The organism is Candidatus Poribacteria bacterium (assembly GCA_028820845.1).
Taxonomy (GTDB): Bacteria; Poribacteria; WGA-4E; order WGA-4E; family WGA-3G; genus WGA-3G.
Genome location: JAPPII010000035.1, coordinates 1 through 57,671, shown reverse-complemented (window position 1 = coordinate 57,671; position 57,671 = coordinate 1). Strand labels below are relative to the sequence as shown.

50 protein-coding genes and 1 pseudogene are annotated in these 57,671 nt (G+C 46.8%); 23 read left to right on the top strand and 28 right to left on the bottom strand.

Going from position 1 to position 57,671, the window contains the following annotated elements:
- Positions 1 to 234: 234 nt before the first annotated feature.
- The 6 genes from OXN25_08885 to OXN25_08860 form a co-directional block, all read right to left on the bottom strand.
- Entirely contained in the window at positions 235 to 2,700 is a 2,466-nt protein-coding gene (locus OXN25_08885; GenBank protein MDE0424968.1) for a hypothetical protein, read from the bottom strand.
- 31 nt (positions 2,701 to 2,731) lie between these two features.
- Positions 2,732 to 5,041, bottom strand: coding sequence for a hypothetical protein (locus OXN25_08880; GenBank protein ID MDE0424967.1), 2,310 nt, complete (start codon positions 5,039 to 5,041; stop codon positions 2,732 to 2,734).
- Positions 5,042 to 5,044: 3 nt separating this feature from the next.
- Positions 5,045 to 5,677 (bottom strand): hypothetical protein, encoded by a 633-nt coding sequence (locus OXN25_08875; GenBank protein ID MDE0424966.1) that lies wholly within the window; start codon positions 5,675 to 5,677, stop codon positions 5,045 to 5,047.
- A gap of 43 nt (positions 5,678 to 5,720) precedes the next feature.
- Positions 5,721 to 6,596, bottom strand: a complete 876-nt coding sequence (locus OXN25_08870; GenBank protein ID MDE0424965.1) for a phosphoadenosine phosphosulfate reductase family protein — start codon at positions 6,594 to 6,596, stop codon at positions 5,721 to 5,723.
- Positions 6,597 to 6,689: 93 nt separating this feature from the next.
- Entirely contained in the window at positions 6,690 to 10,181 is a 3,492-nt protein-coding gene (locus tag OXN25_08865) for a hypothetical protein (GenBank protein MDE0424964.1), read from the bottom strand.
- Positions 10,174 to 11,202, bottom strand: a complete 1,029-nt coding sequence (locus tag OXN25_08860) for a DUF4007 family protein (protein MDE0424963.1) — start codon at positions 11,200 to 11,202, stop codon at positions 10,174 to 10,176. Before OXN25_08860 ends, OXN25_08865 begins: the two co-directional genes overlap by 8 nt.
- Before the next feature lie 165 nt (positions 11,203 to 11,367).
- On the opposite strand from OXN25_08860, the gene OXN25_08855 reads away from it, so the two are divergent.
- From OXN25_08855 to OXN25_08825, 7 genes are all read left to right on the top strand, one after another.
- Positions 11,368 to 12,465: a hypothetical protein gene (locus tag OXN25_08855; GenBank protein MDE0424962.1), complete on the top strand. Its 1,098-nt coding sequence runs from the start codon at positions 11,368 to 11,370 to the stop codon at positions 12,463 to 12,465.
- Positions 12,466 to 12,646: 181 nt separating this feature from the next.
- Complete coding sequence (locus OXN25_08850; GenBank protein MDE0424961.1) at positions 12,647 to 13,105, top strand: hypothetical protein; 459 nt, start codon at positions 12,647 to 12,649, stop codon at positions 13,103 to 13,105.
- Positions 13,106 to 13,108: 3 nt separating this feature from the next.
- Positions 13,109 to 14,284 carry a hypothetical protein gene (locus OXN25_08845; protein MDE0424960.1) on the top strand — a complete coding sequence of 392 codons (1,176 nt, stop codon included), beginning with the start codon at positions 13,109 to 13,111 and terminating at the stop codon, positions 14,282 to 14,284.
- A gap of 638 nt (positions 14,285 to 14,922) precedes the next feature.
- Positions 14,923 to 15,642, top strand: a complete 720-nt coding sequence (locus tag OXN25_08840; GenBank protein MDE0424959.1) for an SUMF1/EgtB/PvdO family nonheme iron enzyme — start codon at positions 14,923 to 14,925, stop codon at positions 15,640 to 15,642.
- Between the two features lie 161 nt (positions 15,643 to 15,803).
- Positions 15,804 to 16,892: an A/G-specific adenine glycosylase gene (gene mutY / locus OXN25_08835; protein MDE0424958.1), complete on the top strand. Its 1,089-nt coding sequence runs from the start codon at positions 15,804 to 15,806 to the stop codon at positions 16,890 to 16,892.
- A gap of 64 nt (positions 16,893 to 16,956) precedes the next feature.
- Positions 16,957 to 17,163, top strand: coding sequence for a hypothetical protein (locus OXN25_08830; protein ID MDE0424957.1), 207 nt, complete (start codon positions 16,957 to 16,959; stop codon positions 17,161 to 17,163).
- On the top strand, positions 17,141 to 17,455 hold the full coding sequence (locus tag OXN25_08825) for a type II toxin-antitoxin system PemK/MazF family toxin (GenBank protein ID MDE0424956.1): 315 nt from the start codon (positions 17,141 to 17,143) through the stop codon (positions 17,453 to 17,455). Before OXN25_08830 ends, OXN25_08825 begins: the two co-directional genes overlap by 23 nt.
- Positions 17,456 to 17,487: 32 nt before the next feature.
- Here the strand turns inward: OXN25_08825 and OXN25_08820 are convergent, their stop codons facing one another.
- From OXN25_08820 to OXN25_08810, 3 genes are all read right to left on the bottom strand, one after another.
- Positions 17,488 to 18,438, bottom strand: coding sequence for an aldo/keto reductase (locus OXN25_08820; GenBank protein MDE0424955.1), 951 nt, complete (start codon positions 18,436 to 18,438; stop codon positions 17,488 to 17,490).
- 255 nt (positions 18,439 to 18,693) lie between these two features.
- A complete protein-coding gene (locus OXN25_08815; GenBank protein ID MDE0424954.1) occupies positions 18,694 to 19,320 on the bottom strand; it encodes a DUF1080 domain-containing protein in 627 nt (208 codons plus the stop codon).
- Positions 19,321 to 19,632: 312 nt separating this feature from the next.
- Complete coding sequence (locus OXN25_08810) at positions 19,633 to 21,228, bottom strand: AAA-like domain-containing protein (GenBank protein ID MDE0424953.1); 1,596 nt, start codon at positions 21,226 to 21,228, stop codon at positions 19,633 to 19,635.
- 671 nt (positions 21,229 to 21,899) lie between these two features.
- Between OXN25_08810 and OXN25_08805 the strand changes: the two genes are divergently transcribed.
- The 9 genes from OXN25_08805 to OXN25_08765 all read left to right on the top strand — a co-directional run bounded on the left by OXN25_08805 (position 21,900) and on the right by OXN25_08765 (position 31,600).
- Positions 21,900 to 23,987 carry a lamin tail domain-containing protein gene (locus tag OXN25_08805; protein ID MDE0424952.1) on the top strand — a complete coding sequence of 696 codons (2,088 nt, stop codon included), beginning with the start codon at positions 21,900 to 21,902 and terminating at the stop codon, positions 23,985 to 23,987.
- Positions 23,969 to 24,433, top strand: coding sequence for a hypothetical protein (locus tag OXN25_08800; protein ID MDE0424951.1), 465 nt, complete (start codon positions 23,969 to 23,971; stop codon positions 24,431 to 24,433). Before OXN25_08805 ends, OXN25_08800 begins: the two co-directional genes overlap by 19 nt.
- 24 nt (positions 24,434 to 24,457) lie before the next feature.
- Positions 24,458 to 24,625 (top strand): hypothetical protein, encoded by a 168-nt coding sequence (locus OXN25_08795; protein MDE0424950.1) that lies wholly within the window; start codon positions 24,458 to 24,460, stop codon positions 24,623 to 24,625.
- Between the two features lie 345 nt (positions 24,626 to 24,970).
- Positions 24,971 to 26,158 (top strand): histidinol-phosphate transaminase, encoded by a 1,188-nt coding sequence (gene hisC / locus OXN25_08790; GenBank protein MDE0424949.1) that lies wholly within the window; start codon positions 24,971 to 24,973, stop codon positions 26,156 to 26,158.
- Between the two features lie 65 nt (positions 26,159 to 26,223).
- On the top strand, positions 26,224 to 27,348 hold the full coding sequence (gene ispG / locus OXN25_08785) for a flavodoxin-dependent (E)-4-hydroxy-3-methylbut-2-enyl-diphosphate synthase (GenBank protein ID MDE0424948.1): 1,125 nt from the start codon (positions 26,224 to 26,226) through the stop codon (positions 27,346 to 27,348).
- 5 nt (positions 27,349 to 27,353) lie between these two features.
- Positions 27,354 to 28,871, top strand: a complete 1,518-nt coding sequence (locus OXN25_08780) for a glycosyltransferase family 39 protein (protein ID MDE0424947.1) — start codon at positions 27,354 to 27,356, stop codon at positions 28,869 to 28,871.
- A 32-nt stretch (positions 28,872 to 28,903) separates the two neighbouring features.
- Entirely contained in the window at positions 28,904 to 30,007 is a 1,104-nt protein-coding gene (locus tag OXN25_08775; protein ID MDE0424946.1) for a glycosyltransferase, read from the top strand.
- Positions 30,008 to 30,020: 13 nt separating this feature from the next.
- Positions 30,021 to 30,908: a polysaccharide deacetylase family protein gene (locus OXN25_08770; protein MDE0424945.1), complete on the top strand. Its 888-nt coding sequence runs from the start codon at positions 30,021 to 30,023 to the stop codon at positions 30,906 to 30,908.
- Positions 30,905 to 31,600 carry a class I SAM-dependent methyltransferase gene (locus tag OXN25_08765; GenBank protein MDE0424944.1) on the top strand — a complete coding sequence of 232 codons (696 nt, stop codon included), beginning with the start codon at positions 30,905 to 30,907 and terminating at the stop codon, positions 31,598 to 31,600. The genes OXN25_08770 and OXN25_08765 overlap by 4 nt, the downstream gene beginning before the upstream one ends.
- Here OXN25_08765 and OXN25_08760 read toward each other — a convergent pair.
- On the bottom strand, positions 31,549 to 32,388 hold the full coding sequence (locus OXN25_08760) for an undecaprenyl-diphosphate phosphatase (GenBank protein MDE0424943.1): 840 nt from the start codon (positions 32,386 to 32,388) through the stop codon (positions 31,549 to 31,551). The genes OXN25_08765 and OXN25_08760 overlap by 52 nt on opposite strands.
- 289 nt (positions 32,389 to 32,677) lie before the next feature.
- Between OXN25_08760 and OXN25_08755 the strand changes: the two genes are divergently transcribed.
- The 3 genes from OXN25_08755 to OXN25_08745 all read left to right on the top strand — a co-directional run bounded on the left by OXN25_08755 (position 32,678) and on the right by OXN25_08745 (position 35,931).
- Entirely contained in the window at positions 32,678 to 33,454 is a 777-nt protein-coding gene (locus OXN25_08755) for a LamG domain-containing protein (GenBank protein ID MDE0424942.1), read from the top strand.
- An 85-nt stretch (positions 33,455 to 33,539) separates the two neighbouring features.
- A complete protein-coding gene (locus OXN25_08750) occupies positions 33,540 to 33,929 on the top strand; it encodes a hypothetical protein (protein MDE0424941.1) in 390 nt (129 codons plus the stop codon).
- Positions 33,930 to 34,017: 88 nt separating this feature from the next.
- Complete coding sequence (locus tag OXN25_08745; protein ID MDE0424940.1) at positions 34,018 to 35,931, top strand: BatA and WFA domain-containing protein; 1,914 nt, start codon at positions 34,018 to 34,020, stop codon at positions 35,929 to 35,931.
- Positions 35,932 to 36,037: 106 nt separating this feature from the next.
- Here OXN25_08745 and OXN25_08740 read toward each other — a convergent pair whose 3' ends face one another.
- The 9 genes from OXN25_08740 to OXN25_08700 all read right to left on the bottom strand — a co-directional run bounded on the left by OXN25_08740 (position 36,038) and on the right by OXN25_08700 (position 43,585).
- Positions 36,038 to 36,256 (bottom strand): thioredoxin domain-containing protein, encoded by a 219-nt coding sequence (locus OXN25_08740; protein ID MDE0424939.1) that lies wholly within the window; start codon positions 36,254 to 36,256, stop codon positions 36,038 to 36,040.
- A 15-nt stretch (positions 36,257 to 36,271) separates the two neighbouring features.
- A complete protein-coding gene (locus OXN25_08735) occupies positions 36,272 to 37,873 on the bottom strand; it encodes a dockerin type I domain-containing protein (protein MDE0424938.1) in 1,602 nt (533 codons plus the stop codon).
- Positions 37,874 to 37,902: 29 nt separating this feature from the next.
- The gene (locus OXN25_08730) at positions 37,903 to 38,133 is read right to left on the bottom strand and encodes a thioredoxin domain-containing protein (protein ID MDE0424937.1); all 231 of its coding nucleotides are present in this window, start codon (positions 38,131 to 38,133) and stop codon (positions 37,903 to 37,905) included.
- 15 nt (positions 38,134 to 38,148) lie between these two features.
- Complete coding sequence (locus OXN25_08725) at positions 38,149 to 38,511, bottom strand: dockerin type I domain-containing protein (GenBank protein ID MDE0424936.1); 363 nt, start codon at positions 38,509 to 38,511, stop codon at positions 38,149 to 38,151.
- A 19-nt stretch (positions 38,512 to 38,530) separates the two neighbouring features.
- A complete protein-coding gene (locus tag OXN25_08720) occupies positions 38,531 to 39,571 on the bottom strand; it encodes an MtaA/CmuA family methyltransferase (protein MDE0424935.1) in 1,041 nt (346 codons plus the stop codon).
- Between the two features lie 127 nt (positions 39,572 to 39,698).
- Positions 39,699 to 40,214: a crossover junction endodeoxyribonuclease RuvC gene (locus tag OXN25_08715; protein MDE0424934.1), complete on the bottom strand. Its 516-nt coding sequence runs from the start codon at positions 40,212 to 40,214 to the stop codon at positions 39,699 to 39,701.
- A 136-nt stretch (positions 40,215 to 40,350) separates the two neighbouring features.
- Positions 40,351 to 41,007, bottom strand: a complete 657-nt coding sequence (locus tag OXN25_08710) for a hypothetical protein (protein MDE0424933.1) — start codon at positions 41,005 to 41,007, stop codon at positions 40,351 to 40,353.
- A 47-nt stretch (positions 41,008 to 41,054) separates the two neighbouring features.
- Positions 41,055 to 41,990: a serine hydrolase gene (locus tag OXN25_08705; GenBank protein ID MDE0424932.1), complete on the bottom strand. Its 936-nt coding sequence runs from the start codon at positions 41,988 to 41,990 to the stop codon at positions 41,055 to 41,057.
- A 62-nt stretch (positions 41,991 to 42,052) separates the two neighbouring features.
- Positions 42,053 to 43,585, bottom strand: a complete 1,533-nt coding sequence (locus tag OXN25_08700; protein MDE0424931.1) for a PQQ-like beta-propeller repeat protein — start codon at positions 43,583 to 43,585, stop codon at positions 42,053 to 42,055.
- Positions 43,586 to 43,869: 284 nt separating this feature from the next.
- On the opposite strand from OXN25_08700, the gene OXN25_08695 reads away from it, so the two are divergent.
- Together OXN25_08695 and OXN25_08690 are read left to right on the top strand one after the other, a co-directional pair.
- Complete coding sequence (locus OXN25_08695) at positions 43,870 to 44,643, top strand: SDR family oxidoreductase (protein MDE0424930.1); 774 nt, start codon at positions 43,870 to 43,872, stop codon at positions 44,641 to 44,643.
- Between the two features lie 19 nt (positions 44,644 to 44,662).
- Positions 44,663 to 45,109: a hypothetical protein gene (locus OXN25_08690; GenBank protein MDE0424929.1), complete on the top strand. Its 447-nt coding sequence runs from the start codon at positions 44,663 to 44,665 to the stop codon at positions 45,107 to 45,109.
- Positions 45,110 to 45,186: 77 nt separating this feature from the next.
- Here the strand turns inward: OXN25_08690 and OXN25_08685 are convergent.
- The 3 genes and pseudogenes from OXN25_08685 to murA form a co-directional block, all read right to left on the bottom strand.
- Positions 45,187 to 45,876 (bottom strand): annotated as a pseudogene (locus tag OXN25_08685) (DUF1028 domain-containing protein).
- 32 nt (positions 45,877 to 45,908) lie between these two features.
- On the bottom strand, positions 45,909 to 47,207 hold the full coding sequence (hisD, locus tag OXN25_08680) for a histidinol dehydrogenase (GenBank protein ID MDE0424928.1): 1,299 nt from the start codon (positions 47,205 to 47,207) through the stop codon (positions 45,909 to 45,911).
- 20 nt (positions 47,208 to 47,227) lie between these two features.
- Positions 47,228 to 48,493, bottom strand: coding sequence for a UDP-N-acetylglucosamine 1-carboxyvinyltransferase (gene murA, locus OXN25_08675; GenBank protein ID MDE0424927.1), 1,266 nt, complete (start codon positions 48,491 to 48,493; stop codon positions 47,228 to 47,230).
- 370 nt (positions 48,494 to 48,863) lie between these two features.
- Between murA and OXN25_08670 the strand changes: the two genes are divergently transcribed.
- The gene (locus OXN25_08670) at positions 48,864 to 49,916 is read left to right on the top strand and encodes a Gfo/Idh/MocA family oxidoreductase (GenBank protein ID MDE0424926.1); all 1,053 of its coding nucleotides are present in this window, start codon (positions 48,864 to 48,866) and stop codon (positions 49,914 to 49,916) included.
- A 180-nt stretch (positions 49,917 to 50,096) separates the two neighbouring features.
- On the opposite strand, the gene OXN25_08665 is transcribed toward OXN25_08670, so the two are convergent.
- The 3 genes from OXN25_08665 to truA all read right to left on the bottom strand — a co-directional run bounded on the left by OXN25_08665 (position 50,097) and on the right by truA (position 53,184).
- Complete coding sequence (locus OXN25_08665; protein ID MDE0424925.1) at positions 50,097 to 50,960, bottom strand: phytanoyl-CoA dioxygenase family protein; 864 nt, start codon at positions 50,958 to 50,960, stop codon at positions 50,097 to 50,099.
- Positions 50,961 to 51,172: 212 nt separating this feature from the next.
- Entirely contained in the window at positions 51,173 to 52,186 is a 1,014-nt protein-coding gene (locus OXN25_08660; protein ID MDE0424924.1) for an HD domain-containing protein, read from the bottom strand.
- A gap of 197 nt (positions 52,187 to 52,383) precedes the next feature.
- Positions 52,384 to 53,184 (bottom strand): tRNA pseudouridine(38-40) synthase TruA, encoded by an 801-nt coding sequence (gene truA / locus OXN25_08655; protein ID MDE0424923.1) that lies wholly within the window; start codon positions 53,182 to 53,184, stop codon positions 52,384 to 52,386.
- Between the two features lie 162 nt (positions 53,185 to 53,346).
- On the opposite strand from truA, the gene OXN25_08650 reads away from it, so the two are divergent.
- Positions 53,347 to 53,532, top strand: a complete 186-nt coding sequence (locus OXN25_08650; protein ID MDE0424922.1) for a hypothetical protein — start codon at positions 53,347 to 53,349, stop codon at positions 53,530 to 53,532.
- Here the strand turns inward: OXN25_08650 and OXN25_08645 are convergent.
- From OXN25_08645 to OXN25_08635, 3 genes are all read right to left on the bottom strand, one after another.
- Positions 53,491 to 53,712: a hypothetical protein gene (locus tag OXN25_08645; GenBank protein ID MDE0424921.1), complete on the bottom strand. Its 222-nt coding sequence runs from the start codon at positions 53,710 to 53,712 to the stop codon at positions 53,491 to 53,493. The two genes, OXN25_08650 and OXN25_08645, sit on opposite strands and share 42 nt — an antisense overlap.
- Positions 53,693 to 53,977: a BrnT family toxin gene (locus tag OXN25_08640; protein MDE0424920.1), complete on the bottom strand. Its 285-nt coding sequence runs from the start codon at positions 53,975 to 53,977 to the stop codon at positions 53,693 to 53,695. Before OXN25_08640 ends, OXN25_08645 begins: the two co-directional genes overlap by 20 nt.
- 453 nt (positions 53,978 to 54,430) lie before the next feature.
- A complete protein-coding gene (locus tag OXN25_08635; protein ID MDE0424919.1) occupies positions 54,431 to 57,484 on the bottom strand; it encodes an N-6 DNA methylase in 3,054 nt (1,017 codons plus the stop codon).
- Positions 57,485 to 57,671: the final 187 nt, after the last annotated feature.

Genomic DNA, 57,671 nt, shown 5'->3' with positions numbered 1-57,671 from the left:
CCTAATCGCTGCACTCCCGGGGAATGCCATTAAGGCATTCATACCGTTGATTTTGGCGTGTTATGTCTATAGAATGAGGATTGGGGAGTATTCGGTTTTTAGATAAGAAAGTTTATGGTAGCACTTGGAAAGATGTAGATGTTTACTGGCGAGGTATAATTGAATTTCTATAGTCGTGATTTTAGCTTATGTTGTTATCCGTGGCAGGTTAACATCTATAAGAGACAAAAGAATTTAATCTCCTAACAATTGCATAATTTCATCAAAACCGAAGTTGACAAGAAATTCTGCGTAATAACTATCAAACAAATCTTTGAGATAAATCCCTAATTCAACATCGGAAGTGCCGTTATTGTCAAAATTGGTGTCATTTTGCTCTTGCACAACCTGATATTTACGCGCCTTTGTAATTGAGTACAAAAACAGAACATGAGAATATACGGAGGCGATATATCTCTGGTTGGACTTCTCTAACTGTTCTTGGTTTGGATTTCGGGTTTTCGCTCTGAAATTCTGCAAAACAGTACTATCCATATTAATGTAAATGCTCTCTAACTTTTCTCCATTCACCATAGGGTACATGACAGTAGCATAGTCCATTTCTTCTCCGGTTGCCTCTGCAACTTGCTCCCAGGTTAATTCACCATTGCTTTCCGGTCTACCGTCTTTGTAAGCGTATATCAAGTCGGGCAATCCTAAACTCGGTATTTCCTGTTTGTCAGGTTTCGGTGAGGGTTGCGTAGGTGCCTTCGGCTCACTCACTTTCACCCAGAATATTTCCTCAAATTCCCCTATTGGATCTTCCAAACTAACTTTGATTTTTACTTCATCCCCAACGTTCACTTCTTTTTTAGGATTGAGATGAATTTTGATGGTTCCATCTTGTGGGCTGCTTTTCCGCGCATTAAATACATTTTCAATCCGATCAACTTTTCCTGGGGCATTTCCCCCTTCCGTGTCATTCCTTTTGAAATCAAGAATGGCAATTTTCAACTCTCCAGGTTCTTCTATACGATCGAAATAATTGTTTTCAACATCCGTATCAAAGAAAATTGTTTTCTCTCCACCAAGCGGTATTGCGACTACTTCCTTATCCTTTTTCCCTTGCGTCCGTCGTTTGAAGAATGCGGGAAATCGTTTGGGATTAAAGGGTTGTTCTTCCTTTTTTCGCTGTTTTTCCTTCGTTGAGTTGTTAGTGTCTCTTTTTTCCTTACCTTTAGGTGGCAAATCTAAATTTAAAGTTTGTTCCAATAATTTTAGCAATTCTGTATTTCGGGAGAAATTTTGTGCGAAAGATTTAAGCAACTCTTTCGCATCCTCACTCTCTACCGCTATTGAGTCCTTTCGTCGTTTTTGAATTTCTGCTAAACGTCCATTTTTGCTACCGAGTTTATCTGCCAAAAATTTTCGTAATGCTCTGGTTTCCTCACCATCTTTTAACCGGTCACGAGATGCCATAAATAGTTCTTTGCGGAAATCGTAATTCATGTTCGTGCAATCAACATGAATAAGCAGATATTCTTTGAGTAAATTCAATTTGAGGGAGCGGGTTATGAATTCGGATGTGTAGTGCCCGTGTGTTTGCCCATTGACTGAAAAAAGCACAGACATATTATTTTTGAAAAACTCGCGTTGAATTGTGTCCTTAGTCTCTTTGACAGATCTATCATCAATTTTTGTTCTGAAGACATAACACGTCACTTTCATATTGCCAAAAAGAGAATCGTCAAAATCCTCGGAAAAAGATTTTTCAACGTACTTGTTATCTTCCTGTTCTAACCTGCGCTTTAATCCGTATAAACCCCTACGCAAAGAACTCTTAGGATAGCGTTCTTCTTTTTCAATTGTGTACACTGGCAAAACAGGTTCAAATAGGTACTCGTTGATACTCTGATGCAAATCCCTTGAAATATCTGAAATTCCCGAAGGTAAATCATAAGAATAGAGTTTGATAATCGTTCCAGTTGTGAAGGGCCTGTTATGCAGCCTTAAATCTTGTCTGTCTGCTCGAAAAGCAGGAATTTTCCCATCAATTTTCAAGTATTCATACCATGTATTCTTTTTCGTGACTTCTTCTGCTTTGCTCAGTGGGTGTTCTCTGATTAATGTAAAACCGAATTCTCCGGTATTATCAAAACGTTTTGAAGCGATTAATTGATACCGCTTTTTGCCGCAGAATACAATGGCACCGCTACCCCCCATATTGTATTTGCCTTGGACGAAGTGGATTTCGTTTTTATTTCCACTCAATAATGACAGAAAGGTACTCTCGAATTCTTCAGGATGCTGGCCTTCACCATCATCATAAATTATTAAAGAGGTATTTCGTCGAGGTCCATCAGCAAGAACTTGGATGCTTTCTGCTTGTTGATTCCGGAATTTTGATAGATCCCATTTTCCGTAATTTGAAAAGAAACTCATTTTGGCTTCTTCCATAGAATTGGGGGCTTGACGGGATTTCGGATCAATACCTGCTTCCAAGCATTTCTTCATCAGAACGGCATCAACTGAGTTTGTAATTTTCTCAATCAGTGCTGCGATCGGAGTAGATTGTTGGTTTTCGATAACACCGAAATTGTTTTCGTTACCGCCGAGTGGAGACCAATTTTCAGGTTTGAAAATGTCCGGATGAGCGTTGATGACTTTATCAACATCGTCCTCAGTTTGGGCGAAGTATAGTTTGTTGAAAAGTTGCTTCATGGTTGATTTTATGAACAAACTCCCTACAAATTTATTGCAGTCGGGCAATTAAGCGTTTAACCATATCTTCTTTTTCTTCAATATCTTCTAGACTTGCTTTTAGATGACTATCTGTGTTTTTCTTTGCAGCTTCCTTACGCGCGTTTTGGAGTTTCTCAATACTATCCTGAATTTGCTCATGGGTTTTGCCAGACCCTCTTTCTTCAGCTTCTGTGCGCATTCTAAGTAATTCAAATTCTCGTCCTTTTACAGAAGCTTCAATGGCATCGTTAATATATTTTTCACGTTCTGAGATAATACCATCTACCAGTGTAGGAATTGCTTTTTTATACCATTCTAGTGCCCATTCGTTGTTCATTTTTTTCATTTTTGATTGAGCCGCTTTCCAGCAGAACGGAGAGTGAACAATTTCTAAGATGACATATCGGAAAAATCGCCACTGACGCTCATTTAATTCACTGATACTCATCGCTAAGAGCCCCCGAAGTCCGTGCGCGTTCGCATCAAAAATTGAAACTCGTGGTTCGCGTATGTAACCGGTGAGACTCCTATGGACCGTTTTTTCTTTCGGAGAGAAGTATTTGTTAAGGGCTGCGAGATAAACTTCTGTAACAAATTCTACAAGTTCAAATCTTTTCGGATATTCAAAAGGAGAGGTCAGAGGTTGCAAGCGTTTTAATTCTTCAACAACGGTAAAAATAGTCATAGCATAGCCAAGTTGAAAAGCCTGGGTTGCCAAAGTTTGGAAGAGGACGCGGGCCTTTTGGCTCAATTCTACGTGATCTTCCTGGTTGTTTTCATTATCAAACAAGTCGGGGTTTATATGAAAAAAACTACATGCTCGAAAACGATGAAATTCGCGTTCATGATAGCCGAGTGCTTGCATCACAGATTCACAGAATTTAATCTGTCGCTGTAAATGGAGCGGAGCTGTTCCATCTTCATAGATACATGCTTCTCTTTCATCTTTCAACCTTTCAAAATGTGATTCAAAAACATTCCGAACTCCACTTCCTTCAAAAACCAGACTATATGCTTTTTTCTGTTCAACCTGAGATTGAAAGTTAGGATCTAAAAGTTTCATTCTCAAGCGACGAAGTTCGGAATTATGAATTGTAAAGGGACGAAATCCATCAAAAAGGCTTACTAGTGCTTTGTCTGCCATATCCCCCAGTTTTTCAATTATTTCATCTACTTCATCCGGAGGTAATGTCTTACCTGAATTACGCGATAAAGTTGGGTAGTTTTCAATTCTTGTTCCAAGTAAGATCTCAACTGGACGGTTGCTGTTTCTTATTTTGCGACCATCTGAAATATCTTCATAATTGTCTAGTCTAAATGCTTCATCAGAACCGAAAAACAATGCTCCATGAACTTTGTGCAGCGCAATCGCGCTGCTATATTCAAGTCGACCTGAGATAACTTCTTTCTCTCCAATTTCTGTGTCTGAATCTCCATAAGAAATTGAATAGATTCGGGCTAATCCGTCCTCTTTTCTGTTACGATTTTTGAGAGTGGACAAGGTTTTACGCATTAGGCGTGCAGCGATATCATCATCATCTAGCAAAAGAGTTCGCGCTGCACTAACTCGTTTAGCACTACGATTTACGACCAGAAATATTTCGCGACAAATAGAACTTAAATCAATACCTTGCTCTCGCGGTATAGGATTACCCTTATGTAGGTCTGGAAAATAGACGATACATACTGGCAATTCAATACTTTTGACTTGTTCAGAGGTTACCTCAATATGATCATAATAAGAGGCGAAAGCATTGTCCCCCCAATTTTGGTTCAGTTGACGGTGTAGAGCTAGCACTGCCATAGCTCGGTGTTGACCATCAACAATTATGAAAGCAGAACGTTGTCTGTTGTAACTCAGACTTGCCAGTGGTGTTAACTGGCCATCCCATTCAATTTGTTCAAAATCAAATAAATTACCATACTCCTCAACCTGATTAATGACCTCTTGAGGTGGATAAAAACCCTCAATACCCGATCCAGTATCTTTACGAGGAACAATTACCGCTAAAATTGGAGGAAAGAACTTTGCTCTACCTCCTAATTCACCAAGCAAGTAGGGAATTAGATCGTGTGCTACTCGTGAATCATCAAGATCCCGCTGTAATAACTCATCAAAACTCAACTCTTCAACATTAAATACCTCACGCCAAGGTTTCATTTCGGATGCTAATTCGCATTCCCAATTACCATCACTCCCGGGCTTTATTTTCGTAAGAAGATATTTCGCACGAATAGTATTTTCACCTTTACCTATAGTAAATTCACCAAATGAACCATAAATTACTGAAGTTTTAGGATTATCAAAACTTCTAGACATTGTTTATCCCCTTCCACAAATTGGATCGGCTAGAATTTGAAGAATTTGCTCTAAGTTTCTTAACTTATCTTGTAGATCAACCGGATAAACGCAGACTACTAAATCTTTTGGAGCTATCCCTTTTACTCTTGCATTAATAGCAAAAGAATGATTTAAATCAAACTGATCTAGGACCTCTTGCACCCGCGCATTAGAATGGTTTGCCAGATACTTACTTATTGGTTCATCGGGTTCCCATAGCTGAGTAAGTAAATCATAGTGCTGCTTAATTCTCCGGCGTAAGTTCTTGCTAGCGATACCAATATAGAGCGGTGTAGCAAAATAAGGAACCATCAAATTTTGAAGAAAGGATTTGATTAAATCACCCCCTTCAACAACCGCACCTGAAACAACTTTATCGACCGGTTGACGTTTCTGTCTTCCCCCATGTAGAACCTTGGCATCTGAATCAACTTCCCAAACTAGGTCATACCGCATAGCAATTTCAGTCTTTACGTTTGAAGGACTTGTGATTAACCTTCCTAACGTTTCAGCCTCACGGTCCCCGAATACACGTGGCCGATAATACCACGCATAAATACCCGGTAGTTCCGGAGTTCCCGCTATGTCACTACCTTGAAACTCAATTGTATTCATACTGACAGACCTTAGGCCTCATCATCCACAAGTTATACACCTATTACTTATGACAAATCAAACACGGCTCCTCATCATCCTCATCGTCAAGAACCTCAGCGAGGATTTCAGTTGGAGTGAGGATTTGCATCAAGGTTTGATTCGGCTTGATCTTTTTCTTTTCTGCTATTGCTTTTTTCTTATCTTCTATCGCCTTTTTGGTATTTGCCTTGATTTCTGCTATCCGTTCCGGTTTTGATAGTTCTTCTAAACTTTCACCCTGACACCATGTGAACAATTCTCCAGTTTTTGAATGTGGATTCGGTTTTTCGTATGTTTTAGCGAGTTCAAAGAGGTCAGGATGCTGCTCTAACAGTCCAACCCACTCAGATTTACGTTGGAAGAAGCAGAAATAGCATCCGGAACGCGTACGCCAGTCGTAGTAGGCGGGGAGTCTTACCCCGTTTTTCTCTAAAATTTGGTAGACATCCTCTTTAGTGATGCCGTCCTCTTTGAAAGGATATTTGGGTTCGATGTTGCGGAGAGACGAGATTTTTGGTGGTTTGTAGCCGATACGATCCTCATCAGCACGGATAGCAATGTAGTGATACACTTTATCTTCACTGAAGTGTTCTTCAACATGTTTTTCAAAAGGTCTTATTTTCAGCTTAATGGTGCACCAACGCACCTGAGACGATGGTAACAAACCTCCGTGTAGTGTTAGCCAATGATCGAAATCGCGTTCAACGTTGAGGCGGATGATTTCTTTGCCAAGGAATACCTCCAACTTATCCAAGTACTCATAGGTTTCTGGTAGTTCTTTTCCGGTATCAGTGAAAAAGTATTCCATTTCTGGTTCTTTGTCTCGCATGTAAACTGCAAGTGCTGAGCTGTCTTTTCCACCTGAGAGTCCGAGAAGATGACGTGTTTTTTGTGCCATGCTCCCTCCTATAAATGCCTTTAATCGAGAAGAATCATTACCTTAAATCAATTTTAACATAACGCACACATAAAGTAAAACTAAATTTTATTTTTATTCTTCCTGCTGTTGCTTCCACTCTTGTGAAATGCATGCTAAAATAGCACTACGAAGATCAGGATCGGCATCTATCTTAAAATCATTAAGGACTTCTTTTAACCTCTTTCCTATTTCGGGAACTCTTTTCTCAGTGGTAAGCGGCAAAGTAACAACCCACACCTGCTCATCTTGGTTTGGCCTGGTGATTCCTATCCGAATTCGTTGCCCTTCTGATGATTCGGAACGTTTCCGTTTTTCGTATGACACTGCTTCAAAATGTAGAAATTTCTTTGCAAGTTGAGAAAGGCTGATTTCAAATTGTGCTTTATCTTTGTCTATCCAAGAGGCAGGTGGTTTGTTGACTACGAAAGTTGCAATTGCTTCAAGCCAATTATCGAAATCAAGTCCACTGTCGCAAATTCGCATCAAAAATCCTGTGAGTTGTGTGCCTCTTGTAACTTCCTCTAATGGCTCAGCTAAATTAATTAATTCTCTACGGAGTTGTTCATCTTTATATTCTACAGAGAAATTAAATGCTAGCTGTTGTTCAACAGAATTTAGCAGAGAAGGATAAGTCTGTTTTAGTTCGTCTAATACGTTCCGCATTGCTTTGAAGAATTGGTCCGTCTTTGCCGGATTAGTATCTCTTTCTGCACTGAAAGCGGGGTACCCCATGACTTCAGGTAAATCATAAAAGAGCAATGTGTCAGGTTCGCGCGCGTCTAAAACGACTTCCCGCAGGTTTTTGGCATCTTCGCTCAAAGTTTGAGTCATCAAAGTGTATTTAGGAAGGCTAGCAACAAAAAGCATAAGTGGTGTGGCTACTGTTAACAGATTTGGTATGTCTATATCTGATGTTTGATCAAGAGCCTCTAGGTACCGTGCTAAAACATCTGTTCTGTGGGTTGTCATCCGAAACCTTTTCAGTTCAAATTGTTCAGGAACCTTAAGCAGCCGTTCAAAAACTGGCATTGACAGATCCGGTACAAAGGATCCATTTTCATAGAGTGCGACTTCTGTTTTGTAACAGAGTATCGCAGCACACAACAGAATTGGAAGTGGACCCCTTCGGATTCCATAAGGTTTTGCCATCAGTCTTTTATAGAGTTCTGTAATAGGTTGTCGCTCATTTTCGCACTTGATAAAAAAATCCTCAATGGCATTCCATGTATCCTTCATTTTGTTTTTATCGTGTGTTCTGTTGGGTGGATGAAATCCCCATTTACGGTAATGGCTTCGATGTATTCCTGAATTCAATAAAAGGGAACAGTAGATGCTCATTTCAGGCGGAGAGCCGGTGATACCAAGATTTTCTTGGTCTCCATTTTCAAGCATGGCTTGGATTAATTCTCGCCTTGCTGCTGTCACTGTCCCAGAGATTTTTCGCCGATTGATGAGTTCATTCCGTAGGGTCGGTGTCCGGTTGTAAACTTGGTCGCAGATTGTTGACAGGTATGCGTTTCTTACACTATGGGTTGAAATATTTTTCCTTTGTTGTCCTTTATGGTACCAGCAGCAAGTGTTCGCGTTGTTTTCGTCAAAAATTGCTTTTAATTGTCTCAAAACATCTTTTTCTGCTTCTATAAGTCTTGCTGATAGTTCACGTCTTGCGACCTGATTCCTTTGTAATTCGGATGTATTTTGTTGAACCCATCGTAATTTTGCCACCTCAAAAGCTGCCTCTTGCAGAGAACCAATAGAGTTAGGAATTGCAATCAAGATTTCTTCTCGGTTCACCTTTTTTGCTTTTTTACGTAACTGTTCCGATTCAGATTCACTTATAGGCAAAGCATAAAGTACGAGGCCATCTGCATCTTCAAACGATTCTCTCAAATCCGCATCAAAGTTCTCAAGATCGGTGTAACGAACAGTAAAGTACCGTAAAGTGCCTTTATCAAACAGGTGTCGTCGTGCAACCAAGGGACGTTTCGGCATGTAGTGCGATAGATTTGTAGCAAATGCTCCCGTTGTGTTAACATGTGTTTCAGCTTCAAGGAGTTTGGCCTCAATGTCAATGTCACTCCCTTCCCATATTAAAAAAGTATCATTATAACTACGGTGAGTAATAATCGAATGTTTTTTTAATTCGCTGATGGCAGAACCAAATTCTTTTGCGAAGGTTTCTGAATTATCGTCAAGTGCATAATAAAGCAACTTTTCTGAAGCTTTTAAACTGTTTATTACCTCTCCGGCGATACTGAGTAGTCCAATAGTTTTAATCACTTTAACCATTATTTCGGTAGGATCCGGCAACCGATTAATGGCGGATTCAATTTCAGCCCATTTCTTGCCCTCACCAGAGGTATAGAGTTTATTACCTTGCGTGAGGTTAAAGTAATCGTACAGGTTTGCGAGTCTATACGTTGGTAGTCGGTTACCACAGTAATGTTGGGTTGAAAGGAAGTCTTGCAAGCCGGATGGTTCACTTGAACTCATAAAGGCGAAAAGAGAACGTTCGTTCTGTGCGAATCGGCGAAAGAGTGGTCCAATGAGAAGTGACACTGTAGGATGGAGCGGAAGACAACTTTCCAAGAGTTGGATAAATTCAGTGTCGTCAAGTTGGCGAAGCTTAAGCCCTAATTCAGTTACACTGTTAAAATTATCTTTGCAGGCGATGTCTAAAGACTTCTCAAGTGCTGTGCCGACTAAGTGGAGTAATTGCTCTGTGGGTTCAATAAAGGGAACATCTTCAAATCGTCCTTGGATTTTTGCCCATTCTTCACGTTGTAATTTCGCGGTACGTTGTCCGTACATTTCAAACGCTTGATGAAGGATAGTTAAAAAAAATAAGGGGGTCTTTTCACTTCTCTCAGCAAATTCAGCAAGTTCTTGTAAAACATGCATATCTCCTTGTGCCGGGTACTGAGAAGCGTATTCAAGAAACTTTCCGAACTCATCAATCACGAGCAATAACCCAGTGCCTTCATGTTCCTCAACTTGGTGCATTGCTGATTCAAAGAGTTTTATAATTTCAGAAGAGTTAGGGAGGGTTCCTTTTCCTGCTGCTTCCAAACATTTCTTAATTGTCGGAAGTGGGGATTTTGTTTCTGATATTCCATTGAAAGAGGTAAGACCACGTTGCAAACCACGTAAAAGAGCAAGCGAGATTGGAGCGCGTTCTCCAGAAATAAGAATAGGACAGAACTTAAAAGGAGAAGACTGTTTGTTACCTTTTATATTGGTGAATCGTTTATATAAGTCGGTATTCTTTTGTTCAAGTAGTTTTAATGCTTGTCGCGTTGTCGGAGAGACGGAACTCCTGAGCAGCTTTGCAGTAAAGAGTGCAAAAGTTGATTTTCCAGATCCATAAGGTCCAGTGAGAGACCATGCTTTCGATGACTTACCGTTTTCTAAAGCTGAAACGATGCGCTCTAACATCTCAAGTGCTGTTTCTGTTACAACGTAGCCCTCCAAAAGATTTTCATCGGTATAGAAATCCCGCTCCAGGTGAACTGAGCGTTGGAAACGCCCTTTAACGTGAAAAATGTCAGATAGTACTTTACTCATAAACACCTTTCAAATAAACACCTTTCAAAAGTTCTAGCATATCCAATTTTTCATGTCGGGAAATCTGCTTTAATCCTGCAGTATCATCAAAAATCATATTACCATGAGTTATTGTTTCAAGTTTTTCGAGGGACATTACCAATGTATTCTCATCAAGTTTGAAAACTTGACCAGGACTTAATTTTGAATACATGACTTTTGAAAAAGAAAGTGTGTTCGAGTTTGGAAAACAATCATTCCAGAATTCGCTTATAGTTAGAGCAAGCATTGAATCTGTCAACGATGGTTTTGGACCCAAATTGAATTGATACCTGTTTTCGCCCTGCTCAACCTGTACTTCGCGAATTAAGTCTAATTCGACCAATGGGCAATCAAATGTGTCCTCAATAATTGCAGTTTCTGATGAGTGTGAAAGACAATATGTTCGAAAAAAGCAGTTGACATCCTTTTGGATCGTATTTTCGGAAGGCTGCTTTCTTATATTTTTTTGCTGTTTTATCCAATAGATAAGGTCCTTAGTTAAGGATTTTCTTGTGAACTCTGGGTAATTGAGGAAATTAAAAGCCCAAGACCACGTGGCTGCTTGATTTTTATTTGTCGCAATTTTCCAATGGATCCACCACAAAGTAGATGGATTTTCGAGGTAAGGGTCAAATCCCTTTTTATCCTTAAAAATTGCTTCACCAAACTCAGATGCCTTAAAACCACCCGATATTTTTTCAATAAGGTTGGCAGCTAAACACCAATGACGTATGGAACCGACCATGTTTTTACCAACGCCTAAAGTAACTGGTGCATTATCGTCTGTAAAAACGTTTGTCTTATCCATCACTGCATCAACACCTTTTTTTAGCCATGTATACCGAAACGGAAATGTCTGGTGCCCTGAAAAGGATGGACTCACCAGATATGGCGAAGTTGTGTGTTCGGAGATTAGGAGATTTTCCATATAACTTATTATACGATAGATAGCGGAAAAACGCAACATATTTTCGCGAAGATTCGGGATATTTTTTGACATTTTTTGGAAAATCTGGTATGCTTTTATTGTTCGTTGCAGTAGTGCTTGACTTCAGAGGGTTTTCCCATGTTTGTAATACTTACTAGGCAAAACCTTTTAGGTGATATGTCACGCTCTTTTTCTTTTTAGGTTTCGTAGTGTTGCTTTCAGCGGGTAAATTGCTAAATGCCCAAGTATGAAGTTGGAATCACAGAGATTAACACGCTTGTTCGCCGCCTCGGTTATGTTTCCGCAATTCTACGATTGCTTGAGCATAAAACATTAGGCGAGTCTACGCTTTATTCTCGACTTGAAAAATGGAGCCTTAATCATGAAAAAGATTTGATGGGTTACGCGAATCAGCAGGGATTTATTAAAGCGACACGCGGGCAAGCTGCTCCAAAACGTTATACGAATTTCGCTGTTTCGTTGGGGCTTATAGGGCGAATCGCTGGCGCGTGCCGCGTTACACGGTTTGGGAAAACATTGCTGCCGTTTCTCCACCAAGCACCCGATCACAATCCGTTTGAACTGACTCACGCGGAACGCTGTGCGTATTTGTATTGGCTTCTGTTGAAGGATAGCGATCAACTTCTGACAGTTATTAGAATGTTGGTAGGCAGATCTCCTCAATCTCTTGCCGATTTGCAAAACGCTTTTCCCACGTTTTATCTTCAGCAATTGCAAGCCCGCATGTTGACAGCGGAAGAGCATGTAGCACGTGACATCTTGTCAGTCCGAAATCGCGTGGCACATTGGAAGGAAGAATCAAAACGTTCTATTGAAAATATTGTGCCGCCACGTATTCATTGGTTGGCAGACCTCGGTTTAGTCTCAATTGCAAGTGATGGAAAGAGACAGTCTGGATTAACAAAGAGGGGAATACAGTTTTCTCGATCTCTTCCGAAAATTCAAGAAGGGCAGGTTTTTCACACAAGTCCGGCGTGGTTGCGGAGGCAATTTTTTGGCATTGCTGGACGGGTGCTTAGTGGCACAACTGACCGGCAATGGGCAAATATACAGCAGTTAGACAGAAAAGAACTGCTTCATAAACTCACTTTTCAGGCTTTTGAAACGCTCCGGAGTACACCGACCCCGAAGATTTCTTTATATCCTGCACTCATTTATATGGCACTCCTTCTCATTGTGGATAGGGGCATCGCGGTGAACCTTGAGGAACTTCATGCAGATCTAAATACGTTTTCTAAAGAGCTTGATACACCGCATGCAGTTCGATTTTCCCACCGCGAGAATGAGTCTTATCTTATCTTTTTTCCAACCTAACTCAAGATTTATGGACATTCTGATTCCCGATACATCTTCACTCATAAACATACATGAGGTCTATGTAGGACGTTCCTATATCACTGAGGTTTTAAGTCAACTGTTTGATGTGCAAGTCTCACGAGAGATTCCCCACGAGATTAGACGACATAGAGGGCAGTTAGGAAACCACGGCAAGCAAATGTTGCAATTTGTACGTCAAGCAAGGCGCTATTTTCACCGTGAACGGGATTATGAGAAGATCCTTTTCGACCAATTTGCCCCAAGTGGCAATCCATGTAAAAATCAAGGAGAACGTTATAACTGCGCACTCACCCTTTGGTTGGTTCGGAGACAATATGCAGGACAGGTCATCATGTTAACAGATGATATGAATGCACGTAGAGGTTTTATAGATTGGTACGAAAGGCACTTCAAAACAGCAGAAACTTGGACTTCATTGGATTTACTGATGCATATCTATCTCGTTATGTTTCCAAAGTGGTCGTACGTTCAGGCTTATTCGGCTTTAAGACATGTAAATCCTAACGTCGCCGGAACGCGAGAGGAAATAACAAAACGCCTGAGTAAGTATCGTGGTTGTCTCAAGTTGTTAGATAGCATGCTTAAAAACATGCCATCTGTGAAAAAAATGAGGTGAGTTATGAAGTTCTCAATTGATTGGAATTTAGTGACTTTGCGGGAAAACCCCTTTATGGTTAACCCTCCTACTGACCCTAAACGAGCAATTTGGGCAGGCATGGATGAACTCAAAGATGAATTTAAAAGTGTCTTCTGGGAAGCAAAAGCATCTGCACCAACGCAAGTGGTACTATGTCGAGGGCCTATTGGCGGCGGCAAAACCCATGCTTCACTTTTCTTTAGTTCTGACAAAAATATTCCTGACGCATCTCCGAGTATACAGAGTATAGAAGTTCTCAGAGTTCAGACACCTACTGAAACCGGGAATCCTGCAAGGGATTTTTATCTGGATGTCATCGAGCAGATTGGACTTGAGCGAATAGGGGAAGCTGTGAAAAAAAACGTGGGGTCTGTTGGGCGGAACGTCGTTGAGCGAAACCTGCGTCAAACGATGGTAAGCAGTGATTTCGTGAATGCGCTGCTTAAGTTATATGAGGCTTCGCCAATTTCCCCAGGGGCTGGATCGCCGCTAAGTGCGTACTTTCTCGGCAAATGCACAACTACTGAATTGCGGAAACTTGGCTTGAATCGAAACATTGAGAAAACGCAAGATTATTTTCGGGTATTGGCAGGCGTTTTTCGTTGTCTTACTGGGTTATCTGAGTCCGCTGATGTAACCCAGCACAATCGATTCTGCCTATGGATTGATGAAATGGAGAATTTCATCTATTTTACACCTCCACAATACCGTCCTTTTGGACAAGGGTTGCGTGAACTGGTAGATCGCCTCCCCTATTTCTTCACACTTTTCATGAATTTCACGCTTACTTCGCCGGAGGAATATGAGGAAATTGAACTGATTCTCGGAGGTTATCTCACTGATCGGATTACCGGACAGATTTTCTTTCATGAAGTGAAAGACCAAGAAAAGATGCTGCAATATGTCCGTGAACTTCTCTCTCACTATAGAATCGAAGAAAAACCCAAAACGCCTTATTTTCCGTTTACAGAGGAGGCACTCAGGGCACTCATGTCTAACTTACAACGCGGAACACCGAGAGACATGAATAAGCGGTGTCGTAATGCGCTGATGAGAGCGTTTGAGAGGAGGATTTTTCAAGACGGAAAGGATTCGGAAATTACGCTCAAATTTGTACAAGAGATGAGTCAGGAAGAGTTGGACAAAGAAATTGGATAATCAGAATTCAAAATCCGCGTCCTCCGCGATAATCCGTGAAAATCCGCGATTCAGACCGCACTCCTGTAAATCCTAAAATCCTGCAAATCCTGATTCTGACAGACACCAGTCGCCATCTGCCAATCGCCAACTTATTTTTTACTTGACATCCGTTAGCAAAGATAGTATAATATAGCATAAGACTTTCCAAAGAGGTGAAGGGTGAATATTGTATCAATTTATAAAGCGCTGGTGTGGAAATCCACACAAATCTTTTCAGCCAACCACAGAAATTTATTACTAACTGTTAACCAAAAACAACCAACAGACATAAAAAATGTTACACTTTTCGGACTTTTTATTTTTTTCCAACAGAAAATAAAACGTCAACTAACCTTTACAACCACTGGGTTTACTAACGCTCCATCCCGTCTTAAAAATGTTACACCAGTGTAACATTTTCATTTTAAGGCGGATTCTAAGAAAATATATCATTATGTTAAATACATATTCGTATCTGTATAATCCCGTGAATCCTTGAATCCTGTGCATCCTGATTCAGACAATAAGCACAGATTGAAACATGGGTTAAAGATGTGCTATACTAAAGCAGAAGTTTCTATCTGATCTTTTATAGCAAGGAACATACTGCACCCAATATGCACATCGAAGCACTCGATTACCCGCTCATCCATATCCCTGATGGTGAATTCATCATGGGCACCATCCCGACTGGACTCCGAAAGACCGACCCTGAAGAACCGCAACGGAGCGTGCTGCTCGATGCTTATGCTATCGGCACGTATCAGGTCACAAACGCCCAATACGCACAGTTTGTAGAGGCGACGGGAGATCCACACCCGCTGTTCTGGAGAGAAGCACATCTCAACGCCCCCGATTGCCCTGTCGTCGGTGTGAGTTGGGAGGATGCGATGCGTTTTTTGGAATGGCTCAATGCGTATGAAGATACAGGGTATCGCTTGCCATCGGAGGCGGAGTGGGAGAAGGCGGCGCGCGGCACGGATGCCCGCGAATATCCTTGGGGAGACGTATGGGATGCAAGCAGAGCAAACACATCGGAATCGGGGAATCGGCGGTTGATGCCTGTCGGGAGTTATCCATCCGGTATGAGTCCCTACGGGTGCTACGATATGGCAGGCAACGCTTATGACTGGTGCAGCGACTGGTTTCACATGGAGACCTACAAATACTCGCCTGCGGAGAATCCGTTGGGCGCGAGTGAAGGTCGGCGGCGAGTGATTCGTGGCGGTTCGTGGATTGCACGTGGGGAGTTTGCGGCGCGGTGTGCGAACCGTGCGGCGTATGAACCGATACAGGCGATTCACAGCGTCGGTTTTCGGATTGCCATGGATCTTTAAGCTCGGTTTGTGCTGCGCGACGTGCGATGAATCGCACTACTACGAACGAAACAACTTATAATGAGGTGGCATTGGTTTTTACAAGAGACGTAAAAGACAAGGATGCCCAAAATCCGTGTAATCCGTGTAATCCGTATAATCCGCGATTCAGATGAATGAATATGCACAAAAAACCGTTAACCCAACACCTCCAAGACTTCCGAGACGCACTGCTGAACTGGTTCGGAGACTACCAGCGCGAGATGCCGTGGCGGAACACAGATAACCCATACTACATCTGGGTTTCGGAGGTGATGCTCCAACAGACGCAGGTCAAGAAGGTTGTAGACTACTATGAACGGTTCATCGACCGGTTTCCTGACGTGCAGCACTTGGCAGCCGCGCCGCTCCAAGATGTACTGAAGGTCTGGGAAGGTTTGGGGTATTACGCCAGAGCGCGGAACCTCCACAAAGCCGCACAGGTTATTGTGAACGAGTTGGATGGCAAGATTCCGCGGGACTATGCAACCTTTCGGAAATTACCCGGTGTCGGCGATTACAGCGCGGCGGCGGTGCAGAGCATCGCCTTTAATGAACCTTATGCCGCTGTGGACGGGAATATCAAACGCGTGGTGGCGCGTCTGTTCCTGATGGATGCACCGGTTAACGATGCGAAGTCAGCGAAACGGTTTCAGGCGCGCGCAGATAAACTCTTGGATCAACAGGCCCCCGGACTTTTTAATCAGGCGATGATGGAGTTGGGAGCCACTGTGTGTCGTCCGCAATCGCCGACCTGTCTCATCTGTCCTGTGAATGCGTTTTGTGAGGCGTTCCAGACGGCACGTCAAGACGAGTTCCCGAAACGTCGCGAGACGAAACCTGTGCCGGAACATCGCGTTGCTGTCGGGGTCATCTACAGAGGGAACGAGGTTCTCATTACACAGCGACAGCTTAACGGGCTGCTCGGTGGACTCTGGGAGTTCCCGGGGGGTGAGATTGCTGAAGGTGAGACCGCTGAAGCAGCGTGCGTTCGGAACATCAGAGAGGTCGTTAATCTTTCTGTCAGCGATATAAAATACCTCACCCGTGTGAGACACGCTTTCACGCATTTCAAGATAGTCGTGGATGTCTTTGTGTGCGATTATCAGTCGGGTAAGGTTGTGCTGAATGGACCACGGGATGCGAAGTGGATTCAGATTGAGACGTTAGGTGATTATCCGCTCCCGCGTGCGACACATAAGTTTAAAGAATACATACAAAGAAAGCCTTGAATTTCGTCAGAGGGTCGTATATAATTTAGATAAATGGTATATCTTTGCTACATAGAGGTCACCGATGCAAGCAAGCTTAGAAAACATATTGGAAGCATTCAACCAACTTCCTGAGATAGAAAAACACACGATTGCCTCCGAAATCATAAAACAGGTAACTTCATTGGATATTCCGCCTTTGACGGATGAGGCACTCACGGAAATTGCTGACGCACTTTTTGTTGAACATGACAAAATGGAGGCGGCGGATGCCAAGACAAAATCGAGGTGAAGTCTGGTTAGTTGATCTCGGAATGGTCGCCAAAGTCAGACCTTGCCTCGTTATCAGCATAGCCGCCCGCATCAAGGACCGCGCACTTGTCACGGTTGTGACACATACAACAAGCACGCGTGGCTCAAGGTTTGAAATCCCTATAAGAACGAGATTTCTGGACACTGGTGTTTTCGACGCACAAAGTATAGTCACAGTCTCAGAAGCGAAGTTCTTAAGAAAATTGGGGAATCTCCAGCCTGAGCAATTATCCGTGGTTGAAGATGCTGTGCGTCAATGGCTAAAACTCTAACAAATAGGACTCACGTAGATAATCGCCAACCGCTAATTGTCTGATCCAAACCGTGCCTCGTACTTTTCCCATACCTCATCAGGTAAAGGCGTACTCGCAGCACGGACGTTTGCCTCAAGCTGCTCGACGTTCAGATTCCCAATATTATTACCCTGAATCCGCTCTTCTCGGAGACAGAACTGGAGCGCGAGCTGGAGCAAGTTAATATCTTCTTCGAGACACCACTTCCAAATCTCTCTGGCACGCGGCACATCGCCGTCGTTGCGCCAACGTCCCCTTGCGATTTCAGCGTCAATATCAACGCCTGTGAGGATACCACGCAGGATAGACCACCCGTTCATCACACCGATATCGGCTTCAGCGGCGGCAGGTAGAATGTCGTCTGCTGCGGTCTGTCGGACGAGGTTGTAATCGTTGAAGCACAAGATGAGATCGACATCGCCAGTCGCCATTGCCTTGAGGTGGAAGTCGTGGGGACGCATCCCGTAGCCGAGGAACCGCACGAGTCCACGCGCCTTACACTGAAGCAAACCGTCGAGTGTGCCGCCCTTTTCGAGCGTCGGATCGATTTCGCCGGGATCGTGGATGAGCATACCGTCAAAGTAGTCTGTGCCGAGGAGTTCAAGTTGGCTTTCGAGGTCAGCGATGGCGCGTTCAGCAGAATAGTCGGGTCTGCCTTCGCCGTAGCCACCCCACTCTGCTGCGGAATGACAACAGAGCCTTCCGGTAATGATGACATCCTCGCGCGGAATCTCCTTGAGTGCCAATCCAAGTTTCCGCATTGAATCGCCATAGCAACGCGCACAATCGAAGTGGTTAACTCCGATAGACACCGAGTGTTTAACGAGTGCCACAGCGTCTTCATCAGAAACGAAGCCGAAGTTGTTTCCGAACCCCTGTGTGCCGAATGGGATGACGGGGATACTCAGTTCCGTGCGTCCCAACCGTCGTCTCGGAATTGTCGGTAAAGCTTGGTTTGTCATAAAAATCCTCTCTATTCGTTAGCGGTCAGGTCGCTACGCTTTCAGCAATCAGCGGTCAGTTAAGTCGTGTGGCAGTCAGAAACGTTTTTACCCACCATATACGCGAGTGACTGACAACTGAGAGTGCGGGGAATGCCATTAAGGCATTCATACCCGGGGAAGCCCATACGGGCTTCATACCGTTGATTCTGATTCGCGAAGCGGAACGCCCTACGCAAGTCGCGTGTGGACTTGCGGGACAATGCTGACAGCCTATTAATACTTATCCGAGCCTTCAAGTGGAAGCGGGACTGCCCAGATGTTCCGGTACCTAACGTCGTTGCCGTGATCCTGCAGACGGAGCGGACCTGGTTGTGCCAGTTCTGAGTCGATGCTGCCACCCGTAGTACTGGCGAGTTGGGCGTTGTTAATGATGACCAAGCCGTTTTGGACGACGGTTATACGCGGACCTTCCGTCATCTCACCCGCATCGTTGAAGCGCGGTGCCCGGAAAGCGACATCGTAGGTTTGCCATTCAAGCGGGGGTTTACAGGCGTTAACGAGCGGTGCGAATTGGTTGTAAATTGCGCCGCAGTCGCCTTTCCCTGGGACTTCGATGCCGTAGGAGTCCAAGACCTGGACTTCATACCTACCTTGGAGGAACACACCACTGTTGCCTTTCGCTTGACCTGTCGCTTCGGGCATATCGGGACATCTGAATTCGACATGGAGGAAGTGGTCGGTAAAGGTTTCCTTGCTGATGACATCGCCCGCGCGGGGGATGACCAGCATTTGTCCGTCTTCCACTTTCCAACTCGGTTCGCTCCCATCTAAGCTCGTCCAGTTGCTGAGGTCTGTACCGTCAAAAAGGATGACTGCTGATTCTGGGGGTGTTTGTGCCATGAGTTTTCCTTTCGCATGCTAATGAAGATGAAAAAATAAATTAGGTAAACGACGGGCAATGAATTGCCCTACTACAAACAGGCCGGTTCGTAGTAGTGCGATTTATCGCACGTTCAGGAATTACCTGATTAAATACTCAAACCTCGTATGCATGCGCAAATCAATAATGTTGTAAAAATGAGAATTTTTTCATTATTTTAACGGAAATTGCGTTTTTGTCAAAAGCTTTCTTTTATATCTCCCGAACAAGTTCGGGCATCCAAGGAGGATTAGGCTTATGATTCTTTCCCGATGACAGCCACTCATACGTTATCACACCTGTGAAGGGGGTGCTTGAAGGACAGGGATAACATAACAATGGATTGTGCAATCATCCACCGTATCCCTTTCCACTCTCGGTTCCGCATTTTCGCGGTAATCGAACACGACATAATACCCCTCTGCCGCCCCTTCCGATTTCAGATATGCTGATAGTTGTTGTTTGCCTGCCTGATAACCGCGCTCGCTTCGCCAGACTTTCGTTTCGACGATGAACGTCTGTCCGCTGTGTGAGATGACAAGATCAGCTCTCCCTCTACCCGTTGGAACTTCTAAATACATAGTCGCACCGACGATTTTCACGAACTCATCAAGATATGCGAAGAGGAGGTATTGCCCAACGAATTCTTTTGGTGTATCGGGGACTTGGAGTATCCTATAACCGGCGCGTGCGATGAAGTCCTTAAAGTTTTCGATAAGCACCTGCATCTGGAGCTGCCCAGTCGGGGTCATGTATTCCGAAAAGTCAGCGGGCCCGTCCTGGGAGAAGTACTCGTCCTCAAGTCCGTTTATAAGCGGTTGGAATGCTTGCAAAACTCGGTGTAGATAGATTGGATTAATGATCTGACACATTCCGTCCTCATCTGCCCCGATGATACCATAAGTTGCTAACTCACTGATAATCTCATTGTCAAAATTGAAGCGTCTACTTTCTTGGTAAAAGGCTATACGCATAAGTGTCTGTTCAAAACGGGGATTTCTACGTACGTTTGTAATCAGATGTGAAATATTGGTATTTCGCTCCACCAAGAGTTGCTCGTGTGCTTCTGAGAAGTGAGCCTCCTGAATCGTTTCGGTTTTCGGAATGTCAAGTTCCTCAGTGAGAATCTGCGCGAACCTATTGACGAGGAAAGGTTGACCTGCTGTCTGTTTGTGAATCATTTCAACGACTTTGGGCGCGAATTGCTGCCCGACTTCATCGGTGTATTGTGCCAGGAGCTCATGCACCTGCGCCAGGCTGAAGTTTGGGAGTGTAAATTCATCCTGTATGTTGAATGGTGAGATGGAGCGGTCGTAATTGAGTTGTGTGATGTTTTTAACGCCGACAATACCGACGCTGTACGGAGAGCGACTTTCGCGTTCCGTGAGATATATCCGGCGGAGCGAGCGGAGGAAACCGTTAAGAGCGTCCCGTGGAATGCCATCAAATTCGTCAACAATCAGAATAACTTGCTGATTTTCTTCTAATGTGGCGAATTGTTCAAAGAATTCACGCATTGAGATGTGGTTGGTCATCTGCGCGTTCGCCAAAAAATCGCTGAGTTCCTGTGAGAAGGGTTCGCTGCGTTCTTGAAAAACCTTCTGAATTTCTCTACAAATCTCTCTACAAAGAGAGTCGTAAAACTCGGCGGGTGTGATGTATTCGTACTCCTCGAAATTGAGCTGTATCGGAAAATAGTCGTTCCCTTCGTTCATGAGTATTTTGAGAGCATCTTGGAAAAACGTGGTTTTCCCTGTCTGTCGCGGGGCAAAGAGGACGATATAGCGTCCCTCCTTAACGCGGGCGATGAAATCAGTAAGTTCTTCACTGCGAGCGACGACGTAATTATCTTTAGGATTGACGGGACCTTGTGTTCCAAATCGTCTCATATCTTTCTCCTGTGCTTTCGGATGCAAAGCATTCTATCATACCTGGGCGCGAAAGTCAATTGTGTTCTCAGTATGTCCTTTTCAAACAAAATTAGCAATTTTTATGGAAATAATTTGCTTTTTTTCTGAAAATAGCATATAATTTGGTTACAAATAGACTTAATTGGTATTTTAGTGATAATTGCGAAATCGCCCTATTATAACCCTAACCCAACTCGCCATCTTGGCAGCACGGTTTCCTGTCAGGCTGTGTATAAATGTGCACAACCGAATAGGAGACGCGACAAACGTCGGAAGCACTTTCCGCAACTTTTTCTTTTCGGGGTAACGTTCATGAACAGACGCGTTCTGTCTCTCCTTAAAGCCACTGTCAAATCCGCAACCGACTGTGGGTTCCACTTTTGGATGGAGCTCCGGATGTTGTGTGGATTTTCAGAGGATGTTCCTGTTAAGCGTCTTGGCAATGTAAACGTTGGGTGTCTACGAAGGATTACTCCCCCCCCCCCACTTTATATCTCATAAGTAGATTACGAAATCAATTACTTCACACGACAGCCACAGCGGTGAATGCCGTCGTGCTGCTCTCTTCACGCCTGCCCGTGCGACTTTATTCCCTTACAAGTCGGACGTTGCAGGCTATTTTTGTTACAATAAATGGAGGAAAATAACAGATGTCGTCAAAAATGACATTTTCTTTAGTTTTAGTTTTAATGTTGGTATTCGTATCAGGCACAGCACTCGCGCAAACGATGAGACTTAGTAGGGATCTCCATAATGGTAATCCTACTGCAGCAGCGCAACACCTTGGAGAAAAACAGTTCTCCATTCTTCGGGCATCCATTGATAACAACGGGCTCCTCAGCGATCTGGGCCCTCATGCTATATCTACGTTTCCAGCACTTAGTGGCGCTTTTCCAAATCTGGCTGACCTCTTTGAATTCGGTGGCACGATTGAGCTCCTGCTGGAACAACGCGAAGGTCTGGCGGGAACACCAGCAGAAGGTCAAACGGAGAAAGACCTGCTGCATCGCCTCGTTATCACCGAAATCATGTGGGGAACAGATGCTGCTGGGGTAAATAGTGATGACAATCCGGATCCAGTGGTTGCTCAATGGATTGAAGTCTACAACCCAGGTGCTGCCTTAAAAGTGGCAGAGGCTTCTGCGGATAGGGATGATCTTCGTCTTCTGTTTACCGCAAACAAACGGGTTGAGCGCGATAAAGTGATACTTGATCGGAAGGGCCCCGGTGTTCATACTGAGGTTCCAGCTGATGCATTAGGTGCTCGCACCTTCACCGTCGTTGACCGTGTGAGTGTTATCAACCGTTTTGGTTCCAGATGGGAGCCGCCCGGTCAGAGTGGTCGGACATCAGCGTCTGCGGATGGCAAACATCCCGTGAAAAATCTCGTCTCCATGTACCGCAAGCGTAGCACGAACGCTGATAAAACTGCCTACACGGCTCATGATCCCAATAGCAAAGCCGGCGAACACAGATTCGGGGACGGCACCGATAGCAGTCAGTGGGTCGCATCCGTCGGACGTATCAATATGTCGGGTAATTTCATCGGCACACCGGGGACGGTTCAGCAGGATGAAGGTGGTATTGCGACGCAAAGTAAAGCACCCGCCTCGCTTCCCGGCACTTCCGTCATCATCAACGAGATTTACAACTCAGACAGGCTCCAGTGGATTGAACTTCATAACACCGGTAGTGCTGCACAAGAAGTCAAAAAATGGACGATGCACGCTGCTTATGAGGATGCTGATGGAGACAGGTTACAGCGGACGGTCTTTTCGATTCCTGATAAGGGCACGAGCATTCCTGGGGGTGGTTTCTTGGTCATCACGAATCGGGATCCCGCCGATAGCGTCTTGGTGGGTGGTATGGATCTCCATGATACCAACAGCGACAAGTTCCCAGCAGGTGCACAGCAGCTGTATATCGTTGTGAATGGTGGTGATGACGAGTGGATGCCTGCTGACGATTTCCTGCTTGTTCTCAGAAACCGCAACGATAGAACCAACCACGAAGGGATCGTAGACATCGCCGGTAATCAGTTCATTGAGCAGGCGAATGTCTCGGATGCCTGGCCTTTGAAAGGATGGAGTGTCGCCATTGCGAACGCTGACATCAATACAGAAAGGATTGATGCGAATGACTGGGGTGGTGCTAACAGTAGCATACCTCGTAACGCCGGTATGACGTATGCGCGTATCGAGCAGAAGACGGGTGCACAGCGTTCAGAGAAAGACCACTGGCGTAAGGACGGTGCCGTCAACGGTTTGGGGTATGACCCGAATGTAGATATGGCAATCGCACCCGGAACGCCGGGGTATGCCAACAACGCCCGGAAGGCAAACCCCGCCGACATTATGGGTAAAGTCGTTATCAGTGAGATTATGTATGATGCCGGTGACAACGGCAATCTCACGCAGTGGATAGAACTCTACAACTCTTCCTTCACGGAATCGGCACATCTCAACGGGGATTGGGAACTGGAGATTCGCAACATTGACCCGGATGTCGAGTCTTACGTCGATGCGAAGTTCACGTTTGATGGCACTTCTGTGATTCTGCCGAACCAGACGCTGTTGTTGGTCTCTGACCGTAGCAGTGCGAGTGATGTGGTGTCCCACCGCGTCTATAACCTGTATCAGAAGCACCGCAACGCACTCGGTCTCTCGGCACGCAAGAGTGTGCTTTTGATGGCACACCCGATGACGCGAATGATGGCACGATGGCAGCCTCGTGGATAACGGCACAGAGCGTCGGGAGCTACTACGGACACCGCGATGATGTCGGGTCACCCGGACATCGGGAAGGCAGCCCCTTACCCATCGCACTCTCCAGTTTCCGTCCCGTGCGCGACAAAGCAACAAGCGCAGTCGTGATTACATGGGTCACCGAATCTGAGTTGAACAATGCTGGCTTTAACATCCTGCGAAGTGAAACCAAAGACGGTGCGTTCCAGGTCATCAACGTCAAAGGCATTGTTCCCGGACACGGCACCACTTCTGAAAAGCGTATGTATACCTACACAGATACAACTGCGAAACCCAACGGTGTTTACTACTACCAGATTGAGGATGTTTCTCTTGATGGCAAACGCACGACCTTGCGCACGACACACTTACGTGGAAACGTCAGTGCGGGTGGTAAACTTACAACGCATTGGGCGGAGCTAAAATCGTTTGGCAAATAGGTCAGACACCAAGGTTGTTCAGGGATGAAAATAAGTGAACTAACCTATCAGGGCAGTGGACTTCGGTTCGCTGCCCTGTTTTTTTATAGCCGTCAGCCGTCAGGGCGGGAAATCAACGGTATGAATGCCTTAGGGCATTCCCCGTCTCCGAAACCCTTTCAGCGGTCAGTAAAGAAAAGGGGTGTGTGGTAACACTTGCGTCTTTGCCTACGCAAGTCGCGTGTGGACTTGCGGGACAATGCTGACGACTGAAAGCGCAGTGCCCTGACGGCTGACTGCTAATCGCTGACGACTATTAAAAAACCTTTTGAAAAAAGCGAACCGTGTGTTATAATAAAATCGTATTTGAGCGCGTTCAACAGACACAAGCGTATAAAAAAAGATAACCTATTGGATTGTCCACCTTTGAATTGTAGGTGAATTCGTTGGTAGTAGTGCGATTTATCGCACGTCCTCCGCGTAACAACGGGCAATAAATTGCCCTACTACAAACGAAACTACTTCCAATTTTAGACTGGACAGACTACTACAACCATTATGCTCAGACCGAAACTGAATCGCTTTGGCACACGCTATCGACATGGCTACTCTACTACAACCATTATGCTCAGACCGAAACCCAGTATTGAGACAATTCAACCGTATCAGGGAGGGAAACCGATTGAAGAGGTCCAACGCGAGTTGGGCATCACGGATATTATCAAACTCGCATCTAACGAAAACTCGCTGGGTCCATCGCCGTTGGCACTACAGGCGATTGCTGAGAGCACGGCACAGGTGCACCTCTATCCCGACGGCAACGCCTTCTATCTCAAAAATGATCTGGCGGCGCATCTGGGGATTTCTGCTGAGCATCTGATTTTAGGAAACGGTTCAAACGATGTGCTGCAACTCATTGCTGAAGCGTACCTTGCACCCAATGATGAGGTTATCTACGCAGCGGGCGCGTTCGTCGTCTATAGTCTCGTAACGAAGTTGTGTAGCGCGAGAGCCGTTGTCGTGCCGATGCAGAACGACACACACGACCTCTCGGCTATGGTAGGCGCAATCACCCGTAAGACGAAAGTTATCTTCGTGGCAAATCCGAACAACCCTACCGGCACAATGGTCACTGCCGAGGAGACAGCGGCGTTTATGGAACAGGTGCCAGACGATGTGCTTGTCGTCTTTGATGAGGCGTACTATGAATATGTCCTGCGTTCCGACTATCCGCAGACGCTGCCTTATGTCTTAGGGGGACGGAATTTTATCATTACTCGGACGTTTTCCAAAATCTATGGACTCGCTGGACTCCGTATCGGTTACGGTATCGCACCCCCTGCGTTAGTTGAGACGCTGAATCGGGTTCGGCAGCCCTTCAATTGTAGTCTGGTGGGACAGGCGGCGGCGCGTGCTGCACTTAAGGATACCGCGCATGTCAAAAAGAGCCAAGCGAGCAACACTGCTGGAAAAACCTTCCTCTATGAAGCGTTTGATGACATGGGACTCCGTTATACACAAACCGAAGGCAACTTTATCATGTTGCACTTGGAGCAGTTAGGAACAGAGGTTGCCGATGCGTTACTGCAAAAAGGGGTCATCGTCCGACCTATCGGGGGCTACGGCTATCCGAATGCGATACGCGTAACGATTGGGACACAAGAAGAAAATAAAAGATTTATCACATCTCTGGAGCGTAGTTTGCAAAATAGTAGTCAGCAGTCAGCAGTCAGTAACGCGTTGTGAGTATTACAAACTATCGCAACTGTCAAGACGATTTACTGATGGCTGATAGCCGACAGCCAAAAAATATGAAACAACTCATACAACTCAATAACAGACGACCTACCCGAAAAATTATGGTAGGCAATATCCCGATCGGTGACGGTAATCCCATCTCTATCCAGACGATGACGACGACCCTGACCCACGACATAGACGCTACATTAGCACAAGTAGAGCGGTGTGCCGAGGCAGGGGCGCAGATTGTCCGCGTCGCTGTGCCTGAAGAGCCGGACGCGAAGGCACTCTCTACGATTGTCCGGCGGGCACCGGTCCCGATCGTCTCGGATATCCATTTCAATTACCGATATGCCCTCGTTGCAGTCGATGCGGGAGTGGCAAAAGTTCGTATCAATCCGGGAAACATCGGTAGCGAAGAACGGATTTCAGAGGTGCTGTCTGCAGCAAAAGCGGCGAATATCCCGATACGTATCGGCGTAAATGAGGGATCGCTCGAAAAGGATCTGTTAGAAAAATACCCGTCTCCAACAGCCGAGGCATTGGTAGAGAGTGCGATGCGGCACGTCAACATCTGCGAAGCTCACGACTTCAGAGACATCGCCATCTCCGTTAAGTCGAGCGATCCGCTTCGGATGATAGAAGCGAACCGTCAACTTTCAGCGAAAATCCCGTACCCATTGCATCTCGGTGTAACAGAAGCCGGAACACCGCGGCGGGCGCACGTCAAATCGACCCTCGGTATTGGGACGCTCTTGCAAGAGGGGATCGGGGACACCATCCGCATCTCAATTACAGGAGACCCCGTCGAAGAGGTACTGACTGCGAAAGAACTCCTGCGAGCACTTGGCATGGCATCGGATATGCTGGATGTCGTCTCTTGTCCGTTCTGCGGTCGTGGCGATCCCAGTGCGGATTATGAGAACATCGTTGCGGTTGCTGAGGAACTTCTGGAGAAACACGGCATAAAGATTCCGGTAGCCGTGATGGGGTGTGAGGTTAACGGACCGGGTGAAACGCGCAATGCTGAGGTAGGTATCCATTTAGGGGGCAGAGAACTTGCTGTCCTGAAGGTCCGTGGCGAGCGAGTGCGCACGTTCCGCGGCAGAGATGAAGTTAATCCTGAATTTTTAGCAAACGCATTGTTAGAAGCCGCACAGCAGTTGCAGGCAACTCAGAGCGAAACCGTCTCATAAAGAAAATGAACAATCTTTGGCAGTCTATCCAAAAAGCAGTTCGATTAATCCCTTTTCAGATTGGGTTGCTCGCGCTATTTTTCTGTGTCTACCACCTATTCCTATTTTACTGCATGCGTGAGACAGCCGTCAATCTCGGTGCAGTGCGGTATAGAACGCACATTGTCCCACTTTACGCTGAACCGAGCTTCGACTTGAGTTTATGGGTATTGCCTGCTATCGTGGTGTGTGTCGGTTTTTTGTATCTCTGCCACAAGTATCTGCTTTCAGGTGTGTCTGTGCGACGTTTAATCTGGATAGCGGTTATCTGTTTCGTTGCGATTAACGTTAGCGTTGCACTGATTGATGGCTACCGCGAGATTGAAAAAGAAGGCGAGACCAACCGAGTCTTAGGGCTTTTGGAGCCGTATACGCGAACTTCGTTGGAGTATTACGGCGATGTGCCACGGGTTGATGAACTCGGACTCCGCGCATTTCTACGAGATTATAGCAAACCGGAATTATTTGATACACTCTCAGGTCACACACGCACGCATCCGCCGGGGGGCGTGCTTTTCTTATGGTTCTTTAGCAAGATTTTCGGTTACAATCTTGTATCGGCATCCCTAATTTCAATTATCTTCACTGCGCTTGCGGTGATACCGATCTATTACCTCGGCGAACGGCTCTATGGTACAAAGGTCGCTCGCTATGCGCTTCTCCTTTTCCTTATCACCCCGAACTTCGTGATGTTCACCGGTACATCAATGGACGGTCCATTCAGTGTTTTCCCAATTCTCAGCGTCTACCTCTTTTATGAGGCGCGAGCGCGGGAGGTCTTACCCGACCAAACGTGGCACGAATTTCGTCCTTATAGTTTGCTAACAGGACTTTCACTGGCACTCGGAATGTTCATGACGTATTCAACGGTTGTCGTCGGTGTTTTTCTCTGTATTATCCCGTTGCTGGAACGAAAGCGGTTTGTACAGTATCTGAAGGTTTTGCTGTTCGCAGCTGCCGGGTTCGTCGGATTCTACTTACTCCTTTTTGTCTTGACGGGATTTCGTCCGATTGAGGCACTCGTGGCAGCTATTGCAAAAGATGAGATGGGGATGGGGACGGGTTACGAAAGCCTCTCACGTTATCTTCACCTGAGCTTCGCCAACCTATTCGCTTTCCTCATTGGCGTAGGGCTTCCGATAACGACTGTTTGGCTCCGACAGGTCGTATCCGCAATAACGGAATGGCGACGGGAGGCACTCTCATCGGTACAAGAGCGTTATGACCCGCGTACTCCTTGGATACTCCGTCATGAAAAATTAGACGGCTTCGTCATCGGTTTCCTGATAACACTCCTCTTTTTCACATTTTCCACCCTGTTTACGATGGAGGTTGAGCGCATCTGGATCTTCATGGTGCCGTTTTTCGTGATTCCTGTCGCCAAACACCTTGTAGATCGCTCGCTATCCGATCTCTATTGGGTTGGGGGTATCCTCACGGTGCAACTCATCGTTGGAGAAGTGCTGCTTTATACATATTGGTGATAGCGAACCGCGAACCGCGAATAGCGATCTTTATGCGAATTCTTTACGTCATCGACTCTATGACAAAAGACGGTGCCGAATCGCAATTACTCAAAACTTTGGACCGGTTGCCACCTGAACGGTATGAGGCGTACGTCGTACTAAGCCGTGCTGAAGGGGAACGTGTGTCCGAACTCCTTGAAATGTCCTGTGTTCGGGATGTCGCTACGCTGACGGGTGAAAATAGACCGAAGCGATTACTGGAAAAGGCGTTTGCCCTCGGTGGTATTGTCAATTCAATAAAACCGGACATCGTACACAGTTGGTTGTGGTATTCCAATTTCCTCTGCGGACTTTCGCGGAAATGCGGCCTTTGGCGTAAAGTGCCGTTCATTGCCTCACAGCGCGGTGATTACCACGCGAGGTACAGCAAATTCCGGCTCTGGCTGACAGAAAAACTTATCTACAATCCCGCCGATATTCTCCTAACGAATTCCGCACAAATTGAACGGCATCTTCATCAACGCTATCCAGACAAACAGATTCTTAGCATTCCCAATCTAATAGAATTACCCACCGAAGAATGGTCTCAACAACACCGAGACGATACCCGCGAGAAGTCAATCGTAAGTGTCGGACGCTTTGCCCCTGAAAAGGGACATCGCTATCTGATTGAGGCATTGTGTCTGCTTGATCCAAAAGAGACGCCATGGCGATGCACGTTTCTCGGTGATGGAGAATTAGAGGCAGAACTTCGCGCACTTACAGAAAAGCACAGACTTTCGGAGCATATCAAATTCCCAGGTTTCTGTGAAGATGTCTTCTCTGTGCTTTTGACGGCGGATGTCTTTGTGCTACCGTCGCTGCATGAGAGTTCACCGAATGCATTGATTGAAGCGATGGGGGTCGGGATGCCGTGTATAGTGTCAGATGTCGGTGGTATCACAGACTTGATTGAGAGCGGGGAGAACGGTATTCGGATCCCACCACAAAATCCAGAGGCGTTGGCAGCAGCAGTGGATTGGGTGTTGACGCAACCTGACTTTGCGAGGGAGTTGGGCAGAAACGCTCGCGCAACGATCCAGCAAAAGTTTGATAGTGCGGAATCTATGCGGAAGTTAGAAGATATTTATCGACAATTTTTATCGGAACAATAGGGTGGGTTAATAAATGCGGGGTTTCCTTAAAAATGTAGTCGCCTTCGTCGTGTGTCTATTGGGTATACCTGTTTTCATTCGAGAGTGGGTGCGTCGGAATCAGGTTGCTATCCTCCTGTATCACGATCCGAAACCCGCGGTTTTCGCGAGACATATCGCCTTCCTCTCTCGCCACTACACGCTTATTTCACTGGATACACTGGTGGCAGCAATCCAGCGATCCGATTTCTCAGAGATTCCTCCGAAAAGTGTTGTGATTACAATTGACGACGGACATGCCGGAAATTTTGAACTTTTGCCGATTTTCAAACAATACCAGCTGCGTCCGACACTCTATGCCTGCACACAGATTATCAATACACACCGGCATTTCTGGTTTAAAGTAGACGGACAATCTAAGGCGGAGAAAGAGCGACTCAAAAGACTCTCGAACGCAGAACGATTAGCACATCTCAAAAATACAGCCGATTTTGAACCCGAAAAAGTATATCCAGACAGACAAGCCCTCAACATGTCTGAAATCAAAGAGATGGTAGTGCACGTTGACTTCCAACCCCACACCCAGTTCCATCCAATTCTACCGCGCTGCACAGAAACGGAGTGTAAGCAGGAGATTCTCGGAAGTAAAACGGATTTGGAAGGGATTTTGGGGATTGAATGTTCGCATTTCAGTTATCCAAACGGCGACTATACCGAACGCGAGGTTGAGATTGTGAAGACAAGTGGGTTCCGTTCCGCTCGGACAACCGAGATTGGATGGAACACGTTAGACACCTCGCCGTATCAGCTGAAAGCCGTTCCGATTACCGATACTGCTGGACTCACTCTTTTCCGTGCGGAACTGACAACGATTCCGCAACGGTTTAGCAGATGGGTGACTTCCCTATTGTGGCGCAGATGAAAAACGAATTGACAAAATGGCACGCTGCCTACATTCAGAACGCTTATCGCGAATTGGAACGAGGCACAACACGCAGCCAACTCGATGCGTTAGGCATTGACGGAACTGGCAAACGGGTGTTGGATGTTGGTTGTGGTCCTGGAAATCTGCTTGTTGCCCTCTCTGCTGATGCCCCGGAACTCCTTATTGGTGTCGATATTGACCCGCGTTTCTTGGTGTGTGGACGTGCTTACATCGAGCAGTTAAATCAGCAGCCTGCCGAAACACCTCACCTGATGTGTGCTGCGCTCCCTACCTTACCCTTTGCAGATGAGACCTTTGATCTCGTAACCTGTTTCCTCGTTATGCCACATGTACCAGATGACAGCGTTGCTTTAACCGAACTCGCACGTATATTAAAACCGGGTGGTACACTGGCGATCTCTGGGCACGGTTTAGGGTTCCCGCTTCGCTACCTCAAGCGTTTCAGACTGAAACCGCTACAGATGTATCTGGCGAGTCTCATTTATCGGGGCACTGGGAAGAAGTGGATACGAAACACGCTGCAAAATGACCAAAAAATATGCGACATTTTAAGCAGTGTCGGTGTAATCCCAAAGATGCGGCACTACAATAAGCGGGTACTTGGATGTGTCGCAACTTACTGGATTAAGGCGATTAAGAGGGAGATTAGCCCTAAGGCGATGCAGTAGTACGAGAAGTGTGAGAACTTGCCTCGGTTCAGCACGACGAGTAGAAACCGCAAGGCGATATAACCGACGATAAACGCAGCGAGCATGCCGCCACCAACGATGTGGATTGCTATCGTTGTGTCTTCAAGGTCCCGGATCTTCAGCGCAACTGCACCGAGGATGGCAGGAATCGAGAGTAGGAAAGAGTATTCCGCCGCTGTCTTTGCTGGAATCCCTAAAAACAGTGCTAACGAGATGGTCGTTCCAGAACGAGAGATACCGGGTGTAATAGCGCAACCTTGTGCGATCCCGATGAGGGGTGCGTGCCATACTTTCAATTGTCCGACTGAATCATCAGAAGGGGCTGCGTTCTTTCTGCGAAGGCGAGGGAGTTGGAGAATCGCACCGGTGAGAATTAGCATAACACTCACAATCAGGACTTCCTCGAAAAAGGACTCTAACTGCGTCTTGAATACCACTGCGATCACACCTGTCGGAATCGAACCGAGCAGTATCAAATAGATAAATTTCAGTTCAGGCGCGGTGCTAAGCGTCACCCTTGGCTGTTTCCACAATAGCGAGTTTCCAAGCGTAGAAAGTCCACCTACCACTAATTGCTTTATGGCATCGCGGTATACGACGAGTACAGCGGCTAATGTGCCGACATGAAGCATCACATCGAAGAAAACAAGAGGTTCCTTGAGTCCGAGAAATTGTTGTGCTAAGACGAGATGTCCTGAGCTACTAACGGGTAGGAATTCGGTTAGACCTTGTAGGATGCCAAGGAGGATTGCTTCAAGAAAAGTCATAACCCTATTGTAGCACCGAATCTGCAAACCGGCAAGGGGAATTAAATGGGTTATAAGTTATAAGTTAAGAGTGGTTTGTGGTAGTTCGGACGTTTGTAATATCTACAACGCACTTTTGCTAAGGTCCGAATTGCGAAAAGCGCAGCGTGCTGAGAGTGGAGCGTAGCGGAACGCCCTGACCGCTGATAGCCATTTCCCATTGATGTAATTCCAAGATTGGTGTATAATGCATTGACACTGCGCCAGTTATATGTTAAAATTCTGGTAAAATGTTTAGGAGGGTGTGAAAATGCGTAAAAGTCTATTCCTGTTCGGGCTTTCGGCAATTTGTATATTTGCTGTGAGCCTATCTTATGCCGTCGAGGACACGGACATCCTCGTCTATTACTCTTTTGATAAACTCAGTGGGAATAAAGTTACCGATGATTCCGGTAACGGCAACGATGCGGAGTTGGTAGGAAAAGGTTCGCTTGTTGATGGAGCGTTCAACAAAGCAATCCGTCTGAACGGCGGTGTCGTCCAGATGGCTCAGAACGATTTTATCGTACCAATTGGCGAGAAAACGGAAATCACGATGGAAGCGTGGTTTTACCTGCATCAACACGCCTCGTATGACGGGATTATCTCGATCGAAGCCGCTGCAGGAGGGTGCTGCGAATTTCGGACGATGGTGAATCCGGGTTTCAATCCGTTCTGGGATGCCGGACATCACGCCGACAAAAGCCTCGCCAATTATCAGTTTGAGTTAGATGAGTGGTATCACTACGTTTTGGTGGCTGATGGTGTTGACGGAAAGATCTATGTCAACGGCGACTTTATCGGTGAACAGAAAGAAAATTTTAAGTGGCCCAAGTTCAAAGAGGCAGCGATCTATATCGGGGCAGGTGAAAACCCTAATCTTCACAAAGTAGAAGATGCTGTTATTGATGAGGTTGTCATATACGCCAAAGCGTTGACTGAGGACGAGGTGAAAGCATCAATGGAACTGAGCGTGCCGGGGGTGCTTGCTGTTGAGGCACACGACAAATTGGCAGTGACCTGGGGAGAACTAAAAACCGATTTTTAATTGGCTATCAGCGGTCAGGGCGTTCGCTTCGTTCACTTTCGGCTGTCGGAGTAGCCGTCCTGACCAAAAATAAAAAGGAGATTTTATGAAATTAGGATTTTTATCAAAGATTTTTGAGGGCGCATTGAGCATTGAAAAAACATATAACCAGTGCGACGCAGCACTTAAGGAACTCAAAGACTATAATGAAAAACGTCAACAGCCGGAGTTTCACATCTCAAATGAGGAGAAAGCCGAATTAGACGAGATTGTCAATACTGCTATTACAAATGCGACGCGTATTATTGCAAGGGAAGGCGATCGGAATTGGCCCGGCGTATTTCGAGAGATGCACAAGAATTTAGCGGATCTCTATTTGGAACTTGACGAACACGACAAAGTCCGGGCAGCGTGTGAACGTATGCAAGATTACGGCGAAGTTGGCAGACAAGAAGCCGATGAAATATTGGAAAGCCTAAAAGAAAAAGAAGGGTAGTGGTTGTCAGTTATCAGTTGTTGGTATCTGGTGGTCACATATTATTTCACTGCCACAAATGTCTCTTAACTGAAAACTGACGACTATAATGCAATTTCTGAATCCTGCCGCGTTTTATCTGTTAGGTGCAATTCCGATCGTAGTGTTCCTGCATTTCTTGAAGTTGCGCCGCTACACCTACCTTGTTCCGAGCATCATGCATTGGCTATCCACCGACGAGGATCGGAGAGCCAATGTCCCGTTCCAACGGCTTCGGAATATACTTCTCCCACTCCTACAAGTGCTTTTTTTGCTGCTCCTTACGTGCAGCGTGGCGCGTCCGACGTTGCGTAGACCTGGGTTCATGCCCGGAAAGGCGATTCTCATTGTCGATAATTCTGCGAGTATGCTGTCCGAGGAAAGTGGACAGACCCGGCTTTCGCTCGCAAAAGCGGCGGCATTGGAGCAGGTTGCGCAAATCTCTGCAGGCAGTGGGATCATGCTCATGGTAACGCAAGAGACTGGCACTTATATCCAACAAGCCTTCACGACTGATACTGCACAACTCCAACGCGCCATAGAAAATATCACACCGATCCACGCCCCCCGCAATCTCCGTCCGGTTTTTGACGCTGTAACACGTTACACCGACTCACCACAAGACCAAGTCTTTTTTATCAGCGATACTTTTGAAAACCTACCAGACATCCCGCTGACACTTCATAAAATTCCCGTCGGTGCAGATGCCGAAAATATGGGTATCATCCTGTTCAGTGTTGACATCGTGCAAGATCAATACGAAATCCTGGTCGGTATCCAAAATTTCACACAGACCTCCAGCGAATTCAACGTTCAATTGGCAGTGGAAAACGCGCCTCTTGATGACAGAACGATAAGTATCCCTTCAGAGACAACCCAATCGGTGCTGTTTTCAGGGGATCCAAGGGGTTTAGCGGGAAAGGTTATCAGGGTCCACCTTGGAATAGCAGACGATTTTTCGCTCGATAACAGTGTCTCCGCAATCCTACCGGGTATATCACCTTTGAAAATCTTACTCGTCAATGACAATCAGAAATCCCTGCTGCCTGAGCTGCTGCGTGCGTACGGAAGCCATGTCGATTTAGACGTGGTTCTCCCAACAGATTATCACGGGACGGGTGATGCCGATATAGCGGTTTTTGATGGTAGCACTCCTGCTGGACGTGAGACGTTTAGCGGTGCTTTTGAAGTCACTTCCCGAGCGCGTCTTATCTTTATCAATCCGGGCAGCAATCTGCCGTTCGTTCAGGTTTCCGATGCTTCGGCTGTAAAGAGCAGTAGCGGATCTACCCGCGTCATCAGAGCAGATGCGGCGCATCCACTCATGGCAGATGTCTCATTACAAGGATTGCAAGTGCGGGAATCTGTGTATCGAGACCTACCCATCTGGGGATATTCTCTTGTTGAGACGGAGAAGGGTTCGCTAATCTGGCTCGGAAACCCCGGAGCCGACACGCAATTGCTCGTTTTTGAGTTTGATGCCTTCAATCCAGAAATATCTACGTTCGCGGTGTCTATACCGGGACCGCTGTTTGTTTATCAGTGCTTAGCGTGGTTTGAAGCAGGGGTTGCCCCACTCCAACCCCTTGGGTCTCAGACAAGGAGGACTCGGCACGCATTCAAAACCGGAGAACAGGTAGTTATCGCGTTGGAAAACACGGATATGCCGTTTCGCATCCAAAAACCTGATGAGACGATGGTCACGGTAAACAATACAGTATTCACTGAGACCGATCTCGTGGGTGTCTATACGCTTTTCGCCCATGATGGGAGGGAATTAGAGCGGTTCACAGTCAACCTGCTGGACACTGCAACGTCCACACTCTCACAGTCCAGAACCATAAAAGCGGACGCGGAAAATATCTCAACATCCCTTGAAACCGGTTTGCAACCGATGGCGCAGGAGGTGTGGCGTTTTCCCGCAGTGCTCGCGTTGATTGTTTTGTTTGTGGAGTGGTGGTTTTATCACCGAGAGCGGCTGTAACGGACGTGGGTTAACGGTTTCCTACGCTACAAAGAGGTCTGTGATGGAAAATAAAAAAGGGCGGATACGTCATCCGCCCTACAGTCTTGATAAACTACTATTTTCCTCACTTGTTTATAGCATTGAGGATATCCTGCAGAAGTTGACCTTTCGTTTTCACACCCGCGATACGTCCGACATCCTTTCCATCTTTGAATACAATGTAAGTCGGGTGTCCTCTGACCAGATATTTTCGATGCGTTTGCGGACCCTGGGCAATATTCATTTTCGCAACAGCAAATGTATCTCGGTTCTCTAAAGCAACTTGGGCGACAACTGGCGCCATCCTTTGGCAGAAGGGTCACCCATCCTTCCAGAATTCAAGCACAACAGGTACCTCAGATCCGAGTACAAGCGTCGCAAAGGTCGCATCGGTGACCGTGAAAGGAATACCAGAGGTTCTACTTTCAGTGGTAAAGGTGATGTCAAGGTCGGTTTCGTTGCCTGCAGCGTCGCTAACTTTCCCGGTAATAACGTAGGTGGTCCCGCTGTCAAGCTCTTTGCCCCTGACCAGTTCGAGAATTCCTTTTTTACCGTCAACTTTGCCGAGCCAACCGACATCAACGCCCCCTGTGGTTTGCAGTGCGATGTTTCCAGTTACCTCTTCATTGAAATCAATTTCAATCCGTGCCCGCGTGTTAACCACATCAGACTTAATGTCCTTGTTGCCATCACTGACGGTACCACCTGTAATTCGAGGTGCGTCGGTATCGGGTGTACGGACGGTATAAGTGAGTGTTTGGCTTCCGTCCTTCCAAGTGATTGTCAAAGCGAGGGGCCCTGGATCAAATGGACCCGTGATGTCCACAAACCTGCCGGTGGTTTCCGCATCACCTGAAGAGACTGTAATATCCTCTGGTCTTCTGTCAAAGGTGAGCGTAATCGTATCGTCCGCATCAAGCGTCGCGCCGGCTGCTGGTCTTGCCCTTACAAACGCCACGGGCGGTCTGACGGTATAGGTGAGCGTCTGGGTGCCATCCAACCAAGTGATCGTCAAGGCGAGATCGCCCGGCTCAAAAGGACCTGTAATTTTTATGGCTTTACCATCAACAGTAGCGACCCCTGCGCTTGCTTCAACACCCTCCGGTGGGTTGTCGAAAGTAAGCGTGATCGTATCGTCCATATCAAGGTTCGCCCCGTCTACTGGTCTCGACCGGACAAACGTTGCAGGGTGTCTGACGGTATAGTTGAGCGTTTGGCTTCCGTCCTTCCAGGTGATAGTCAGAGCGAGATCACCCGGATCGAAAGGTCCTGCGATTGTCACGGTTTGGTCAGCGATTGTAGCGACCCCTGTGCTTACCCTAACGTCTTCTGGCATACTATCAAAAGTAAGCGTAATGGTTCCGTTAACCTCAAGTTGGGCATTGGCTACTGGTACTGCGCTAACGAACGTCGCGGGCTGTCTGATGGTGTATGTGAGCGTTTGAGTGCCATCCAACCAAGTGATCGTCAAGGCGAGTGCGCCTGGGTCAAATGAACCTGCGATTGTTACGATCTGGTCAGCGATTGTAGCGACCCCTGTGCTTACTTCAACGTCTTCTGGCATATTATCGAAAGTGAGGGTGATGGTATCGTTGATCTCAAGCTGCGACTCAGCCACTGGATTCACACTGACAAACGCCACAAGTGGACGCACGGTTTTTCCCATCTGTCCGGCAACGAGGACCAAGTCAAGGATATTGACGATACCGTCACCGGTGACATCTGGATTCGGCATCTGATCTGCGGCGACCGCCTTGCCAAAATGTGAGGCGATAAACGTGATATCCAAGATGTTTATCGTTCCATCGGCATTAACATCGGCTGCCCTCAAAGTATCAAGATTCGCCTCTTGGGCGTGACCCGTTGTTAGGCAGATCAAGGTTAAGCCGAGTATTAGGAACGGGCAAATTACTTTTTTCATCCGTTTTTGTTTCCTTGTATTGAATTGGTTTATTCAGTATCTTCAATGCCTAAGAGGTCGAGAATGCGTTGCACCAGATCCGCCTTGGGTCTTGCTCCGGCAAAGCCTCCTATAAGTTCACCATCTTCAAATACGATGTATGTAGGCGTTCCCCGAATTTGGTATGCAGCGGTTTTCTCCGGCTGTGTGTTTACATCCAGTTTGACGAAACTGAAGGTATCACGATATTCCAATGCGACTTCAGCGACCACCGGTCGCATCAATATGCAGAAGGGTCAGGTATCGTCTTTAAATTCTACGACAATAGGCAATTCAGCACCTAAAACGATCTCGTCAAAAGTTGCATCCGTGACTTCAAAAGGGATACCAGATCTCTTACCGAAATGGCTTGCGACTAATGTTAAGTCGAGAATATCAACGGTTCCGTCGGCATTGACATCGGCGGCAGCAGGTTGATTTCCGCTAAGAGACTCACCGAAGTAGGTAGCGATGAGAGTTAGGTCGAGGATATTTACAGTGCCGTCGGCATTGACATCAGAAGCACTCAAAGGGTCGAAGTCGACATCTTGCGCGTGGCTCAAGGTCATGCCACTCAGCATGAGGCTTGCCATTAGCAACAGACAGACGAATTGTCTCATTAATTTCTCCGTGTGTGGTTTATGCGTGTGGGCGGTGCCATTCTTGGACCGCTTCTGGGATTGCTTGAAGATTTTCGATAGTCGTTTGTAGCGGAATCGCGCACTCCGGTCCAATTAGTGGAACACCCGCTTCAAGATTCTTCACGACTTCCCCTTTAACGTCTTCTGGTTCTTTGGCAAACAACGTTTCGGGGTTGTTGATATTGCCAACGAGAGCAATACGCTCTTGGACAATCTCCATCGATTCCTGTGGCTCGTTTTTAGAGTCGTAGTGGAACGCTGCCATCCCGGTCTGTGCGATGTACTCCATTCGATCAACCGTACGTCCACAGATATGTAAGATTAAGGGAATCGGGATCCGTTCAACGAATTCAATGTGGAGGTCTCGGAGGTAGCGATGGTAGTATTCTCCACTAACGAGATCGCCTGTAGCGTGGTCTGGCAGGGTAAGTGCGTCTGCGCCTGCCTCGATTTGCGCGACCCCGAATTGTACAGTCGCTTCCTTCATCCGATCAAGTGCAAGTTTCGTCTTGCCGGGATCGTCAAGAGATAGTAAGAGAAAGGGCTCAACACCAAAGCAGTGGTAGCCGAGCGACCAAGGTCCCATCGTCTTTCCGATGACAGCGACTTCGTCGCCATATTCTTTTTTCAGGATTTTGATGGCTTCAAGGACACATTGGGTATCAGGATGCGTCAAGAAATCATCGGGAACTGTGATTTCATCGACATCCTCCCAGATCGGTTCGCGCATCTTAACAGTGGGCCAGTTGTCCTTCTGCTCCCACTGGATTTTGCATCCGAGTGCGCTTGATTCTTGGATGATTGAAAAGACCGGCATGATGGAGTCGAATCCAAGTTCGGTGTAGCTTGTCGCAGCGAGACGCGCCATAAGTTCCGGCTCCCGATTCGCTTGTGGGAATGGGGCATCGACGAGGTCCATGAGTTCAACGGTCGCCACAGATGTAGGGTTGCAAACCGGTGTGCGATCGGTGGGTTCATTGCGAAGGGCGGCGAGTACACGTTCACGTCCGGTCATTGATTTGGTAGTTTGATTTTGCACTTTTTGCCTCTATTCTTTTATGGTGCCTTCTCGAAAGACACCCATCATCTTTTCGCTACCAGTGTATCAAATACGCTAAGTCTATTATAGTTTGAAAAACAGTTTTTGTGCAAGGTTTTCCGGTGGGTTATTTATACTGTAAAGATGGGGTGTTTCTACTGAGTAGTGCTGCGATTGCACATCCTAAAGCATCTGCAGCGTGACTGGGTGTGACAGGCTTCTTCATACCCAAGAGTTTTTGGGTCATGCGCATGACCTGTGTTTTGGAGGCATTGGAGATGCCGGTAACAGCAGATTTGACGGATTGTGGGGAGAGCATCACAACTTCAACATCGTTCTGGACAGCAGCGAGTTGCAAAACCCCAATCACCTCTGCAGTCGGTAGGCAACTTTTTTGGTTCCGATTCCAATAAACAGATTCTATACTGATTTTGGAGGGGTTCCATTCGGTTATCAATTCCGTGGCGTGCTGATAGATTTTCAAAAGTCGATCGGGCCGCTGCGCATCTGAATCGGTTCGGATATTACCGTGTGCTAAGCAGACGAACCCGCTACCACCGCGGGCGACAACGCCGTATCCGCAATTCGCTAATCCTGAATCAAAACCGATTGCGATTTTCATTTTTCCAGATTGCGCTTTCATGATTGTAACCCTATTTTTGAGTATGCGTTCGATTTAGAGGTTGAGGAGGTGTTGCAGTTGGGTTGTGTCTCTCAAAATCGCTGTTACTGTTAGACCGCGTTCATGTTTAACTTATAACTTATAACCGACAACCATCTTACATCTGTTGGCTTGGTGCAGAGAGGACACCGCGTGAGGCACTCATCTCCTCTTCCCGTAAAGCGACCCTGACGTTTGGGGCACGGGTGAGTAGGAGCCCAACGAGTGCGTCGTGGCTATATGCGCAATCGAAAGCGACAGTATCCCTGTTATCGGCTCCGGTGTCTTCCATTTCTCCTAATTTCGCTAACCCCGCTGCGATCGCAGCGATGCGGCGTGCTGCGCCTCTACCTTCGCCATCTGCTGCGACAGCATATACGCCGTCTCCAGCGGAATTGACCGTGATCGTGAGTCGTGATTTCTTGTCGAGCGTCTGTAGGGGTCGCGGTTCAACGCGGGTTCCCGGTGCGAGTTTGCACGCTTCTAAAAAGACGCGACGACAGGCAGCTTGATGCGCACGTCCACACGGGAAATAGAGGAGACCCTCCTCTGTTTTCAACATTCCACCAAGCACCTGCATTCCTTGCCTCACCGCTTCAATTCTGTCGGCAGCACCAGCGATATGGCTGTAGGTATGCACGAAAAAGAGAGGCATCTCCTTTCCGGTAGTTGTATTGACCGATTGCTGTTGATAGAGTCCGATAGTAATGTCGTGGAAGTGCGGATCGATTGGTACGAGTTCGATACGTCTGCCGATGTCAACGATACGTCGCATAGAGATACCCAAATAGCGAGCAGTTAGCGGTATGCTAAGTTACCACCTTAATGCCTCTCGTAGATGTACTTATAAGCCTGTTCGGAGAGCCTTCGCAAGATATAGGCACGCCGATTCTTCCATGTCGTAAAGGATTGCCATCGGTTTCTCCGACTCGTCTTCGTTCTATCCTCAATCATTCCGATAAAGACGTAAGGTTTCGGATTACCTTTCGGATCGCGGAGTACTAACACCCCGCCATCTCCGACCAATCCATAGACAGTTCCGGTTTTATTATAGACTGTAACCGATGAAGGGATGTAGGTATGTTTAAAGATATAATCTCCATTTTTGAGTTTCATGTAGTACTTCATCTTATCGGAATAAGGGAGTCTTCCCTTCCAGAGCTGCAAATAAAACAGGCTTAGGTCGCGTGCCGATGTCATATTCCTATAAGTCCGCCCGCTTCGCGGGATATATTCAACGATCCGAGTCTGCTTAAAATAAGGATAGTTGACTTGGAGTATCCGATTCACGCGTGCGGGTCCCCCTAAGCGTCGTATAAAATAGTTCGTTGATGGGTTTGAACTCCGTTGAATCATTGCGCGGAGGTTTCCCTTATTTGCGGCGGTGTGTGTTTGCCGTCCGTATCTGACTTCATGGAAATAAGCGAGCATAACGAAGTTCTTAATGAGCGATGCTGCCATCGTTTGCCGATTCTCGTTAATCGACACCAACTTCTTATTTTTGGTAATATCATAGACAACAAAACTTGTTCGGTCCGTTGTAGCCAAGATTTTACGACTTCGCTGGCGTTTGATATGCTGTTCAAAATGGGCTTCAAGCGGCGAATCGATTGTCTTCTGAAGACTCATGGGAATGTTCTTATAGGTCGCGGCGGAGAGCGTAAATATCGGGAGCAAGAGTCCAATGCTACAACAGATAGATAATATATTTAATTTACGTATGAATCCGAACATGCTGTTGTCCTTTTCCTTTCTCATTCTCCACTCTCAGTGGATGCCAGAGTAGCGTGAAGCCACAGTTATGCTGTATCAACTTCGCTTCATTCTCGGTTGGTATCTCTGATTGTCAATTCGTAGCACGCTGCCTCTTGATCATTCCTGACGAGTAGATAGGAACCGGCGAGTGCAGGTGTATTCCATGTTTTACCTTTAAGTGCGGTGAAACGTGCGTGCTCTCTATGATTTTCAGGGTCAGGTTCTACAAGGACGACTTCACCAGCTTCGGTGAGGACGAGTAGAACGTCTGAAATTAAGAGCGTTTGTCCGTGACCATATCTACCCCGTTTCCATTGACGTTTGCCGTCAACAGGATTTATGCAGGCAAAGATACCGTCGTCAAGTCCATAGAGGTAATCTTCGTAATAAATAATGTTCGTAAATTTGGCTTTCAAATATAGGGTTTTCCATAAAGTAGTAACGTTGAATTCGCCTGCGTTGTTACGGGAAATTTGAAACAACTTGGCACCGACACCGTACCCCGACGAGGCGAGCAATTTGTTATCAGGAAGCGGGACGGGTTGTGAAACACATTCTGCATAACCTGCTGTCCACAGTTGCTGCCATAGGAGCTGGCCGCTCCGAGGTTCATGTGCAGTGATGAGTCCTTGGTTAAAGAGAACGATTTGTTCGGTGCCTGCTAAAGTTGTCAGCATTGGTGAGCTATAACCGCTCTGTGTCCGGTGTCCCGTCCATGCGAGTGCTCCGGTGTCTTTGTGGTAAGCCACCGCGCCCCCGGCACTGACAATCACCAGTTCATCAAGGACGAGTGGAGAAATGCTGATGCCCCAAGGTGGGGGTTCCGCACTGTTTTCTTCAAAGATATTCGTTGTCCAGAGTTGTTCTCCGGTTTCAAAATCTAAACAGTTGAGAATGCCAGTTGAACCGACAGTGTAAACCCTGTTTCCAGAAATTGTCGGTGTTGCCCGCGGTCCAAGTCCTGCTGGTACGGCGTAATAACGTGCCTTGTCTTGATGGCTCCAGAGGACCTCACCGGTGTGTAAGTCGTAGGCGACGACTTTCTCCCAGTCGCCTTCCTGCTCCTGCGTGATTGCGTTATTCCCAACGACTGCAAAGCCTGACCATCCCGCGCCCATCGGTCTTCGCCATACTAACTTCGGTGGATGTGTCTCCCAATCAAGATTGAGTTTGATGCTCGTCACGACGCCATTCCGATTGGGTCCAAGGAATTGCGGATAGTCTGTTGTTTGTCTTTGGGTGTCAGAGATGCTACTGGAGTCGGCTTGGAAGATTGAGGGTCTCTCTTGCCACCGCCACTCAAATATAGGAACGAAGTCTCCGCTGACTCCTTTGAACTGGAACAGATTTATAAGGAGAAAGAGACCGAAAACGGCTACGGCAGCAGAGATTAACTTAACCCGCCATCTCAATCGAGAAAAGCATAACAACCACAAAAACCCCAAAAAGACAGCGAGAATGACTATTAGGGCTGTTAGCATGATCTGGTTTTGACGCTGACCAGCGTCGAGAATCCATGTTCCCACAATGCCTAAAACGGCGAGAGAGAGAATAGTGAAAAGGGGCCACCAACGAATAGGTTTTTGAATTTGTTTCAATATAAGGATTCCTTTTTATTTTTCAAAGGCGAAGTTATGCGTGATGTTGACGGGTCATGTTATGTTATTAATTATAATAATTTTTTTATTTTTATTTGTCAACTAAAAATTTATAGATATGCCTCAGATACAAGTCACAAGGGTATTCAGTTTTGCGTTTACTGAAGAATTAAATGCGCTATTACAAATCAAATGAAACCTTGCAAAATGAGAAGGCGTTATGATAAAATAGGACTCATGGAAGTAAAAAGAAAAGTAGAAAAAAATAAGATAGGAAATCTTAAATGCGTTTTGAAAATCGGGTAGCATTCGTGACAGGTGGTGGCGGTCCGTTGGGTATCGGCAGGGCTGCATGTTTAGCGTTTGCACGTGAAGGTGCAGCTGTGGTCGTCGCCGGTGGTAGGCGTGCTGATGCTGTTGCAGCGGAGGTGCGCGCCGAAGGTGGAAAGGCTCTCGCCGTGCCTTTGGATGTCACTGTCCCTGAGCAGGTTCAACACGCTGTAGATAGGGCAGTAGCGACCTTCAAACGTATCGACGTTTTGTTCAATAACGCAGGGATTCTCGGTAGACAACCTCTGTTTGAGGTCACACCAGAACAATTCGATAAGGTGATAGCGGTTAATGTAAAAGGGTGTTTGTTATGTGCACAGGCGGTCGCTCAGGTGATGATAGCAGAGGGTATACACGGACGTATTATTAACAACTCCTCTATTTATGCCGAGGAATCGCACGTTGGCGTTCTGAGTTATTGTGTCAGTAAAGCTGCCCTGAATCGACTCACTCGGAGTTTAGCGTTAGAGCTTCGTCCGCACGGTATCACTGTAAACGCAGTTGCTCCCGGTGGTGGTGCCCCAACAGGTATGAATGCTTCACAAAACCTTCCGAACGATGACACCCTACCGGATTTACCGCCTGCTTCCGCAGACGCGCCGCTACTTGAGCGGGGTGCAACGGTATGGGATTATATTGGGGCAGTGTTATTCCTCGCTTCCGATGAAGCTGCCTATATTAGTGGCGATATTATGACAATTGACGGCGGTGCTGTTTCGCGCCGGTGATATACAAGGAGAAACTTTCTTGTCGTTTATTGACCTTAAAGTTTATTGGCACATGCTTAGCAACTGGTTTGTAGAACATTGGATTTTGCTCGCTATTTTCTCTGTGGTAAGTTTCATTGCAAGCATTGTTGGTTCTACAATGTTACTCATGTCCTTGCCGGCGGACTATTTCAGGGCGAACAAACGGATTCAACGTATCAAGAATCCTATTTTCCGTATCTGTTTATCTTCCTTGAAGAATATATTCGGGGGGCTGCTTGTTATTTTTGGGGTACTTATGTCTTTCCCTGGCATACCGGGACAAGGCGTTTTGACCATTTTAACAGGACTGATTATCAGCGATTTTCCCGGTAAGCGGAGGTTAGAACTTCGTCTTGTTCGCGTGCCGGTTGTTCTATCAACAGCGAACCAGATTCGCTCCCGTTTTAAACGCCCACCGCTTGTCTTAGATGAGTCGATGGAATAGGGTTTCTGCTTAATGGTGTGATTTGTTTTGCGGAGGATTGATAAGACGTAAATTTTACAAGTTATTTATCGAGGCACGAATTGCTTGTGAATTTCTAACAATCGTTGGAGTTCTTCAATTGGTTTCTCGGCATCGTCCACACGCAGATCGATGTACCGGTCATTGAAACCACCGTAGCCGCTGCGCTCCTGAACAACGAGCAAGGCGGCTGATTGTTGTCCGCGCGTGTCCCCACCCGCCGCCTGTCCTGCGAAAAGTGCTGCCATTAGTTTATCTGCCAGTTCACCTTCTGTTTCTTCAAACGCGCTGCCCATTGCTTTAACGACTTCTTCACCCGCTAAGATGTTCCCTTGTGCCGTGTAGTGTTTGCCGGAAACGGCACCTGCCCACTCGTTGCATTCATCGCCTGTATAGTTAGCGACCTTCCCTTTCGCATCGACGATACCCACCTGTCGCGTCGCGCGTCCCGGGTCGTCTGCAACAAGGCGTTCCAAGGTCTGCTCCGCCGAAAGACCGCTTTTGAGGCGTTTTAAGCCGTTAGGTCCATAAGTTGTGTTTGCCCAAGATTGGGTCGCAATTGCACCGACCCCGGCTTCCGCCCAGGGGACAACCGCGCCAACAGCAAAAAATTTGGATTGCACAGCAACCCCAAGTGCACCGGTCTCAGCATCATATCCGACGATTGAAAACGTCGCGACAAGGGGGACAGGAATTTTTTCGTTGGGTTCGGAAAGGTGGAACAACAGGCTAAGGGGAATGAAAAGCATTTTCTATATTTCCAAGGGTCGTAGGCGTAGATTTAATCTTCTTCAAAACGGATTTTCATGGCGGCGGCATGTCCTTCGAGTCCTTCAACCTCAGCCAATTTGACAACTGCTGGTGTGACTTCCGCTAAAGCCGCTTTGGTGTATGAGATGAGACTTGACTTCTTCAGGAAATCGTCAACGCTGAGTGGCGAGGCGTAACGTGCGGCTGTCCCTGTGGGCAAGACAGCGTTTGGTCCTGCAATGTAATCCCCAACCACTTCTGGGGAATAGGGACCTATAAAGATAGCACTGGCATTATGCACGTCTCCAAGCCGCTCATAAGGGTTTTCAATATGAAGTTCGAGGTGTTCGGGTGCGATTTCGTTGGCGAGCGCGAATGCCTCCGTTAAGTCTGAGGTGATAAACGCAACTCCCCAGTTTGTGAATGCCTGTATAAGTTCGTCGTAGCGAGGTAGGGATTCGCCTTGAACCTCAATTGCTGTTTTGACCTGTTCTGCAAACCCGAGGGAAGGAGTGAGGAGGATAGTAGCACATTCGGGTCCGTGCTCCGCTTGCGAGATGAGATCAGCGGCGACGTAATCCGGGTCGGCTGTGCTGTCAGCAATGACGAGGATTTCGCTGGGACCTGCTAATTTGTCTATATCAACGTGTCCGTAGACCTCTTTCTTGGCGAATTGTACATAGAGGTTCCCGGGTCCGACAATTTTATCGACCGGTGGGATGGTATCGGTGCCATACGCCATTGCTGCAACGGCTTGTGCGCCGCCACATTTATAGATTTCTTGGATACCACATTCCGAGGCAGCAACCAACATATAGGAATTAACAGCGCGATTGCGCATCGGCGGGATGCAGGCGGCAATCTCTTCAACCCCAGCAACGATAGCAGGGATAACGCTCATCAACAATGAGGAGACGAGGAGTTGACTGATTGCTGGCACATGGACACCGACGCGTCTTAGCGGACGAATCAGATGCCCGAGCAGGACACCATTGGGTTCTGTTGACATCCATGAAGTCCGTAGCTGCTTCTGATGGAATTTTTCGATGTTTGTTCTGGCGTGTGTAATCGCCTCTATGAATTCAGACGGCACCTCTGCGTATGCTGTCGCAAATTCTTCTTGTGATACCTTCAGTTCTTTGACTGAGATACGCGGGGCATCGAATTTACGGGTATATCGAATAACGGCTTTATCGCCTTCATCTTGTACATCGCTCAGCGTACGCCGGACTGTTTTCAAGATACTTTCATCTGTGAGTTTACCCCGCGCCTTCAACTTTGATAGGAAGGCCTCAGCTTCTGTGGTATGGGTTTCAACAATTCGCAACATTTCTGAATAGCTATTCCTTTTTAGTCATTAACCCTTATAATGTTTGCACCAACGTTGTTGAGTTTCATCTCAATGGCTTCATATCCACGGTCGATGTGATAAACACGAGATACGACGGTTTCACCCGCGGCTGCCATTCCCGCTGCGACGAGGACTGCCCCCGCCCGCAAATCGGAAGCCATCACCGGGGCACCACTGAGACTGCGGACACCATTAATCACAGCCTTGCTGCCGTCAAGCATGATATCAGCACCCATTCGGTTTAGTTCCGCGGCATGGATGAATCGGTCTGTATGCACATTTTCAGAGATAACGCTGGTTCCAGTTGCCAAGCAGAGCAGTCCCATGATTTGCGCCTGCATATCTGTCGGAAAGCCGGGGAAGGGTGCCGTTGTGACATCAATGCCTCTTATCTCGCGCGGGGTTGTGACGCGCACGCCATTGGCATCCCAATCCAACTCAACGCCTGCCTCCACGAGTTTCTCGGAAACCGTGGGAAGTTGTTGCTCGGTGATGCCTTGAACGTAGACATCGCCTTTCGTAATAGCACCAGCGACCATGAAAGTGCCTGCTTCTACATCGTCCGAGATAACGGTGTGTTCAGTTCCATGGAGATGCTTGACACCATGAATTGTCAAGACAGAGGTGCCAATACCTTCTATATCTGCTCCCATTGCCTTCAGAAAATGAGCGAGGTCGGAGATATGGGGTTCACGGGCTGCACCACGGATAACAGTTGTCCCTTCCGCTAAAGTAGCGGCCATCATGATGTTTGCCGTTGCGCCGACACTGGGTCCATATTGTCCCATGAGATACATCTCTGTGCCGGTTAAGCGTTCGGCTTGTGCGTAAATGTATCCTCGTTGTACTGTCACTTCGGCGCCCAAGTGTTCCAAGCCGCGAATGTGCAAGTCAATAGGTCGCGGTCCGATAGCACAACCGCCTGGAAAAGATACTTTTGCTTTACCCAATTTCGCTACAAGTGGACCTAAGACGTAAATGGAGGCGCGCATTTTCCGTACAAGTTCGTAAGGTGCCTCGTACTCCAAGTGGTTTATGGGTTCAATATAGAGTTTTGAATTTTTTAGTTTTGTTGTTGCACCCAGTCCTTCTAATACAGCGCGGAGGGTGTTGACATCTGTTAGGTTCGGTACATTGTGGAGGACGCTGACCCCGTTGCCGAGGATGGCAGCGGCGACTGCAATCGGAAGAACAGCATTTTTACAACCGCTGATTGGAATCGTTCCTTCAAGGCGGGTTCCACCTTTGACAATTAATCTTTCCATTACCTTCTCCTTACTCCTTACACAAATCTGCGTCTCGGAATGTAGAGGTTTTATTATCTCTATAGCATAAACGATGCCAATTGCGTATTTGTTACAAAGTGTAATAAATACAAGGGTTTTTCTATCAAAGGCGTTGTGTCAAAAAAGACACATGTTTTGTGGGTTGTGGGTACTGGGTTATGGGTTATGGGTACTGGGTTGTGGGTACTGGGTTATGGGTTATAAATTAAGCACGTTGGCATGTATATGGATTTGGGATGCTACGAGTCCTTTTTGCTTATAACTAACACGCTATATTCACTTGCGTTGATGCACAATTTTTGGTAAAATATGACCTCGTAATCTATTTTATAAGGATAAGGTAAAAGAGATGGCAGATAAAACATATCGTATTGGAATTATTGGATGCGGCGGTATGGGACGTTCCCATGCAAACAATTGGACGAGTACGGGTCGTGCGGAAGTCGTTACCGCTTCAGATATTAGTGCCGATTCAGCAGCGAAATTTGCCGAGGAATTCGCACTCCCAACCCACTATACCGATTTCGGTGAAATGTGCGACAAAGAGGATTTAGACATCGTTAGTATCACGACTTGGCAGAGTGTTCGTGCTGAACCGACAATCGCTGCCGCTGAGAGCGGCGTGCTCGGTGTCATTACTGAAAAGCCGATGGCGGCTTCTGTCGGTGACGCACAAGACATGATGGATGCCTGTGCTCAACACGATGTGAAGTTAGTCGTTGGACACCAACGCCGTTTCAGCCCTCAGAATTGTGAAGCGCGTCGCCTCATCCAAGAAGGTGCGATCGGTCAGCCGCAAGCGATGCTCCGTCGCGATGGACACGGATTGCTGAACCGTGGCACGCACGAAGTTGACGAAATGCGCTACATCCTTGGTGATCCCGATCCGTTATGGCTCATCGGACAGGTCGCACGGCGGACTGATCGCTGGGAACGCCGAGTTCGGACTGAGGACCTGTGTATGGCGGAAATCTGCTTTGAAGGCGGTATCCGCGGCATCTACGAAAGCGATTTACCGGAACCCGTGCTTCGAGGCGATGTCGTCTATGGAGACGATGGGCAACTCCGTCGCGGCGACAACGGTACAATTGAACTGCTTAACAGCAAAGCCGCAGGCTGGCAGACCATCGAACCGCGCCAAGGTGAACCGAATCAGTTTGATGAGATGTTAGCCTGGATTGAAGGTGGTGTTGAGGAACACCGCAATGCTGGCAGACACGGGCTTTGCACAATAGAAATCTTGATGGCGATTTATGAATCGTTGCGCATTCAGAACGTGGTAACCTTCCCCTTAACAACGCGTCCGAACCCGCTTGACTTATTGGTTGAAGGTGGGAAGTTACCGGTGTTTGAAGAGGGACGTTACGACATCCGGGCCCCGTTCCCTGAACAGACGAAATAGCTTAATGGTTGTCAGCGGTCAGAAATCAACGGTATGAATGCCTTATGGCATTCCCCGGCTGCGCTTTCAGCAGTCAGCAGTCAGCAAGATAGCAAAGACGCAAGCGTTACAGAACACCTCTTTCTCTTTACTGATGGCTGAGAGGGTTGCGTAGCAACCCGCCCTGACTGCTGACCGCTATTAACAATCTACATCTTTCCCTTCGCTGCCGTAAACAGCCATGCGCTCTTGCGTTGTAATTTCTCCAGCACTTGCTGGTATATAGTGGAATTGGAGTGCGCGTCGCCCTTGATCAGACTGGTTGACCGGACTTCCGTGATGTGTCAATCCGTGCCAGAAGAGACAGCCGCCCGGCTTGAGTGGTACCATAGTATCGCGCCCTACGGGTACATCTGTATCACAAATCTGCCAATCCCGCCGTTTGAAATGGATCATCGGTCCCTCGATATTTGAACCCGGTATGATGTGTAAGCATCCGTTTTCAGGTGTGGCTTCATCTAAAGCGATCCATACACCGACGACCGTCGTCCCTTCGGGAAGATTGAAATAGGCACAATCCTGATGCCACGGTTTTTCCGATCCATAGCGCGGGGGTTTGAGGAGTGCCATATCTTGGAACAATTTGGGTGTGTCCTCCACAATCTGTTCAAGGACACCGAGGAGTCCTGAATGGGCTGCCATGGCGTTTAGACGCGGTTCGTGGTCTACGAATTTGAAAATTTTTCTGATAGCGTCACGGCGTTCCTGACCCTCCAGTTCGTCTTTCTGTTTGCCGAGTTTTGGTTCAAATTGGATTGCCCGAAAATCGGGACACTTTCCGTCCATGAGATGCGTCATGCCTGCTAATGCATCCTCGACTTCGGTGGGATTAAAAGCATCATTGATGACGAGGTAACCGTACTGATGAAAGTATTCAATGTCCGCCTCGGTTACGGCTGGAAACCCACCAGAAATCCCCTCAGCAGTGGTGTCAAAGCGATAGAGGTCGGGTGGATACGGAATTTGGATGCCATCTGTCGGTGCGCTTGTCGTTGGGGTATTCATGGTAAAACTCCTTTTGTAGTTGTTGGTTATAAGTTGTTAGTTAAGAGCATCCGTGGCAGATAAAACCTTCGCAACTGCTACCAAGCTTAACTTATAACAGGACTTACGCAATTTTGACCATCCCGCATTCTGTGAGATAGAAATTCTTGGACGAACATAACGTTTGAAAGGCACAACCTAACAGGTTATGCTACAAAAGAGAGGGCTGCGGCTTAAATTTCTCCGTTGGTTTCGCGGGTTAAGAGGGTTAGGAAATCGTCAACCCGATCAATTGCGGCTTGGGCGCGGTCGCGTGCGGATGCGTCCTGTTCTTCCTCAGCCAACCATTGCTGGCGTTGTGGAAGCCACTCGTTTTGTAGGTAGTCAAGTTGATTCAGGAAGTGTGGATCTTCGGTTACACTGACAAAGTATTCAATTACCCCCAGCAATCCGTATTTCCGATTTATCTCCATATCGTCTAATTCATCTACCATTTGCAAGAAAAGGTGTTGATTCCTGTCCTGTCGCGCTTGGGCGACTTCGCGGGAGGCTTCGGTCAAGAGTTTATCAACGAATTCTTGCTTGGAATTAATCCAGCGCGGTAGGTTCCGCACGTAGTCTTCTAAGTCAAAGCTTCCGCGTTGGAGTGCGAAGTATGAATGTATATGGATGTTTCGGAAGAAAGCGGTGTACCCGACGTTCGGATCCATGGTGTCAGCATCGTAGAGGACCTGGTTTTCGATCCTGTTGTAGAGCAGTTTGAAGTCCTCCGCTGTGAGACTCATCGGTTTTAGGTGCGCGAGGACGACAGCTGTTGCAGCTTGTACGAAATCGGGTTCAAAGTCGTACATCCCCAATATGTTCTCTGTGATGACTGCCCCGGATTCATGGTGGACTGTGCCGTGGAGGTCATGCTTATCGTAGAGTTCTGTAACGATGTTTTGACCGGCAGGCGTGAGGGTTTCGTTCAACCAGAACCCGTTATGGTCGAGGATGCGTTGTCCGTTGTCATCTGTCAAAATAACGCCATCGTACCTTTTGGTGATGTCGTGCAGGGTGCCAGCGACTTCAAGCAATTTCACATCACCGCCTTCACGCTTCCCGAGTTCCATACTCAGCGCACGCACACGCATGGTATGGTTCCATGTGTAATGTCGCCACTGGAAACCGACACGGTTGTGTTCCCAAAGTGCGAAGGTTTCGTTGACCAAAGTTTCCAATTCATTCAAGACTTGGGCGTAGTTCATAAGGGACTGCTCCTTTTGAGTGGTTGTCGGTCTTTGGTTGTCGGTTATCGGTTAAGAAAGACACAAACTAAAAGTTTGTGCTACAGAAGATGCACAACCTAACAGGAAACCGTGCTACAAGAAAGACACAAACTAAAAGTTTGTGCTACAGAAGATGCACAGTCTAACAGGAAACCATGCTACAAGAAAGACACAAACTAAAAGTTTGTGCTACAGAAGATGCACAGCCTAACAGGAAACCATGCTACAAGAATAGTTTTAGTGTTATATTTAACTTCAATGAGTGACAACCCATGGGCAGGGACTGATGTTCCTGCCGCGGCTCTATCTTTGGCTTCTAAAATGCGGCGTAGCTCCGTTTCAGCATCGTCTTCCTTCATACATTTCAGGAGAGTGCCGACGATGGCGCGGACCATTCCTCGCAGAAACGCATCGGCTTCGATTTCAAAATAGACATAAGGCTCTTTCTTCCAACAGGATACCTCGTAAATTTCACAGACGGGATTTATCCGATCACTTCCTGTCTTTTGGAAGGACGAGAAATCGTGTTTGCCGACCAGCACTTGGCAGAGGATGTTTGCTCTTGGCACGTCAATTGTGGTCGGAAAGAAGTAACTCGTCTGTCGCGAAAGTGCGGTCGGGTATTCCCGATTCAGAATTGTGTACCGGTATCGACGGCTTGTTGCGCTGAAACGGGCATGGAACTCTGGAGACACCTCTGTTGCGGAACAGACGACGATATCCCGTGGTAACATAGCGTTGAGACCTTTCTGAAATGCGATAACGGGCATCTGTGCGTCCGTCTGGAAATTGGCAACCTGACCCTCGGCATGGACCCCGGTATCTGTTCTCCCTGCTCCGATGATTTGTATCGAGGTTTTGGTTAACCGTGCCAAAGCATCCTCAATTGTGTCTTGGATTGTTGGCAAGTTCGGTTGGGTCTGCCATCCATGGTAGTTCGTTCCGTCGTATTCAAGCACGAGTTTAATGTTTCGCATATTGGCTGTTGGCTAATGGCTGATGGCTAATGGCTAATTGCCGACTGCTATTGTACACAGATTACCATATTTTGTTATCAAGCGTCAAAACAATTTTTTGAAGGGATTCAATAGAGTTTCTATTGTCAGGATCAGGATGGGCAGGATTATAGGATTTGCAGGATGAGATCGGAAGTGTGGGAGACGCGCGACATAGGTCAAGCGGAAAATGGAGATGGCGGTCAGCAGCCAGCAGGCGGAGTTGGTGGATATAAACCTACCGCAGCAAAGCCAAAAAGGGCATCCGAGAATTGGAATGGTTCTGGTTTATGGCGTTTTTTCCTGATGCTCGGCGATGATTTTTCCTAACGCTCTTAAGGCGTCGTTGACAGATTTCGCATCGGGAAACATTTCGGCGACATCGTCATCGAGTCGAATCAAGTTTGTGCCTGTGTGGTATCGCTCTGCATATTTTCCCCGAACTCCCGCACTGAAATCGTATTCATCGAGCATATCTGGGGCATGTTGATTAGGTGTGGTCTGACTCATAGGTTTTTCTTTCATAAGGTGTTGCTTGTCGAGCAGAAATGATGCGAATGACATCGCCTTTCTCTGTGTGAACAACGACTAAAAGTCTCTGTTTTTCAGAATATCCGATAATTATTAACCTTTCTTCCTTTTTTGAGTGCAGTGGATCGGGAATAGTTAGAGAGAGGAAATCCGAAAAAACGGTTTTTGCCTCTTCAAAAGAGACCTTGTGTCTTTTCAGGTTTTCTTTGGCTTTACGGTTATCCCATTGAAATTCCAATCCCACGTTTTTCCACCCTACATAACTGCTGAAAGTCCAGTTTTCAATTTGGATATTGCCCGTTTTGGTTTTATAGGAGCACTCAATGTCGTTAACGATGTATTATAGCAGATTTACGTCTGGAAATCAAGTAAGATAATTCGCTTGGGACTCGTTTTCCTTGAATATTCGCATCAAATGTGCTACAATTTTAAGAAGTAGAGCCAGCAATGTCCTTGAACACTTTGAAATTTATTTTGAGGTTAAGGAATAAACAAAAAATCATATAGCAGATACCGAAAATCAAGACGATGGGAAATACACATGCCGCCCCGCTGGGGCTTGTTTCTATTGATTGAGACGCGTTCTATAAACATACCGCCCTGCTGGGGCTGCAGTAGTTATCACTCGTCGGTCGTTGGAAACCGTAGCCTCCTCTGTAGGAGCGAGCGAGAAACACCCAAGCAAAAACACTCGCTCCTACAAGACAGGCAAGTTTTTGACTATCTCTACTGTCTTTAGGCTGACGGTGATAACGCGAGTGATGAGGTCTATGATATACTGCGGTTCTGTCTCACGGTTTGGATCGTTGACGATACCGCTTCGTTTGTCTACCTTGACGCGGTACTGATCTACCACCCACTCTAATGCTGAACGCGTGCCGAGTCTGTAATCATAGATCTCTGCTGGGATGCTGTCCAACGTCAGGAAGTTGTTGTATTTCAACTGTGTCTTGTCTTTGGAGAGTCTCATCTTCTCAACACGCCAATCTACCCTCATCCCCGGCGTTTCAATATATTTTAATCCATCATATTTCGGAACGGATTCGTAGTTGATGTGGAGGTCTGCTAACGCTGCACCGGCATTGGCGAATCCCCAGAAGTTATGGGTGAACGGGATATGCGGGAGGTCGCGCTTGAGGTTCATCTGGTATTTTTCGCGATAGATTGGGTGATGCAAGAGGGCATAATTATAATGGAAGATGTCCCACTTGGTGATGGTATCGTCATTGTAGTGAGTTCGGAATTCTGTCAACGCCCAATCGGTGATGTTTTCTTGTCGGTTTGTGCCGTCTTCGTTGTAGGTATAGAAAGGAAAGCATTGAGAACCACCTTGTGGCAGAGCATCAGGAATTTTGTTTGCCATCAACGCAAACATTGGCCATTCTTGTCCAACCTTTATCTGTATGATCCGATTCTCTGCTTCAGCCTCTGGTATGGGAAAAATTCGATGTTGTTGATAACGCTCCTCATTCCAAAAATTATCGAAGTAGAGATACTTTTGACAGAAGGGACGATATAACGCCGTGCGGAAGTGGGTATCGTTGTAGGTACTTAACTCCAATTTTTTCAGTGATGCCTTAACCTGACGACTCCACTTGATCCGCGGGTCGTTTGTATCAATGAAATTTTCAATTGGGGTTTTTAGGTTGTGTCTGCGCTTTCGGTCAACTGTGGTATTGTATATTTCAATAAATGTTTGAACTCGTTCTTGTAGTAGCGCGAGATCAAAGGAATATGCCAAATTATCTCTGCTGGTGACGACCCCATAAGAATAGAGATTAAAGATCGTTTTTCCACTTCCATCCTTTGTGTTTTTCGATTCCTTATTTCCTATCGGAATGAAGGTTTCAAACTCAGGATCAAGGCCTTCAGTCAGCCACGTATGTCGGCTATCCGGTTGAGTGGATTTCCACTCAATACCCCCTATATGTCGGCATGCATTCAGAAAATCAAATTTCTGTTGCCTGTTCCACAACTCATCGGTGCGATGGTAAAAAATACAAGGCTTTTCTGATGACTTCTGGTTTGTCTTAACAAACAAATTGATACTCACACCGACCCGAATTCCGAATACATTGGCATCCGAGACCTTCAACCCTTTCCGAGCATTCCCACCTAAATCCAGAATATAAATCGCGTCAAAATCCTCTGATAGATGTTTCCGCATCCCATCAAAGGCAACACCGTCGAGAAAACCGTTGTTTGTTACAAATGCCACAATCCCTTCATCTCCAATTCGATCTGATGCCCATCGAATCGCCTTGACATACGGATCGTAGAGTTTATTTCGGAGCGTCGCTGTGGAGTCTTGGACATACGTCTCCGCAACCCGTTTGTCCATTATTTCATACTTCCGATTTTTGTTATTGTCGTTCTCATTTACCTGTCCCATGTTATAAGGTGGATTCCCAATGACGACAAACATATCCGCTGCTTTTTGTTTTTTCACGCGTTCCGTGTTCTCACGCGTAAAAAGTTCACCTTGCTGCTGCTCAAGCAACTCAAATGTATCTGCAAGTGCGATGCCTTCAAATGGCAGATACGTTCCCGTGCGTTGAAAGAACTCCTGTTCAATGTTCAGGCTGGCGATGTAGTAGGGTAGGAGCATCACCTCGTTACAGTGCAACTCGTGGCGGTATTTTTCCTCTAACGCCGTGCCTTGGATGTCCTGCATGAGCCGGACGATGAAGTTGCCGGTGCCGACGAACGGGTCGATGATATGCACGCCGGTATCCGACAATGACCGACCGAACTCGGTTTCAAGGATATGTGCAACGCTGTTCACCATGAAATCAACAATCGGTTGTGGCGTATAGACGATGCCGTGTGTGTCTGCTACATCTTCGGAGAACCCTTGAAAGAATTTCTCGTAGAACGTGTTGAGGAAGTGCTGTTTTTGGGTGAAGTCTCTGCAGAGCATTGCAGCTTGCTCAATGGCGATATAGAATCGATCTAACGGTTTGAGGAATTCCTCGCCACTGAACGCTTGCCGGATGAGTTCGTCAACGACGTTTTCAATCTCGCGGGCGATAATGCTTCTGCGGGTAAAAGCGGAGTTGTTAAAGACGGTCCTGAAAATGCGTTCGGTGAGGATGTGTTGGATTAACATCTCCTCAACGGCATCCTGTGAAAGTTCTGGGTTGATGGAGGTGCGACAGGTCTCGTAAAAATCGGAGAACGCTTTCTTAAAGGCTGGATCGGTTTCGTGGCGTTGCTTGATGAGTTCTTTCAGTTTGCTTGCGAGGTCTGGGACATGTTCTCTGAAATCGGAGACGGCGGTGTGCCAGTTGTCCAATGCGGGCGGGACGTAAGCGAACAAGTATTGGAGTGCGGCAATTAGGCTTGCGGGGTCAGTGATGTCTACGTCCAGCGCTATTTGCCCATTTTGGTAGAGGATGGCGCGCTGTGGCGTTTGGAAGAGGATGTTGTCGAGCGGATAGCCTGCGTTCTGTTTTTGCTGTACAGCTTTAGTGAGGTCGTCGTCTATATCTTTTGCTTCCCAGTAGGCGAGTGGGAGTCCGTATTCGTCAATGATTGCGCCATCAATGACGATACGATTTCCTTTTGGGGCGCGCATCGGGTATTGGGGAACGAGTGTGGCGTTTATCTGCTTTGCACAGGTGTGTAGGAGTGTTTCAAAGGGTGAGCTGACTGCGCCTTCGTGTCTGATGTCGTGTTGTTGGTACTGCTGCAGTGTGGCATAGTAGTCGCGAATTGATTTGTGACTGGGTTTGAGGTTGAGTTTGGGTATGGGGGTATGATAGCAGGTTTTGAAGGGTGAGTCAACAGAAAACCTAAAACTATGGTAAAACCCATAATTAAGTGGACACTGGAGAGGCACGCGGTGAGTGGGCAGCCACAAGGGCTGCTCCTACAAGATGTGTATTTATTTTCGCAATAAGTAGTTTTGGGATTGGTTAAATCCTTGTTAGCGGCAA

What these genes read in the sequence shown, in the direction of transcription:
- OXN25_08780 (MDE0424947.1), top strand. Translation starts at nt 27,354, where the DNA reads ATGAACAATCTTTGGCAGTCTATCCAAAAAGCAGTTCGATTAATCCCT.
- mutY (MDE0424958.1), top strand. Translation starts at nt 15,804, where the DNA reads ATGCACAAAAAACCGTTAACCCAACACCTCCAAGACTTCCGAGACGCA.
- OXN25_08805 (MDE0424952.1), top strand. Translation starts at nt 21,900, where the DNA reads ATGTCGTCAAAAATGACATTTTCTTTAGTTTTAGTTTTAATGTTGGTA.
- OXN25_08830 (MDE0424957.1), top strand. Translation starts at nt 16,957, where the DNA reads ATGCAAGCAAGCTTAGAAAACATATTGGAAGCATTCAACCAACTTCCT.
- OXN25_08755 (MDE0424942.1), top strand. Translation starts at nt 32,678, where the DNA reads ATGCGTAAAAGTCTATTCCTGTTCGGGCTTTCGGCAATTTGTATATTT.
- OXN25_08885 (MDE0424968.1), bottom strand. Translation starts at nt 2,700, where the DNA reads ATGAAGCAACTTTTCAACAAACTATACTTCGCCCAAACTGAGGACGAT.
- OXN25_08825 (MDE0424956.1), top strand. Translation starts at nt 17,141, where the DNA reads ATGCCAAGACAAAATCGAGGTGAAGTCTGGTTAGTTGATCTCGGAATG.
- OXN25_08815 (MDE0424954.1), bottom strand. Translation starts at nt 19,320, where the DNA reads ATGGCACAAACACCCCCAGAATCAGCAGTCATCCTTTTTGACGGTACA.
- OXN25_08865 (MDE0424964.1), bottom strand. Translation starts at nt 10,181, where the DNA reads ATGAGTAAAGTACTATCTGACATTTTTCACGTTAAAGGGCGTTTCCAA.
- OXN25_08705 (MDE0424932.1), bottom strand. Translation starts at nt 41,990, where the DNA reads ATGAGAAAGGAAAAGGACAACAGCATGTTCGGATTCATACGTAAATTA.
- hisC (MDE0424949.1), top strand. Translation starts at nt 24,971, where the DNA reads ATGCTCAGACCGAAACTGAATCGCTTTGGCACACGCTATCGACATGGC.
- OXN25_08875 (MDE0424966.1), bottom strand. Translation starts at nt 5,677, where the DNA reads ATGAATACAATTGAGTTTCAAGGTAGTGACATAGCGGGAACTCCGGAA.
- OXN25_08870 (MDE0424965.1), bottom strand. Translation starts at nt 6,596, where the DNA reads ATGGCACAAAAAACACGTCATCTTCTCGGACTCTCAGGTGGAAAAGAC.
- OXN25_08770 (MDE0424945.1), top strand. Translation starts at nt 30,021, where the DNA reads ATGCGGGGTTTCCTTAAAAATGTAGTCGCCTTCGTCGTGTGTCTATTG.
- OXN25_08730 (MDE0424937.1), bottom strand. Translation starts at nt 38,133, where the DNA reads ATGCGACCGGTGGTCGCTGAAGTCGCATTGGAATATCGTGATACCTTC.
- OXN25_08840 (MDE0424959.1), top strand. Translation starts at nt 14,923, where the DNA reads ATGCACATCGAAGCACTCGATTACCCGCTCATCCATATCCCTGATGGT.
- OXN25_08740 (MDE0424939.1), bottom strand. Translation starts at nt 36,256, where the DNA reads ATGGCGCCAGTTGTCGCCCAAGTTGCTTTAGAGAACCGAGATACATTT.
- OXN25_08765 (MDE0424944.1), top strand. Translation starts at nt 30,905, where the DNA reads ATGAAAAACGAATTGACAAAATGGCACGCTGCCTACATTCAGAACGCT.
- OXN25_08855 (MDE0424962.1), top strand. Translation starts at nt 11,368, where the DNA reads ATGCCCAAGTATGAAGTTGGAATCACAGAGATTAACACGCTTGTTCGC.
- OXN25_08710 (MDE0424933.1), bottom strand. Translation starts at nt 41,007, where the DNA reads ATGCGACGTATCGTTGACATCGGCAGACGTATCGAACTCGTACCAATC.
- murA (MDE0424927.1), bottom strand. Translation starts at nt 48,493, where the DNA reads ATGGAAAGATTAATTGTCAAAGGTGGAACCCGCCTTGAAGGAACGATT.
- OXN25_08745 (MDE0424940.1), top strand. Translation starts at nt 34,018, where the DNA reads ATGCAATTTCTGAATCCTGCCGCGTTTTATCTGTTAGGTGCAATTCCG.
- OXN25_08650 (MDE0424922.1), top strand. Translation starts at nt 53,347, where the DNA reads ATGAGATCGGAAGTGTGGGAGACGCGCGACATAGGTCAAGCGGAAAAT.
- truA (MDE0424923.1), bottom strand. Translation starts at nt 53,184, where the DNA reads ATGCGAAACATTAAACTCGTGCTTGAATACGACGGAACGAACTACCAT.
- OXN25_08725 (MDE0424936.1), bottom strand. Translation starts at nt 38,511, where the DNA reads ATGAGACAATTCGTCTGTCTGTTGCTAATGGCAAGCCTCATGCTGAGT.
- OXN25_08660 (MDE0424924.1), bottom strand. Translation starts at nt 52,186, where the DNA reads ATGAACTACGCCCAAGTCTTGAATGAATTGGAAACTTTGGTCAACGAA.
- OXN25_08880 (MDE0424967.1), bottom strand. Translation starts at nt 5,041, where the DNA reads ATGTCTAGAAGTTTTGATAATCCTAAAACTTCAGTAATTTATGGTTCA.
- OXN25_08810 (MDE0424953.1), bottom strand. Translation starts at nt 21,228, where the DNA reads ATGAGACGATTTGGAACACAAGGTCCCGTCAATCCTAAAGATAATTAC.
- ispG (MDE0424948.1), top strand. Translation starts at nt 26,224, where the DNA reads ATGAAACAACTCATACAACTCAATAACAGACGACCTACCCGAAAAATT.
- hisD (MDE0424928.1), bottom strand. Translation starts at nt 47,207, where the DNA reads ATGTTGCGAATTGTTGAAACCCATACCACAGAAGCTGAGGCCTTCCTA.
- OXN25_08750 (MDE0424941.1), top strand. Translation starts at nt 33,540, where the DNA reads ATGAAATTAGGATTTTTATCAAAGATTTTTGAGGGCGCATTGAGCATT.
- OXN25_08860 (MDE0424963.1), bottom strand. Translation starts at nt 11,202, where the DNA reads ATGTCAAAAAATATCCCGAATCTTCGCGAAAATATGTTGCGTTTTTCC.
- OXN25_08665 (MDE0424925.1), bottom strand. Translation starts at nt 50,960, where the DNA reads ATGAATACCCCAACGACAAGCGCACCGACAGATGGCATCCAAATTCCG.
- OXN25_08820 (MDE0424955.1), bottom strand. Translation starts at nt 18,438, where the DNA reads ATGACAAACCAAGCTTTACCGACAATTCCGAGACGACGGTTGGGACGC.
- OXN25_08760 (MDE0424943.1), bottom strand. Translation starts at nt 32,388, where the DNA reads ATGACTTTTCTTGAAGCAATCCTCCTTGGCATCCTACAAGGTCTAACC.
- OXN25_08715 (MDE0424934.1), bottom strand. Translation starts at nt 40,214, where the DNA reads ATGAAAGCGCAATCTGGAAAAATGAAAATCGCAATCGGTTTTGATTCA.
- OXN25_08670 (MDE0424926.1), top strand. Translation starts at nt 48,864, where the DNA reads ATGGCAGATAAAACATATCGTATTGGAATTATTGGATGCGGCGGTATG.
- OXN25_08695 (MDE0424930.1), top strand. Translation starts at nt 43,870, where the DNA reads ATGCGTTTTGAAAATCGGGTAGCATTCGTGACAGGTGGTGGCGGTCCG.
- OXN25_08775 (MDE0424946.1), top strand. Translation starts at nt 28,904, where the DNA reads ATGCGAATTCTTTACGTCATCGACTCTATGACAAAAGACGGTGCCGAA.
- OXN25_08800 (MDE0424951.1), top strand. Translation starts at nt 23,969, where the DNA reads ATGGCAGCCTCGTGGATAACGGCACAGAGCGTCGGGAGCTACTACGGA.
- OXN25_08795 (MDE0424950.1), top strand. Translation starts at nt 24,458, where the DNA reads ATGAAAATAAGTGAACTAACCTATCAGGGCAGTGGACTTCGGTTCGCT.
- OXN25_08850 (MDE0424961.1), top strand. Translation starts at nt 12,647, where the DNA reads ATGTTGCAATTTGTACGTCAAGCAAGGCGCTATTTTCACCGTGAACGG.
- OXN25_08735 (MDE0424938.1), bottom strand. Translation starts at nt 37,873, where the DNA reads ATGAAAAAAGTAATTTGCCCGTTCCTAATACTCGGCTTAACCTTGATC.
- OXN25_08645 (MDE0424921.1), bottom strand. Translation starts at nt 53,712, where the DNA reads ATGAGTCAGACCACACCTAATCAACATGCCCCAGATATGCTCGATGAA.
- OXN25_08845 (MDE0424960.1), top strand. Translation starts at nt 13,109, where the DNA reads ATGAAGTTCTCAATTGATTGGAATTTAGTGACTTTGCGGGAAAACCCC.